Genomic DNA, 57,671 nt, shown 5'->3' with positions numbered 1-57,671 from the left:
CTGGCAGGCGTGGCAGGCCGAACGCTCGGGCAACCTGAAAAAGGCCCCGCTGAAACTGGGCAACAAGGCGTACCCGGCGGGTGAAGCATCGCCGGGCACTTACGTTCACGAGCGGTAACTGACACCACCCCTTCCCTGTAGGAGCTGCCGAAGGCTGCGATCTTTTGATTCTGTTTTTAAAATCAAGATCAAAAGATCGCAGCCTTCGGCAGCTCCTACACAGGGGATCGGGTGTACTTGAAATCCACAGGGCCTGACGCATGCCGCAACCGTTCATATTCCGTACCGTCGATCTGGATGGCCAGACCCTCCGCACGGCGGTGCGCCCCGGCAAGCCTCACTTGACGCCCTTGCTGATTTTCAACGGCATCGGCGCCAACCTGGAGCTGGTGTTTCCGTTTGTCGCGGCACTGGACCCGGATCTGGAAGTGATCGCCTTCGACGTGCCCGGTGTCGGCGGTTCCTCCACGCCGAACCGGCCGTATCGCTTTCCCGGGCTGGCCAAGCTGACCTCGCGCATGCTCGATTACCTCGACTACGGTCAGGTCAACGTCATTGGCGTGTCGTGGGGCGGCGCGCTCGCGCAGCAGTTCGCCTATGACTACCCCGAGCGCTGCAAGAAACTGGTGCTGGCGGCGACCGCGGCCGGTGCGGTGATGGTGCCGGGCAAACCGAAAGTGCTGTGGATGATGGCCAGTCCGCGGCGCTACATCCAGCCGTCCCATGTGATCCGCATCGCACCGCTGATCTACGGCGGCTCGTTTCGTCGCGACCCGACACTGGCCGCCAGCCACGCGGCGAAAGTGCGTTCAGCGGGCAAGCTCGGTTACTACTGGCAGCTGTTCGCCGGTCTCGGCTGGACCAGCATTCACTGGCTGCACAAGATCCATCAGCCGACGCTGGTGCTGGCCGGCGATGACGATCCGCTGATCCCGTTGATCAACATGCGCATGCTCGCCTGGCGCATTCCCAACGCCCAACTGCACATCATCGACGACGGTCATCTGTTCCTGATTACCCGCGCCGAAGCCGTGGCGCCGATCATCATGAAGTTTCTTCAGGAGGAGCGGCAGCGCGCGGTAATGCATCCGCATCCGACACCGCTCGGCGGTTAACCCCGGCGGCAGGCTTTATGCAGGCCTTTGGCAAAGAGTGCGCGGCAGGACGCCGCGCAGGCAGCAACCCGCAACAGCGTCTATGGTGTTCTGGTTCGGTGAGTGTGTTTTTGGCCTGAAGACGAAGGAGTGTTGAGTCATGCGCGACAAACCAGCGACGGGCGTGGTGCCCAGCCCCGCCGTGTTTATCAACGCACAAAGTGCGATCACCGGCCTGCGTGGGCGGGATTTGATCTCGACCTTGCGCAGTGTCGCCGCCCATGGCCTGCGCAACCCCATTCACAGTGCGAAGCACGCGTTGAAACTCGGCGGTCAATTGGGCCGCGTGCTGCTCGGTGAAACCCTGCACCCGACCAACCCGAACGACAACCGTTTCGCCGATCCGGCGTGGAGCCTCAACCCGTTCTACCGGCGTAGCCTGCAGGCGTATCTGGCCTGGCAGAAGCAGGTCAAAAGCTGGATCGATGAAAGCAACATGAGCCCGGACGATCGCGCTCGTGCGCACTTCGCCTTCACCCTGCTCAACGACGCCGTGGCGCCGTCCAACACCCTGCTCAACCCGCTGGCGGTCAAGGAGCTGTTCAACTCCGGCGGGCACAGTCTGGTGCGCGGCCTCAGCCATTTGTTCGATGACCTGCTGCACAACGATGGCCTGCCGCGCCAGGTGACCAAACAGGCTTTCGAGGTCGGCAAGACCGTCGCCACCACTAACGGCTCGGTGGTGTTCCGCAACGATCTGCTGGAGTTGATCCAGTACAAGCCGATGAGCGAAAAGCAGTACGCCAAGCCGCTGCTGGTGGTGCCACCGCAAATCAACAAGTACTACATTTTCGACCTGAGCCCGCACAACAGCTTCGTTCAGTACGCGCTGAAAAACGGTTTGCAGACCTTCATGATCAGTTGGCGCAACCCCGATGTGCGCCATCGCGAATGGGGCCTTTCGACGTATGTCGAAGCGGTGGAAGAGGCGATGAACATCTGCCGGGCGATCACTGGCGCCCGCGAGGTCAATCTGATGGGCGCTTGCGCTGGCGGGCTGACCATCGCCGCGCTGCAAGGGCATTTGCAGGCCAAGCGGCAACTGCGCCGCGTCTCCAGCGCAACGTATCTGGTCAGCCTGCTCGACAGTGAAATCGAAACCTCGGCCACGCTGTTCGCCGACGAACAAACCCTCGAAGCGGCCAAGCGCCGCTCGTATCAAAAGGGTGTGCTCGATGGTCGCGACATGGCCAAAGTCTTCGCCTGGATGCGCCCCAACGATTTGATTTGGAGCTACTTCGTCAACAATTACCTGTTGGGCAAAGAGCCGCCAGCCTTCGACATCCTCTACTGGAACAACGACAACACCCGTCTGCCGGCGGCGTTTCACGGCGACCTGCTGGACTTCTTCAAGCACAACCCGTTGACCCATCCGGGTGGGCTGGAAGTGTGCGGCACGCCGATCGATCTGCAGAAGGTCACTGTCGACAGTTTCAGTGTGGCCGGTATGAATGACCACATCACGCCGTGGGACGCGGTGTATCGCTCGACCCTGCTGCTCGGTGGCGAGCGCCGTTTCGTGCTGTCCAACAGCGGCCATGTGCAGAGCATTCTCAACCCGCCGAGCAACCCGAAAGCCGCCTACGTCGAGAACGGCAAGATGAGCAGCGACCCCCGCGCCTGGTACTACGACGGCAAACACGTCGACGGCAGTTGGTGGCCGCAGTGGCTGGAATGGATTCAGCAACGCTCGGGGGCGCAGCACGAAACCTCGTTCACCCTCGGCAACCCGAACTATCCACCGATGGAGGCAGCGCCCGGTACTTACGTGCGTGTGCGCTGACGCTTAACCGAACTTTTCTAAGAAGACTGGATGAAAACCCGCGACCGGATTCTCGAATGTGCTTTGCAACTGTTCAACGAAAAGGGCGAGCCGAACGTCTCCACCATGGAGGTGGCCAACGAAATGGGCATCAGCCCGGGCAACCTCTACTACCACTTCCACGGCAAAGAGCCGCTGATTCTCGGCTTGTTCGAACGCTTCCAGAATGAACTGGCGCCACTGCTCGATCCGCCGGCGGATGTGGAACTGGCGCCGGAAGATTACTGGCTGTTTTTGCATTTGATCGTCGAGCGGTTGGCGCAGTACCGCTTCCTGTTTCAGGACCTGTCGAACCTGGCGGGGCGGTTGCCGAAACTGGCCAAGGGGATTCGACAGCTGCTCAATGCCCTGAAGCGCACGCTGGCGTCGTTGTTGGCGCGATTGAAGGCTTCGGGGCAGTTGGTCAGTGATACACAGGCGCTGGGGCAGTTGGTGGAGCAGATCACCATGACGCTGCTGTTTTCGCTGGATTATCAGCGGATTCTGGATCGTGAGGGTGAGGTTCGATTGGTGGTTTATCAGATCATGATGCTGGTGGCGCCGCATCTACTGCCGCCGGTGAAGGTCGCCACGGAGCGGATGGCCCTGCAATACCTTGAAGATCACGACTGAAATCAAAAGCCCCTCACCCTAACCCTCTCCCAGAGGGAGAGGGGACTGATTGGGGGATGCTGTAGAAGTACGCCGACCTGACAGTGCGTTACCGAATCCATAATCGATAAGGTCTTTCAGGTCGGCGTATAGCGTGAGACACCTCGTTCGGTCCCCTCTCCCTATGGGCGGTCCGACGTTTCGGGAGGGCTAGGGTGAGGGGCTGTTGGAATTCAGATACAAAAACGCCCGACCTTCACAGGCTGGGCGTTTTGTTTTGCCCTGAAAAATCAGGACTGACTGGTTGGCGTCGACGGCGTCGATGCAACAGTCGGGGTAGCCACCGGAGTCGGTGCCGCGGCGGAGTTCGACGCACTCACCGGCGCTGCCGGGGTTGCCGGCTTGGCTGCAGCAGGTGCTGCTGGCTTCGGCGCTGCGGCTTTCGGCGCGGCCGGTTTTTTCACTGCCGGTTTTTTCGCCGCAGCTGGTTTGGCTGCTGGCTTGGCTGCTGGCTTGGCAGCCGGTTTGGCGGCAGCGGTCTTCGCGGCAGGCTTGGCGGCTGGTTTCGCTGCAGTTTTGGCCGCAGGTTTAGCGGCCGGTTTCGCAGCGGTTTTGGCCGCAACCGGTTTGGCGGCGGCTTTGGTTGCTGGCTTGGCGGCAGCGGTTTTGGCTGCAGGCTTGGCCGCTGCTTTGGCTGCGGGTTTAGCCGCTGCTTTGGCCAGTGGCTTGGCTGCAGTTTTCGCTGCAGGTTTGGCCGCGGCGGTTTTAGCTGCCGGTTTGGCTGCCGCAGTTTTCGCCGCCACAGGCTGGGCTTTCAGACCGGTGAGTTTTTCGATCTGTTTGGTCAGCGTGTCGACCTTGCTGTTGAGTGCCTTGACCTCATTGCGGCTCGGTACGCCCAGGCGCGAAATCGCGCTGTTCAGGCGCTTGTCGAAAGCCCCTTCCAGCTCGTCCCACTTGCCCAGTGCGCGATCTTTCACGCCGCTGATGCGCGACTTGGCCGAAGAAGCGGAATCCTTGGCAGCATCGACTTTTTTGCCGACTGCGGACTTGGTGAGCTTCTCGGCTTTCTCGCCGTCTTTGACCAATGTATCGAAGAGCTTGCTGCCGTCAGTGTCGATCTTCGAGTACACGCCTAAACCAGCCAGCCAGATTTTGCGGGAGTAGTCTTCGACTTTCCCGATCCACGAGCTGCCTTCTTTATCGGTGTTCTTTTTACCAGCCATCCCGTTCTCCTTAAGATTTACGCGCGACGCGTTCGAGCAATGCCGTCAGCTCATCGAGCTTAGCAGAGAGTGTCTCAACGTCATGTTTAGACGGAATGCCGATACGATTCAAGGCACTTGCTACACGGGAGTCGAACGCCTTCTCGACCTTGTCGAGTTGAACTTCGACGCGACCTTTGAAAGAACTCACTTCGCCCTTCGCTTCATCGATCTCGGCGTTGGCCGCTTCGAGTTTTTCAGTCACGACTTTTTTGCCTTTCTTTTCAACAGTTTGACCAGCCTTGATCAACTCTTGAAAGTAGTCGCTGCCCTCTTGGCCGACCTTGGCGTAGGCCCCCAGGCCTGCCAGCCAGATCTTGCGGGCATAGGATTTGACGTCGCTCAGAGCAGAAGTCGAAGCGTCGATTTTTTTCTTCAAAATAACTTTGGCCATGGTGCACCTCACGCGCAGAAGGTTTGAGGAACTGCCCGCGAAAGTGTCGGGCTCTGGCACAAAGTAGGTAGAAAAATTAGAAACGGCACCCTAACAACTGACATGAACCTCTGGCCGAACACAAAACAAATGTAGGAGTGAGCCTGCTCGCGATAGCGGTGTATCAGTCAAAAATGATGTCGACTGACAGACCGCTATCGCGAGCAGGCTCACTCCTACAGGGGATCGTATTTCAGGCGGAAATCAGACTAACGCTTTATCGAGGGCCTTCTCGATCTCGGCTTTGATCATGCCGCTCATGGCCGACATCATGATGCCCAGTTCCACATCCACCTTGATCGAATCGTCCGCCACATGCACCGCGCCTTTCACGCCCGAGCGCTTGAGGTTCAGGGTGTCGCCCGACCATTGCGGCTCGAGGCCGTATTGATCGGAGAGTTTCTGCGCCAGCTTGTCGGCCTTCTCGCGGGCGGCTTCCTTGCCCAGGTTGTGGGCACGCTCAACAGTGATTTTGGCCATTACAGGACTCCTGATTGAAAAAGATGTGTCGGTAAATCTTGACCGCTGCTGCGGCAAATCGTCCCGAAGGTTGCCCATCTTACCTTTAGCCATTCCAAGACAAAGCATGGCTTGGGGATTAGAATGTCGCGCATTCTCTTTTGGTGACAGCGATATGACTGATCAGCGCAAAGGCAGCGATGCCGAACCCACCACTCACTTCGGCTTCAAAAACGTTCCGGAAAGCCAGAAAGCGGAAAAAGTCGCTGAGGTTTTCCACTCGGTAGCCGCCAAGTACGACTTGATGAACGACCTTCTGTCGGGCGGCATGCACCGTCTATGGAAGCGTTTCGCGATCGAATTGTCGGGCGTGCGCAGCGGTAACCGCGTGCTGGACATCGCCGGCGGTACCGGTGACCTGACCAAAAAATTCTCGCATCTGGTCGGCCCTACCGGTCAGGTGGTATTGGCCGACATCAACGAATCGATGCTCAAGGTCGGCCGTGATCGTCTGCTCGATCTGGGTGTCGCCGGCAACGTCGAATTCGTTCAGGCGGACGCAGAAAAACTGCCGTTCCCGGACAATCACTTCGACTGCGTGACCATCGCCTTCGGCCTGCGCAACGTGACGCACAAGGAAGACGCCCTGCGTTCGATGCTGCGCGTGCTCAAGCCTGGTGGACGTCTGTTGGTGCTGGAATTCTCCAAGCCGACCAACGCGCTGATGTCGAAAGCCTACGACGCCTATTCGTTCGCCTTCATGCCACTGATGGGCAAGCTGATCACCAACGACTCGGAAAGCTATCGCTACCTGGCCGAATCGATCCGCATGCACCCGAATCAGGAAACGTTGAAGTCGATGATGGTCGACGCCGGTTTCGACCGCGTGACCTATCACAACATGACCGCAGGCATCGTCGCCCTGCACCGTGGCATCAAACCCTGATGTTGCTCACCGGGCTGCTCGCCAGCGTTGAACTCGGCCTCAACCGAGTGCTGCGTCTCGACAGCACGGCACTGCCGCGCCTGGCGCATTTGACCGGCAAAGTAATCGCCGTCGACTGCCGCAGCCCGGCGCTGCAACTGTTCATTCTGCCGAGCGACGAAGGCTTGATGCTGGCGTCCCATTGGGAAACCGGTGTCGACTGCACCCTGCGTGCGCCAGCCTCCAGCCTGATCAAGCTGGCCGTGAGCAAAGACAAGACCGCGGTGTTGCACGCCCCGGAAGTCGAGCTTGATGGCGACAGCGGCGTGCTGTTGGAGCTGGCCGGCGTACTGCAGGATCTTGAGCTGGACTGGGAGTACGAACTCTCGCGCTGGCTGGGACCTGTCGCCACGCAATTGATTAGCGGCCATCTGCGCAGCCGCGCGCGCTGGTATCAACAAGGATTTGCCAGCCTTAACCAGAACCTCGCCGAATACCTCGCCGAAGAATCGCGCACCCTCGTCGGGCAACGCGAAGCCGAAGCACGGTTCAGCGAACTGGACCGGATCAAACTTGATCTGGAACGTCTCGAGGCGCGTTTCGAGCGCCTTTCCCGATCCCTCGACCCAAGCGATAACGCATGAAGCTGCTTGCCGTCCGCCGTCTGTTGCGCATCCAGCGCGTCGTGATCCGCTACCGCCTCGATGACCTGCTGTTCGATCTGCCGTTGCCGTGGTTTCTCCTGGCGCTGCGCTATGTACTGCCGTGGCGCTGGTTCCCGCGCAAGCCGCTGGACCTGAGCCGGGGCGCGCGCCTGCGCCTGGCGTTGCAGGATCTCGGGCCGATTTTCATCAAGTTCGGGCAGATTCTTTCGACCCGCCGCGACCTGCTGCCGGAAGACATCGCCGATGAGCTGATGCTGTTGCAGGACCGCGTGCCGCCGTTCGACTCGCAGCTGTCGATCAAGCTGATTGAAGAGCAGCTCGGCAAGAAGATCAGCGACGTCTTCAGCCGTTTCGACGTCGAGCCGCTGGCTTCGGCCTCGGTGGCGCAGGTGCATGCCGCGCAGCTGAAAACCGGCGAAGAAGTGGTGGTCAAGGTGATCCGCCCGGGCCTCAAGCCGATCATCGCGCAGGATCTGGCGTGGCTGTTCATCCTCGCCCGCGCCGCTGAAAAACTCTCGGCCGACGCGCGTTTGCTGCATCCGGTCGACGTGGTCCAGGACTACGAAAAAACCATTTACGACGAATTGGATCTGCTGCGCGAGGCGGCCAACGCCAGCCAGTTGAAGCGCAACTTCGAGGGTTCGCCGCTGCTGTATGTGCCGCAAGTCTATTGGGACTGGTGCCGGCCGAAAGTGCTGGTGATGGAGCGCATCTACGGCATTCAGGTGACGGATCTGGCGACCCTCGCCGATCAGCGCACCGACATGAAAATGCTCGCCGAGCGCGGCGTGGAGATCTTCTTCACCCAGGTATTCCGCGACAGCTTCTTCCACGCCGACATGCACCCGGGCAACATCTTCGTCAGCACCGTCAACCCGTGGAGCCCGCAGTACATCGCGATCGACTGCGGTATCGTCGGCAGCCTGACCCCGGAAGACCAGGATTACCTGGCGCGCAACCTGTTCGCCTTCTTCAAGCGTGACTACCGGCGTGTGGCGCAATTGCACATTGATTCGGGCTGGGTACCGGCAGAAACCAAACTCAACGAATTCGAAGCGGCGATCCGTACGGTGTGCGAACCGATATTCGAAAAACCGTTAAAAGATATTTCATTTGGCCAGGTGCTGATGCGCCTGTTCCAGACCGCGCGGCGCTTCAACATGGAAGTGCAGCCGCAGTTGGTGCTGCTGCAAAAGACCCTGCTGAACATCGAAGGCCTCGGCCGTCAGCTGTACCCGGATCTGGATCTGTGGAACACCGCGCAGCCGTTCCTCGAACGCTGGATGCGCGAACGCGTCAGCCCGAAAGCCTTGCTCGGCAACGTGCAGAGCCAGTTCGAGCAACTGCCGCACCTGGCGAATATGGCCCGCGATCTGCTCGAACGCATGTCCCAGCCGCACGCCTACGACCCGCCGCCACCGTGGCACAAACGCAAGGACGACTGGTTCCTGCGCCTGCTCGGTTGCGCGCATCTGGCCGGCGGGGTGATCCTCGCCATCGGTGGCCCATTGCACGAATTGGGGCATTGGCCGGCCGGAATCATGGTGGCAGTCGGCTTGTATCTGGTCGTTCGCCGATAGCACGAATCAGCTGCAAGTTATAAGCTGCGAACTGCAAGCCTGACGATACTGGAACACCGCAATCTGCTTTTACTTGCAGCGTGAAGCTCAAAGCTTGTAGCTGCGTTTCGGGAATTGAAGATGAAAAACTGGCTGGACGAGATCAAGTGGGACGCTGATGGCCTGGTGCCGGCGATTGCCCAGGATCACAAGACCGGACGCGTGCTGATGATGGCCTGGATGAACCGCGAGGCGCTGGAACTGACCGCTGCGGAAAACCGTGCCATCTACTGGTCACGTTCCCGTGGCAAGCTGTGGCGCAAGGGCGAAGAGTCCGGCCATGTGCAGACCTTGCATGAAATGCGTCTGGACTGTGACGCCGACGTGATCATCCTGATGGTTGAACAGATCGGCGACATCGCTTGCCATACCGGCCGTCAAAGCTGCTTTTACCGTGTCTTCGAAAACGGCGACTGGAAGACAGTCGACCCGGTCCTGAAAGACCCGCACGCCATCTATTCCGCAGGACACAAACATGAGTGACACCCTGACCCGCCTGGCGCAAGTGCTCGAAGAGCGCAAAGGCGCAGCCGCCGACAGCTCGTATGTGGCTAGTCTGTATCACAAGGGTTTGAACAAGATTCTGGAGAAAGTCGGCGAAGAGTCGGTCGAAACCATTATTGCCGCCAAGGACGCCGCCATCAGCGGCGACTGCAGCGACGTGATCTACGAGACCGCCGACCTGTGGTTCCATAGCATGGTCATGCTCGCCCAACTGGGGCAGCATCCACAGGCTGTGCTGGATGAACTGGATCGCCGCTTCGGCCTGTCCGGACACGTCGAGAAAGCCTCGCGTCCGTCCGCCTGAACAATTTCTAGAGAGGAACAGCAACATGGGCATTTTTGACTGGAAACACTGGATCGTCATTCTGGTTGTCGTGGTGCTGGTGTTCGGCACCAAGAAACTGAAAAACCTCGGCACCGACGTTGGCGAGTCGATCAAGGGCTTCCGCAAAGCCATGAACGACGATGAAAAACCGGCCGCTGATCCAACCGTGACGCCTGCGCAGCCAGTGCCACCGGTGCAGCCGCAAACCACCGCTCAGGCCAACCCGCCGCACACCATCGACGTGCAGGCGCAGAAAGTCGAAGAGCCGATCCGCAAAGACGTGTGAGCACTGACTAATGTTTGGTATCAGCTTCTCTGAACTGCTGCTCGTCGGCCTCGTGGCCCTGCTGGTGCTGGGCCCCGAGCGCTTGCCGGGTGCTGCGCGCACCGCTGGCCTGTGGGTCGGACGGCTGAAGCGCAGCTTCAACGCGATCAAACAGGAAGTTGAACGTGAAATAGGTGCCGACGAGATTCGTCGGCAACTGCACAACGAGCACATTCTGTCGCTGGAGCAGGAGGCGCGGAAGATTTTCAATCCGGTTCAGCAGGAGCCGACCCCGGTTGAAGTCGAACATGTCGGGCAGCAAACGATTCATGCACCAACCGCACCGACATCTGCACCTGCACCTGCCGCAGTTGTCGCGCCGACTGAATCTGTGCCTGAAACTGCAGAGCCTTCGGTTGAACACGTAGCCCCAACCGCCGCGCCGATTACACCCGCGCCTCACGACCCTACTCTGCCGCCGCGAGCCCCATGAGCGATCTCCCCGAAAACGACCAGCACATGCCGCTGGTTTCGCACCTCACCGAGTTGCGCACCCGTCTGCTGCGTTGTGTGGCGGCGATCTTCATCATCTTCGCCGGACTGTTTGCGTTCACCCAGCAGATCTACACCTTCGTCTCGACACCGCTGCGCCAGTACCTGCCGGTCGGCGCGACGATGATCGCCACCGACGTGTCGTCGCCGTTCCTGACGCCGCTGAAGCTGACGATGATGGTGTCGCTGTTTCTCGCGATCCCGGTGATCCTGCATCAGATCTGGGGCTTTATCGCGCCGGGCCTGTACAAGCATGAGAAGCGCATCGCGGTGCCGTTGCTGGTCTCCAGCATTCTGCTGTTCTACACCGGCATGGCGTTCGCCTATTACTTCGTGTTCCCGCTGATCTTCAAGTTCTTCGCTGCGGCCACCCCGGCCGGCGTGGAAATGATGACCGACATCGCCAGTTACCTCGATTTCGTCATGACGCTGTTCTTCGCCTTCGGCGTGGCCTTCGAGATCCCGGTGGCCGTGGTACTGCTGGTGTGGATCGGCGTGGTCGACGTCAAATACCTGAAGAAAATCCGCCCGTACGTGATCATCGGCTGCTTCGTGGTCGGCATGATCCTGACGCCGCCGGACATCTTCTCGCAGACCCTGCTGGCCGTGCCGATGTGGATGCTGTTTGAAATCGGCATTCTGTTCGGTGGTTTGATCAGCAAACGCGAACGCCCGGACGAGAACCCGGCCGACGACCACAACGACCAGCCGCCAGCGACCCAGGCATGAACCTGCTGTTGCTCGAAGAGGCCGACTTCATTGCGGCCGACCGCGTAGTCCTGCGTGATCGACGCCTGACCCATATGCAGGAAGTCCATCGCTCGGAAGTCGGTGACAGCCTGCGCGTCGGCCGCATCAACGGGCTGATGGGCACGGCTGAACTACTGCGCCTCGAAGCGGGTGAAGCCGAACTGAGTGTATCTTTCGATCAGCCGCCACCGGCCAAACTGCCGCTGACGCTGGTGCTCGCACTACCGCGTCCGAAGATGCTCCGCCGGGTGTTCCAGACCGTGGCGACCATGGGCGTGTCGAAGGTGATTCTGGTCAACAGCTATCGGGTCGAGAAGAGTTTCTGGCAGACGCCGTTTCTTGAGCCTGAAGCGATTCGCGAAAATTTGATCCTCGGCCTCGAACAGGCGCGCGACACCGTGCTGCCGGAAATCATCATTGAGAAGCGCTTCAAGCCTTTCGTTGAAGACCGGCTGCCGGCAATTACCGAAGGCACCCTCGGGCTGGTCGGCCACCCCGGTAACTACCCGCCGTGCCCACGCGCCCTCAGCGAACCCGTCACCCTGGCCATCGGTCCCGAAGGTGGCTGGATCCCCTACGAAATAGATTTGCTGGCCAAATCGGGCCTGCAACCGGTGCAACTCGGCGAACGCATCCTGCGCGTCGAAACCGCCGTCACCGCCCTCCTCGCCCGGCTCTTCTGATTCTTCGCAGCAGATAAATGGCGTTACAGATTGCCATCATCCGGCCGATACCCTCTCCATAAGTCCAATTAGTGGTCGGGGAGTCGTCGCATGTACCGTTGGTTAGCCGAGAATCTTGGAAACGTCAGCGTCAAACGCAAGCTGGGAATCGGTTTCGGCCTGGTGCTGTTGCTGACACTGTTGATCACCTTCACCGGCTGGACCGGCATGAGCGGCATCATCAGCCGCGGTGACAAACTCGGGTTTATCTCCAGCCTTAACGAGCTGACCAAGGATCTGCGCCTGGCGCGTCTGGACTACGAAGCACGCCGTGGCGAACAAGGCCCGGGCGCGGTCACCGATCTGCTGAACAAACTCGACAGCGGCCTGCAAACCGCACGCAGCCTGATTGAACAGCCGTCCGACGCGGCGATGGTCGATCAACAGCTGGCCGCCGTCGCCGAGTACAAACGCGCCTTTGCCGACATGACCCAGGCCACCGTGCAGCGCGAGGATGCCCGCAGCAAACTCGGCGCCAGTGCCGACAATGCCGTGGCGAAAGTCGCCGAAGTGGAAAAATCCATGCTGGCGGGTGACAGCGTCGCGCAATTCAACAGCGTGATCGAGCTGAGCAAACTGCTGCAGCAGGCCCGCTACCAAGTGCGCGGCTACACCTACAGCGGCAAGGCCGAAGCCGAGCAACCGGCGCTCGACGCCATCGACAACGCCCTGAAAAACCTCGACAGCCTGCCGGCAAAACTGCCGGAGCAGCACATTGCCAACCTGAAACAAGCCACGGACTCGATCAAAGCCTATCGCGCGGCAGTTGCGCAGTTCCGCGACTCGCAGGTCAACAACGCCAAGGCCGCCGCGCGCATGTCGACGCAGGGCGACATCCTCATCGACGTCAGCAAGAAGCTCACCGAATCGCAAACCGTGGTGCGTGACACCGATGCCGCGCATGCCAAGAACATGTTGATCATCGCCACTCTGCTGGCCGTGGCGTTCGGTCTGCTCGCCGCTTGGGCGATCACTCGCCAGATCATCATCCCGCTGAACCAGACCCTGAAAGTCGCCGAGCGCGTAGCCGCCGGCGACCTGACCCACAATCTGGTTTCGCAGCGTCGCGACGAACTCGGTCAGTTGCAACGCTCAATGCAAAGCATGACCCAAGGCCTGCGCGAGTTGATCGGCGGGATCAGCGATGGCGTCACGCAGATCGCCAGCGCCGCTGAAGAACTGTCGGCGGTGACCGAACAGACCAGCGCCGGGGTCAACAATCAGAAGATCGAGACCGATCAGGTCGCCACGGCCATGAACGAAATGGCCGCCACCGTGCAAGAAGTCGCGCGTAACGCTGAAGAGGCTTCCGAAGCCGCTGTCGCCGCTGACCAACAGGCCCGCGAGGGCGACAAAGTCGTCGGCGAAGCCATCGCGCAGATCGAGCGCCTGGCCGTTGAAGTCGGGCATTCCACCGAAGCCATGGGCGAGCTGAAGCGCGAAAGCGACAAGATCGGCAGCGTCCTCGACGTGATCAAGTCGGTGGCCCAGCAAACCAACCTGCTGGCCCTCAACGCGGCCATCGAGGCTGCGCGTGCCGGTGAAGCCGGGCGTGGTTTCGCGGTAGTTGCCGATGAAGTACGCAGCCTCGCGCAACGTACGCAGAAGTCCACCGAAGAAATCGAGGAACTGATCGTCGGCCTGCAGAACGGCACCCAGCAAGTCGCAACGATCATGGACAACAGCCGCACCCTGACCGACAGCAGCGTTGAGCTGACCCGCCGTGCCGGTGGTTCGCTGGAAAGCATCACCCGCACCGTGTCGGCGATCCAGGCGATGAACCAGCAGATTGCGGCAGCGGCCGAGCAGCAGAGCGCGGTGGCTGAAGAGATCAACCGTAGCGTGCTGAATGTGCGGGATGTGTCGGATCAGACGTCGGCGGCGAGTGAAGAGACCGCGGCTTCCAGCGTTGAGCTGGCGCGCTTGGGTACGCATTTGCAGATGCTGGTGGGGCGCTTCAAGGTCTAGTCCAACGATCGTTCCCACGCTCTGCGTGGGAATGCATCCTGCGGCGCTCCGCGTCGCGCATGCAAAGGGACGCGGAGCGTCCCGGGCGGCATTCCCACGCGGAGCGTGGGAACGATCAGTTACTACAAGACCTGACGCAGGAAAGCCTGCGCGCGCGGATCCTTCGGCGCATCAAAGAACTCCGCCGGGGACGCATCTTCCAGCAATTTGCCGTGATCGAAAAACAACCCCCGATCCGCCACTTCCCGGGCAAAACCCATCTCGTGGGTCACGCAAACCATGGTCATGCCTTCCACGGCCAGGTTCTTCATCACATCCAGCACTTCGCCGACCATTTCCGGGTCGAGCGCAGAAGTCGGCTCGTCAAACAGCATCACCTTCGGTTCCATCGCCAGCGCCCGGGCAATTGCCACCCGTTGCTGTTGTCCGCCGGAAAGGCGCGATGGAAACTCGTTGGCCTTCTGTGCAATCCCGACCTTTTGCAGCAATTCCATCGCCTTGGCTTCGCGCTCTTTCTTGCCGCGCTTGCGCACGACTTTCTGCGCCAGACAGAGGTTTTCCAGCACGGTCATGTGCGGGAACAGGTTGAAATGCTGAAAGACCATGCCGACTTCGCGGCGGTAGGCGTTGACGTCGGTTTTCGGGTCGGCCAGTTGCAGGCCGTCGATGCTCACCGAGCCGGAATCGAATTCTTCCAGGCCATTGAGGCAACGCAGGAAGGTCGACTTGCCGGAACCCGACGGGCCGATCACCACCAGCACTTCGCCCTTGGCCACCGTGGTGCTGACGTTATCCACCGCGCGCACCACTTGCCCACGGGTGTCGAAGACTTTTACCAGATCGCGGACTTCAATCACTTTGCGCGAGCCTCCGCTCAAGCCGACTGGCGATTTTCGACAGCGGCAGGTTGATCAACAGGTACAGGCCGGCGACGCAGAACAGAATCTCGAACGGCGAAAACGACGTGGTGATCACTTCACGGCCGCTTTTCAGCAGCTCGGTGATGGCGATCACCGACACCAGCGAGGTGTCCTTGACCAGACTGATGAACTGCCCGGCCAGTGGCGGCAGCACGCGCTTCAGCGCTTGCGGCAACACCACATGGCGCATCGACTGACCCGCGCTCAGACCGAGCGAACGCGCCGCTTCGTTCTGGCCACGGGCGATCGATTGCACGCCGGATCGGATGATCTCCGCCACGTAAGCGCCAGTGAACAGCGACAGCGCGGCGATCCCGGCGAACTCGCGGGACAGGTTCATCACCGTGCCGATGAAGAAGTAGAAAATGAAGATCTGTACAAGCAACGGCGTGCCGCGCACCAGTTCGACATAGATGGTCGAGAGGTCGCGCAGGGTCGGGTTGTTCGACAGACGGCACAGGCCGGTCACGAGACCGATCAGCAACCCGAGAATCCCCGACACCACCGACAGCCAAAGCGTCGTCCACAGCCCCCACAGCAGCGGCCCTGCCGCCCAATGTCGAGTGACGCCCACGACGTCGCCTTCAGCCACATCGTCGCCCTGAGCGAATTGCAGGCTGTTCTCGTCGACCGTCAGGTGCTGCTCGTCACCGGCGTCATTGCGCAGGGTGACTTGCGCGCTGCTGCCCTTGCGCACCAGTTCAGTGACGGTGGAAATGTCCGTGGCGCGCTGGGTTTCTTCAGCCTGATAGGCGAAGTACTGCGGCACACGGTTCCAGCGCCATTCGTAGGACATCAGCGACGTCGCGTAATACAACGCGCCCGCCAGGCCGACCAGCACCAGCACGGTGAGGACGTGCCAGGGCCATTGGGCTTTTTTCTGTTTCATTGCAGGTTCTCGGATGATCGTTCCCACGCTCTGCGTGGGAATGCCGCCCGGGACGCTCTGCGTCCCTGCCTGTTCGTGACGCGGAGCGTCACAGGATGCGTTCCCACGCGGAGCGTGGGAACGATCAGCGGATGCGCGTTATTCCATGTCCTTGAGCCACTCGGTGCTCTTGAACCACTTGTCATGGATGCGATCGTAGGTGCCGTCTTCGTGGATCTGGTGCAGGAAGTTATTGATGAAATTGATGCTGTCGTAGTCACCCTTCTTCAGACCAAACGCCAAAGGCTCGTAGGTGAACGGCTTGTCGAGGAACACCAGTTTGCCGGCGCCGACCTTGGTCACCGCAACGACGTTGTACGGGGCGTCGTAGATGAAGGCATCAGCCTTGCCGTTGACCACGTCGAGCACGGCTTCCTGCTCGTTGTCGTAGCCGTGGTACTTGGCTTTGGAGATGAGCTTCTTGGCGACCATTTCGCCGGTAGTGCCGAGCTTGGAGGTGATGCGATAGTCGGCGGTGTTCAGGTCTTTATACGACTTGATGGTGCCTTCCAGCTCTTTGCGGATCAGCAGGGTCTGGCCGACCACGATGAACGGTTCGCTGAAGTTCAGGCGCAGGTTGCGTTCCTGAGTCAGGGTCATGCCGCTGCCGATCATGTCGAACTTGTCGGTCATCAGTGCCGGGATGATGCCGTCGTAACCGGTGGAAACCAGCTCCAGCTTGACGCCCATGGCCTTGGACATGGCTTTGAGGATGTCGACTTCGAAACCGATGATTTCGCCGCGCTTGTTGGTCATTTCGAACGGCATGTAGGTCGGGTCCATACCGACTTTCAACGTGCCGCGTTTGACCGCGTCATCGATTGCGCCAGCCTGCGCCGCATTGACTGCAACCAGTGCCGTGACGCCGACCAGCAGCATCGACAGATACTTCTTCATCTTCAAGTCCCCAAAACCATTGCGTGTGCGGCGCGAAAACCAACAGTGACGGGCAAAAAAGCCCGGGTGCGCCAATTCGGGGACGGATGCTAACGCACTCGTTTTTTTGCACAAGGTTTAATGGACGATTTGTTTAACAATCAAGGGCTACCCCCTCACCCCAACCCTCTCCCGGAGGGAGAGGGGGCCGGTCGAGGTGTCTCAAGCTATACGCCGACCTGAAAGTTCGAGTCGATTATGGATTCGGCAAAGCAGGATCAGGTCGGTGTAACTCGAACATCCAACTCGGTCAGTCCCCTCTCCCTTTGGGAGAGGGTTAGGGTGAGGGGCTTTTCAGCGCCATAAAAAAACCCCGCTGGCTAGCGGGGTTTTCTCATCAGGCCGGCTGAGCCTGCAAACTCACCGGCTGCAACGGCAGCAGCGGCGCATGCGGATCGGCCTTCACCGACGCCCGCCACGCATCCAGCCACTCGGCATGACCTTCGGCCCAGACCTGCTCATGCAGACGCGCCAGCGCCACAGGGTCGCTCAGCAATTGCAAGCGATCATGGTTGTTCAGCCCGGCCGGGCCGACCTTGATCGCGTGACGCACACGTTCCTGACGTAGCCATTCAATCGGCTCGGCCTGGCCGTGACGCGAAGTCGCCAGCGAGCACGCCAAAGCGTTCTGCTGTGGATCGACCACCGCGCGGACGAAGCCGTCGTTGAGGGCGTGGTAACGATTTTCGTGGGTGTACTGATCAGTCGCCAGCAGCGCCTGTGGCGGATTGTATTCCTCAGGGATGAGGAACAGGCTCTCGTCACGGGACTTCAGGCCCAGACCGACACGGCTGGAAATCACCGACACCGGGATCGACAGCATCAGCGAACCGACGATCGGCACCAGCCACCAGAGGAAGCTCGGGTTCAGCCAGATCACCAACAGTGCCCAGCAGAAGCCCAGCAGAGTCTGCGGGCCGTGGCGTTTGACCGCTTCGCTCCAAGGCGTAGAGTCGTCGTCACGTTGCGGCGAGTTCCAGGTCGCGGCCCAGCCGAGGAACGCGGCCAGGACGAAACGCGTGTGGAAAATCATCCGCACCGGCGCCAGCAGCATGGAGAACAGCATCTCCAGCAGCATCGACAGGGTCACCTTGAACTTGCCGCCGAACTCTTTCGCGCCCTTGGCCCAAATCAGGATGATGCTCAACAGTTTCGGCAGGAACAGCAGCACGATAGTCGTCGAGAACAGCGCAATCGCCTTGTCCGGGTGCCATTGTGGCCACAGCGGATAGAGCTGACGCGGTTCAAGGAAGTACTGCGGCTCCATCAGCGTGTTCACCGCCAGCAGCGCGGTCGACAACACCAGGAAGAAGAACCACAAGGGCGCCGACAGGTACGACATCACGCCGGTGAGGAACACCGCGCGGTGCACCGGGTGCATGCCTTTGACCAGGAACAGACGGAAGTTCATCAGGTTGCCGTGGCACCAGCGACGGTCACGCTTGAGTTCGTCGAGCAGGTTCGGCGGCAGTTCTTCGTAGCTGCCCGGCAAGTCGTAGGCAATCCACACGCCCCAACCGGCACGGCGCATCAGCGCCGCTTCAACGAAGTCGTGAGACAGAATCGCACCCGAGAAAGCACCTTTACCCGGCAACGGCGCCAGGGCGCAGTGGTCGATAAACGGCTTCATGCGGATGATCGCGTTGTGACCCCAGTAGTGGGATTCACCCAACTGCCAGAAGTGCAGACCGGCGGTAAACAACGGGCCGTATACGCGGGTCGCAAACTGCTGCATACGCGCATACAGCGTGTCCATGCCCGACGCACGCGGCGCGGTCTGGATGATCCCGGCGTCCGGCGTGGCTTCCATCAAGCGCACCAGACTGGTCAGGCACTCGCCGCTCATCACTGAGTCGGCGTCGAGCACGACCATGTACTTGTAGTCACCGCCCCAACGACGGCAGAAGTCGTCGAGGTTGCCGCTCTTGCGTTTCACACGACGGCGGCGACGGCGATAGAAAATCTTGCCGAAACCTTTGGCTTCGCGGCAGACGTCCAGCCAGGCCTGCTGTTCGGCAACGCAAATGTCCGTGTCATTACTGTCGCTGAGGACGAAGAAGTCGAAGCGATCGAGATCACCGGTAGCAGCGACCGACTCGAACGTTGCGCGCAGACCGGCGAATACGCGCGGTACGTCTTCGTTGCAGATCGGCATCACCAGCGCGGTACGTGCGTCTTTGGCAATCGGCTCGTTGCCGGCGCTTTTGCCGGAGATACGGTATTTATCGTGACCGGTGAGCAATTCGAGGAAGCCCATCAGTGCGGTCCAGAAACCGGCGGATACCCAGCAGAACAGAATCCCGAACAGAATCAGGATGCTGGTTTGCAGCGCATATGGCAGCACTTGCGTAGCCGTTTGCAGCAGCGGCTGATGCAGGACTTCATCGAGATCGACGAACGACCAGCCCTGGTACGGCATGATGCCTTTCATGTACCAGCCGGCAACGATGGTCTGGCCGAGCATCAGCAGCAACAGAATGTAGCGACGGATCGAACCGACGGTGCGCCAGCGCGCGGCCGGCAGGACATTCTCGTCCTTCGGCGGCTGCGGCGGGTTAGTGCGACCGGTCATACGGCGCCAGCCACGCACCAGAATATTGGTGCGCCACGGCTCCGGAACCACCTTGGTGCGGCGGATCGGCGGGGTGGCCTTGAGGCTGACCCGACCACTGGCGTCGAGCACCAGCATTTCCGCTTCTTCCAGCTGTTCGGCAGTGCTCAGGACCAGGCGCTTGCCCACCGAAGCCTGGGCGGCTTCGGCAGGGGCGTCGAATGTCGAGGACGACAGGCGTTCATGCAATTCGCTGAACGACTGGCAGCCCGCGAGTTCCGCGCGCTGCTCGTCGGTCATCGGCAGATGCGCCAGATACTCGGACAGAGTCTCTGGCTGTACTTGAGAGTTACTCATCGGCAGGCAACTGATAGCTCCAGGTCTCGGTCAGGACTTCTTCAGTCGGTGCCGATTCCGGTGTGGCTGGGGCCGCGTCCGCAGCCACTGGCTGCTTGGCGTCTTTGTTGGCCTTGTCCTTGGCATCTGCGGCTGGCTTGGCGTCGGCCTGTTTGGCTTCGGCGGCCTTGGCTTCCTTGTCGAGCTTCTCTTGCTGCTTGGCGGCAACCTTGTCGGCCTTGGCAACGGACGAGTTGGACGCCGGTACCGATTTCGCCAGATCAGCGGTCACGACTGGCTGCACCAGAGCGGCACGCATCTCGGTCGACTTGCTCGCGTCCTTGATCTTCATGCGCAGGGTCAAGCGCCAGCCCTTGGTTTCCGGGTTGTAACGCACGCTGTTCTCGACCAGTTCGGCGTTGTCGCCAACACTGACCTGGCTGCGTACGTCGGCATCCGGGGTCAGCGCGGCCAGCGATGGACCTTCGAAGTCGACCAGGTAGGCAACGCTGCCGTCCGGCTGGCGAATCAGGTTCGATTGCTTGACGTCACCGGTCGAACGCAGAGTCTGCGATACCCAGGCGCTGTCGGGCGCGTGAATCGCCGCTTCGTCCATGGTCCAGTGCATGCGGTACGCGAAGTCCAGCGGCTGACCCGGCTCCGGCATTTTTTCCGGGCTCCAGAACGCAACGATGTTGTCGTTGGTTTCGTCAGCGGTCGGAATCTCTACCAGATCAACGGTGCCTTTGCCCCACTCGCCCTTCGGCTCGATCCAGGCGCTTGGGCGCTTGTCGTAGCGGTCGTCGAGGTCTTCGTAGTGGCTGAAGTCACGGCCACGTTGCAGCAGACCGAAACCACGCGGGTTCTCGACGCTGAAGTTGCTCACGGCCAGGTGTTTCGGGTTGTTCAGCGGACGCCAGATCCACTCGCCGTTGCCGGCATGGATCGACAGACCGCTGGAGTCGTGCAGTTCACGACGGTAGTTGAGGACTTTCGACGGCTGGTTGGCGCCGAACAGGAACATGCTGGTCAGCGGGGCGATGCCCAGTTTGCCGACCTTGTCACGCAGGAACATCTGCGCTTTGACGTCAACGATGGTGTCGCTGCCCGGACGCAGGATCAGACGGTAGGCACCGGTAGCACGCGGCGAATCCAGCAGGGCGAAGATCACCAGGTGCTTGTCGCCCGGCTTCGGCTGTTGAATCCAGAACTCGCGGAAACGCGGGAATTCTTCGCCCGACGGCAGCGCCGTATCAATCGCCAGACCACGCGCCGAGAGGCCGTAGGTGTGGCCCTTGCCGACAACGCGGAAATAACTCGCGCCGAGCATGGTCATGATTTCGTCTTGCTTGTCAGCCTTGTTGATCGGGTACAGCACACGGAAACCGGCATAACCCAGTTGTTCAGTGGCTTTCGGATCGAATTTCAGGTCGCCGAAATCGAAGCGCGTCGGATCGTATTTGATCTCTTCGACAGTGTTCGCTGTGATTTCGTTGATTTTCACCGGCGTATCGAAGTGCATACCCTGGTGATAGAAGGACAGTTTGAACGGGGTCTTCTGATCAGCCCACTCAGCCTTTTCGGTGAGGAAGCGGATTTTCTGATAATCCGCGAACTTCATGTCGCGGAATTCGTTCGGCAGGTTGCTGCGCGGGGCCTCGAACTTCTGCCCGGCCAGCTCTTTGGCCTTGGCCGATACATCGTCAAGATTGAACGCCCAAAGCTGACCGGCGCTGAGCAGGCACAGGAGCGCCGAACCCGCTACCAGGGCACTTCGCATGCGTTTGGCAGACATTTTTGCTGCATTACAGGGACTAACAATCACGAGCAACCCTCGCCGAAAACAGATCAAAAAACCAACGGCCAGATGAAGTGCCTGTGAGGCTTTCGGCAGTGAAGAACCGACCTTCCAGAGCACCCTTGCCAAGTTGGCGAGCATTGTTCCGACTCCGCTGGGGCAAAATGATTCCCCAATCGGATCCAGACAAGTCTCTACCTAAGTCAAAAATGAATCAGCGAACGCTGATCCCAGTGCGCGCGATTATCTAGTAGCCCGCATGACAACGCATCAGGGGTAACAAAGTATTTATCGCGAAAACACCCTAAAAACAGTCGAAATTTCCCAAAAAGGTGTTTCAAGCGCTTTCAGGTCTGTAACAAAAAGGTAACCGGGCCATCGTTGACCAAATGCACCTGCATATCGGCGCCGAATCTACCTGATGCCACAGTGCCATGCACCTGTTTCGCACTGCTTAATAGATAGTCGAACAATTCCTCGCCCAAGGCCGGAGGCGCTGCCGTCGAAAAGCTCGGGCGCAACCCGCTTTTGGTGTCGGCAGCCAAGGTGAACTGAGAGACCAGCAGCAACCCACCGCCAACGTCGGCGAGGGACAAGTTCATCTTGCCCTCCGCATCGCTGAATACCCGATAGTTAAGCAGCTTATGCAGAAGTTTGTCGGCGCTGATACGCGTGTCATCGGGTTCGACCGCCACCAGCACCAACAAACCGTGATCTACCGCGCCTACCACCTCACCCGCGACCTCAACCCGCGCACCGCGAACGCGCTGTAACAGCCCCTTCATGCTTCTTCAGGCGGCAGGTCGAGCAGACGTCGAGCCATGTTGCTCGCCGCGCGCACCAATGCATCGGTGATGCCTGGCTCAGAAGCCGCGTGTCCGGCGTCGCGGATCACCTGCAATTCACTGTTCGGCCAGGCCTGATGCAATTCCCAGGCGTTGTCGAGCGGGCAGATCACGTCATAACGGCCGTGAATGATCACGCCCGGCAGATGGGCGATTTTGCCCATGTCGCGAATCAGCTGGTTCGGCTCAAGGAAGGCGTTGTTGGTGAAGTAGTGGCATTCGATCCGCGCAATCGACAGCGCGCGCTGCGGTTCGGAGAAACGATCGACCACCAGCGGGTTCGGCCGCAGGGTTGCGGTGCGCCCTTCCCAGGTCGACCAGGCTTTGGCCGCGTGCATCTGGGCGATCTGGTCGTTGCCGGTCAGGCGCTTGTGGAAGGCGCTGAGCAGATCGTCGCGCTCGTCCAGCGGAATCGGCGCGATGTAGTCCTGCCAGTAATCGGGGAACAGTCGGCTGGCACCGGCCTGATAGAACCACTCGATTTCCTGCGGGCGGCAGAGAAAGATCCCACGCAGGATCAGCCCGTGTACACGCTCAGGGTGTGTCTGCGCATAAGCCAGCGCCAGGGTCGAACCCCACGAGCCGCCAAACAGCACCCATTTATCGATGCCCAAGTGTTTGCGGATGCGCTCAAGGTCGGCGACCAGATCCCAGGTGGTGTTGTTTTCCAGGCTCGCATGCGGGGTGGAGCGACCGCAGCCGCGCTGGTCGAAAGTGACAATACGGTAAAGATTCGGATCGAAATAGCGACGGCTCTGCGCGTCGCAACCAGCGCCGGGGCCGCCATGAATGAACACAACCGGCAAACCCTCCGGTGAGCCGCTTTCGTCGACATACAGCGTATGGGTGTCATCGACAGCCAGATCGTGCCGGGCGTGAGGTTTGATCTGCGGAAACAAAGTCTGCATTGCGCGCTCCGTAAGGGGTCGAGGTCATCCCTGGGGGGACTTCTATTATTCTGCCGTTGGGCATCATAAACCCGATTTACGTCAATGAGCATGCCTGTGGACTTGATCGTTCCCACGCTCTGCGTGGGAATGCCTCTTGGGACGCTCCGCGTCCAGTGACGCGGAGCGTCACGGGCTGCGTTCCCACGCAGAGCGTGGGAACGATCAAAAGATCGCAGCCTTCGGCAGCTCCTACAGGGGTGGATCAGCCGGTGTAGTGAGACTTTGCCCAGGCCAGATAGCCTTGTAGCAGTTCCTTGAGTACGACTTGCGTCGGCTCGGCCAGATCGGCGCGATAGCGGAACGGTTCGAACTCTTCCATGTAGGTGCTCTGGCACAACTCCAGCTGCACGGCGTGGATGTTCTGCGCCGGGTTGCCGTAATGACGGGTGATGTGGCCGCCCTTGAAGCGACCGTTGAGCACGTGGCTGTAATCGCCATGGCGTGCGCAGATCGCTTCCAGCTGCGTAGCGAGTTGCGGATCGCAACTGGCGCCGTTGAAGGTGCCGAGGTTGAAGTCCGGCAGTTTGCCGTCGAACAGGTGCGGGATGATCGAGCGGATCGAGTGCGCATCGAACAGCAGTGCATAACCGAACTCGGCCTTCAGTCGCGCCAGCTCTTCTTGAAGCGTGCGGTGATACGGCGTCCAGATCTGCTCCAGATAAGTCGCGCGCTCTTCTCTCGACGGCTCGTGCCCTTCGCGGAATAACGGAATGCCATCGAACAGCGTCGCCGGGTACAGACCGGTAGTGGCGCCGGCGTAAAGCGGTTTGTCGTCGGACGGACGATTCAGGTCGATGACGAAGCGCGAATACTCGGCTGCCAGGGTGCTGGCGCCCAGCTCTTCGGCGAAGTCGTACAGCTGCGGAATGTGCCAGTCGGTGTCCGGCAGGCTTTTCGCATCGGCGATCAACCCGGCTTCCACCGCTGGGGTCAGGCGTACACCAGCGTGAGGCATGCTGATCAGCAACGGCACACGACCTTTTTTGAAGTTCAGAACCTTATCCACAACCGCTCTCCTACAGACTTGATTCGACGCCGTGACGCACGACGCGCTTGTCCAGATCACCGCCGAGCCAATAGGCCAGGTCCGCCGGACGATCGATGTGCCAGGCGACGAAATCCGCAACCTTGCCGACTTCCAGCGAACCGTGTGTCTCGGCCATGCCCAGCGCTTGTGCAGCATGAATGGTCGCGCCGGCCAAAGCTTCTTCCGGGGTCATACGGAAACAGGTACAGGCCATGTTCAGCATCAGGCGCAACGACAGCGCCGGCGAGGTGCCGGGGTTGAGGTCACTGGCGATAGCGATCTTCACCTTGTGCTTGCGCAGAGCGTCCATCGGCGACAGCTGGGTTTCGCGCAGGAAGTAGAACGCGCCCGGCAGCAGCACCGCGACGGTGTCGGCTTCGGCCATGGCGATGGCGTCGGCCTCGTCCATGAATTCCAGGTGATCGGCGGACAGCGCCTTGTAGCGCGCGGCGAGGCTGGAGCCATGCAGCGACGACAGTTGTTCGGCGTGCAGTTTCACTGGCAGACCGAGGTTTTGCGCGGCGATGAAGACACGCTCGACCTGTTCAGGGGAGAACGCCAGGTATTCGCAAAAGGCATCGACGGCATCGATCAGATCTTCCGCTGCCAATACCGGCAGCATCACGTCGCAGACCAGATCGATGTAGTCGTCGGCGCGATCCTTGTATTCGGGCGGCAACGCGTGGGCAGCCAGACAGGTACTGCGCACGCTGATCGGCAGCTCTTTCTGCAAACGGCGGATGACGCGAAGGATCTTGCGTTCGTTGGCCAGGTCGAGACCGTAGCCAGATTTCATCTCGACCGTGGTCACGCCGTCGCGCATCAGGCTTTTCAGACGTTTGGCGGCGCTGGCGAACAGTTCGTCTTCAGTCGCTTCGCGCGTCGCACGCACGGTGCTGGCGATGCCGCCGCCGGATGCCGCGATTTCCGCATAGCTGACGCCCTGCAGACGTTTTTCGAATTCGCCGCTGCGGTTGCCGCCGAACACGGTGTGGGTGTGACAGTCGATCAGGCCCGGGGTAACCCACGCGCCTTGCAGGTCATTGACCGCCGGGTATTCGCCGGATGGCAATTGCTGGCGCGGGCCGATCCACGCGATGTGCGCACCGGACGTGACGATGGCCGCATCCTCGATGATCGAGTAGACGCCTTGCGCCATGGTTGCGACGTGGCAGTGTTGCCAGAGGGTTTTCATCCCAAATCCTCGTCTTGTGATCGTTCCCACGCTCTGCGTGGGAATGCAGCCCGTGACGCTCCGCGTCACTGGACGCGGAGCGTCCCTTGAGGCATTCCCACGCGGAGCGTGGGAACGATCAGTGAGTGGGTTAAAGGCTAGGCAAAAGCTTCGCCGGAATCAGCTCGGTCAGGCACCGCGAAGCCAACAACTCAGTCGCCGCATTGATGTCCGGAGCAAAGAAACGATCCTTCTCATAAAACGGCACTTCCTTACGCAGAATCGCCCGCGCCTGTTCCAGCTTTGTCGAGGTCTTCAGACCGTTACGCAGGTCCAGCCCTTGCACCGCCGCCAGCCATTCCACCGCGAGAATCCCGCGGGTGTTTTCAGCCATTTCCCACAAACGCTTGCCAGCCGCGGGCGCCATCGAAACGTGGTCTTCCTGGTTGGCCGAAGTCGGCAAACTGTCCACCGAATGCGGATGCGACAACGCCTTGTTCTCGCTAGCCAGCGCCGCAGCGGTCACCTGAGCGATCATGAAACCGGAGTTCACCCCGCCATTGGCGACGAGGAACGGCGGCAGTTGCGACATGTGCTTGTCCATCATCAGCGAAATACGGCGCTCGCTCAGTGAGCCGATTTCCGCAATGGCCAACGCCATGTTGTCAGCGGCCATGGCCACCGGTTCTGCGTGGAAGTTACCGCCAGAAATCACGTCACCTTCAGCGGCGAAGACCAGCGGGTTATCGGAAACGGCATTGGCTTCGACGGCCAACACTTCAGCGGCCTGACGGAACTGGGTCAGGCAGGCGCCCATGACTTGTGGTTGGCAGCGCAGCGAATACGGATCCTGCACCTTCTCGCAGTTCTGGTGCGAGTCAGAGACTTCGCTGCGCTCACCCAGCAGATCGCGGTAAGCCGCCGCCGCGTCGATCTGACCTTTCTGGCCACGAGCGGCGTGGATGCGTGCATCGAACGGCGAACGCGAACCCAAAACCGCTTCAACCGTCAGGCCACCCAGCGCCAGCGCGCCAGCGAACAAGTCTTCACCTTCAAACAGACCGCGCAGGGCAAACGCGGTAGAAACCTGAGTCCCGTTGAGCAGCGCCAGACCTTCTTTTGCGGCCAGCGTCAGCGGCGTCAGGCCGGCCACTTTCAGAGCTTCGGTGGCTTCCATCCACTCGCCCTTGTAGCGCGCCTTGCCCTCGCCCAACAGCACCAGCGACATGTGCGCCAACGGCGCCAGGTCGCCCGACGCGCCCACCGAACCTTTCAGCGGAATGTGCGGGTAAACCTCGGCATTGATCAGCGCGATCAGCGCATCAATCACTACGCGGCGAATACCGGAGAAACCACGGCTGAGGCTGTTGACCTTGAGCACCATGATCAGCCGCACCAACTCATCGCTGATCGGCTGGCCAACGCCGGCGGCGTGGGACAACACCAGCGAGCGCTGCAGGTTTTCCAGGTCTTCGCTGGCGATGCGCGTCGAGGCCAGCAGGCCGAAACCGGTGTTGATGCCGTAGGCAGTGCGATTCTCGGCGAGGATCTGCTCAACGCAGGCGACGCTGGCTTCGATCTGCGCCGAGGCGCTGTTGTCGAGGCTCAGCTTGACCGGGTTCTGGTAGACATCACGCAGTTGGGCCAGGCTCAGTTGGCCGGGAATCAGGTTCAGCGCAGTCATTAAAATGCTCCTTTTGAGACATTGTTATTAACTACCAGTCGCTCCGGAGCATTCCGTTATCCGTCGTTTCTCGTCTTGTGGACGATCCACGCCTTGGCACGCTGGTATGGGTAATTGTCAGTGCAAATTCGGTAAAACGTTGTGCGGCAGATTCGGCTCTTTCAACACGCTCGCAGCAGCCGCGATATCCGGTGCCAGCCAGCGATCCTGATCATAGGCCGGGACCTTTTCGCGCAGCAGTCGCCACGCGCGGTCAGTGCCCACGCCAAAGCGTTGTTCCTTGAGGAACTCAAACGCCTGCGCCGCCAGCAGATACTCGATGGCGAGGATCTGCGTGCAGTTTTCCAACGCGCGATGCAGCTTCAGCGCCGCATTGGTGCCCATGCTCAAATGGTCTTCCTGCAAGCCGGAGGTGATGTAGTTGTCGAGCACCGCCGGTTGCGCCAATTGGCGGTTTTCCGCACACAGCGATGCGGCGACGTACTGAACGATCATCATCCCCGAGTTCACCCCCGGATTGGCCACCAGAAACGCCGGCAATCCGCTGACGTGCGGGTTCACCAAACGGTCCAGGCGACGCTCGGCAATCGAGCCGATTTCAGCCATGGCAATCGCCAGCAGGTCCGCCGCCATCGCCACCGATTGGCCGTGCGGGTTGGCTTGCGACATCACCCGGAAATTGTCCGGCGTGCCGAGCAGCAGCGGGTTATCGGTGCAGCCATTGAGTTCGGCTTCGACTTGCTTGATTGCGTGGTCGAGTTGATCCCGCGCCGCACCGTGTACCTGCGGAATCGAACGGATGCTCAGCGCATCCTGAGTGCGAATGCCTTTGCTCGAGGCGATCACCTCGCTGCCTTCGAGTAACGCACGCAGATTGATGCCGACCTGCTGCATGCCCGGATGCGGTTTCAGCGCGATGATCTCGGCATCGAACGCGTCGATCTGACCGCGCTGGGCTTCGAAACTCATCGCGCCGATGACATCGGCCCACTGCACCAGCCGCGTCGCATCGGCAATCGCCAGACAGCTGAGGCCGGTCATGCACGGCGTGCCGTTGACCAGGCACAAACCGTCTTTCGCGCCGAGTTGCACCGGTTGCAGGGCCTCTTCGGCCAATGCCTGTTGTGCGGAAATAATCTGCCCGCGATAGCTGACATTACCGACGCCGAGCAGCGTGATGCCGATGTGCGCCATGTGCGTCAGGTAGCCGACTGAACCTTGCGACGGCACTTGCGGGGTGATGCCACGATTGAGCAGCGCCAGCAGGCCTTCAACCACGCGGCGGTGGATGCCGGATTTGCCGTGGCTGTAGTTGTGGATCGCCGCGCAGATGATCGCGCGAGTCTGCTCGTCGGCGATTACCGGGCCGACGCCACAGGCGTGGCTTAGCAAGGTGTTGCGCGAGAGCTGGCTGAGTTGTTCGTCTTTTAGCGAGACATTGGACAAACCGCCCAGGCCGGTGTTGACGCCATAGGCACGCTCGCCGCTTTCGACGATGCGCTGGACAATGCCTTGGGCGTTTTCGATGCGCGCCCAGGTGTCGCTGGACAGCTCGAGTTGTGCACCGTGACGAGCGACGGCGACCACGTCCTGCCAACGCAGGGGGCTGCCTGTGATAACGATTTTTTCAGCCTGGAACATCAAAAAAACCTCTTGAACAAGATCGTTCCCACGCTCTGCGTGGGAATGCCGCCTGGGACGCTCCGCGTCCCGACTTCTGCTCTGTGCAGGGTGACGCGGAGCGTCACGGGATGCATTCCCACGCAGAGCGTGGGAACGAGCGTCAGACCACCGCCGCCCGCCGCTGCACAAACCGGTCAACGTACTCATCCGCCGGCGAATGCAGAATCTCACGCGGCGTGCCGACCTGAATCAATCGCCCATCCTTGAGAATCGCAATGCGGTTGCCGATACGCACCGCTTCGTCGAGGTCGTGGGTGATGAAGACGATGGTCTTGTGCAGGGTCTTTTGCAGCTCCAGCAACTGATCCTGCATCTCGGCGCGGATCAGCGGGTCCAGCGCACTGAACGCTTCGTCCATGAGGATGATGTCGGTGTCCGCCGCCAAGGCCCGAGCCAGGCCAACACGCTGGCGCATGCCGCCGGAGAGCTGGTGCGGGTATTTGTTTTCGTAGCCTTTGAGGCCCACGGTGTTGATCCAGTGCAGCGCGCGTTCCGAGCACATTTGCTTGCTCTCGCCGCGCACTTTCAGGCCATAGGCGACGTTATCGAGCACAGTCTTGTGCGGCAGCAGGCCGAAGCTCTGGAACACCATGCTGATCTTGTGTCGACGAAATTCGCGCAGGGCGTCCATGTCGTATTGCAGGATGTCGACGCCGTCGACGAGGATCGCACCGCTGGTCGGGTCGATCAGCCGATTGAAGTGGCGCACCAGCGTCGATTTGCCCGAGCCCGACAGGCCCATGATCACGAAGATCTCGCCGGTGCCGATGCTCAGCGACAGGTCATTAACGCCGACCACACAACCGGTCTCGCTCAGCACCTGATCCTTGGTCTTGCCCTGACCGACCATGGCCAGCGCATCCTTGGCGCGGTTGCCGAAAATCTTGAAGACGTTTTTGACTTCGATCTTGCTCACGGTTGCGTTGCTCATTTGCTCACCTCATGCCGTGGCCGACCGTACGCCTGAGTAATGCGGTCGATGACCACTGCGAGAATCACGATCGCCAGACCGGCTTCGAGGCCACGTCCGACGTTGAGGGTCTGAATCCCCACCAGCACATCTTCACCCAGGCCACGGGCGCCGATCATCGAGGCGATCACCACCATCGACAGGGCCATCATGGTGGTCTGGTTGATCCCGGCCATGATGCTCGGCAGGGCCAGCGGCAATTGCACGCCAAACAGTTGCTGCCAGCGGTTGGCGCCGAACGCGTTGATGGCTTCCATCACTTCGCCGTCAACCTGACGGATGCCCAGATCGGTCAGGCGAATCAGCGGTGGCGCGGCATAGATCACCGTGGCGAAAATCGCCGGCACCTTGCCCAGACCGAACAGCATCAGCACCGGAATCAGGTACACGAAACTGGGCATGGTCTGCATGATGTCGAGCAGCGGCATCAGCACCGAACGCAGGCGGTTGCTGCGCGCCGAGAGAATCCCCAGCGGGATGCCGATCAGCACCGAAATGATCGTCGCGACCATCATCAGCGCCAGCGTCTGCATGAGTTTGTCCCACAGGCCAACGGCGCCGACGAGGAACAACAGACCTACGATAACCGCCGTGGTCACCACTTTGCGCGTGGCGTGCCAGGCGACCACACCGACGATCGCCAGCATCAACCACCACGGCGCTGCACGCAGCAAGCCTTCAAGGTTGACGATGGCCCATAGCAGGGTGTCGGAGATATGGCGGAACACATCACCATAATTGGTGACCAGCGAATCGACCCAACCGTTGACCCAGTCGGCGATGGAAAAGGTAAAGCTTTCGGGAAACATAAGCGGCTCTCAATCAGAAATCTCAATCAAGCGTTTACGGCATATCTCCCGGCCAGCCTCACGGTTGACCGGGAGGTATCGACCTACAGCGCCGCGTCGATTTTCTTGGCAGCGTCTTCACTGACCCACGCATGCCAGACCTCAGGATGTTCCTTGAGGAAGATTTTCGCCAGTTTTGGCGACTCGATACGTTCCTTGGCCATGCGGCCCAGGTTCTGGTTCAACAGATCGATCGGCAGGTTGACCTTTTCCAGCACCGCGACCAGTTCGGGGGCTTCGTCGTGGAAGGTTTTCGACAGGCCGACCTTGATACTCACGGTCTTGTCGACGCCCGGTTTTTCTTCGAGCTTGACCAGATCCACCTGGCCCATCAGCGGGGTTGGCGACCAGTAGTAGAACAGGATCGGCTCGCCACGCTTGTAGCTCGACAGCACCGCCGCATCCAGCGCCGGGCCGGTGCCCGGGCGGAAGTTGGTGTAGCTGCTTTCGAGGCCGTAGCTTTTCAGCATTTCGCTGTTATCCAGCTCGCAGGTCCAGCCGGCCGGGCAGTTGTAGAAGCGGCCCTTGGACGGCTCTTCAGCGTCCTTGAACACAGCGGCGTATTTGCCCAGGTCGGCGATGTTTTTCAGGTCCGGCGCTTTCGGCTCAAGCTTGCGCTTGGCGTCGCCTTCGATCACGTAGCGCGGCACGTACCAGCCTTCCACCGCGCCGACTACCGGAGCGCCAACACCAACAACTTTGCCGGCCTTCTCGGCCTTGTTCCAGACCTCGCTGCGGCCGACCCACTCTTCGGCGAACACTTGAATATCGTTGCTGCTCAGGGCGTTTTCCATGGTGATGGAGTTGCCCGGCAGGCTGTCGGTCTTGCAGTCGTAACCTTTCTCCAGCACCACTTGCAGGACGTCGGTCAGCAGCATGCCGCTTTCCCAGTTCAGCCCGGCGAATTTCACCGGTTTGCCCGATTCGCACCAGCCGGCGGCTTGGGTCGCGCCAGCACTGGCCAACAGGCCAATGGACAGCAATGTGGTCAGCAGGGTCTTGTTCGATTTCATTGTTGTGACGCTCCTAATCATGAATTGGCTTACGGCAGTCAAGAGGCATCCAGCCCTGTCCACGTCCAATCAGGCCTGCGCCGCAGCGCGTCCGGTCCCGCTTGTTTTAGGTTGTACAACGCTGTTCTGCTCGACCGGCAGAATCAGTTGATCGGGTACCGCGCTGTGCCATTTTTTCGCGCACACGTAGTAGACGACAGCCGGCAGTACGAGGCCGATGATCCAGGAAATGTCCACATCACCGAGGGCGGCCACCAGCGGACCGGTATAGAACTTGGTGGAGATGAACGGCAGCTGCACCAGCACACCGAACACATAGACGCTGATGCCGAGCAGGTTCCAGCGCCCGTAGCGGCCGTTCGGATTGGCCAGTGCAGGCACGTCATAGCGCTCGCGGGTGATGCAGTAGTAGTCGACCAGATTGATCGCGCTCCACGGGGTGAAAAACGCGAGCAAGAACAGAATGAAAGACTTGAACGCACCGAGAAACGAGTGCTGACCGAGCAGCGCGATCAGGGTCGCTGCACCGACGATCACCAGCACGAACACCAGACGCTGCAGGCGCGTAACGGTCAGATGGCCTTTGAAACCGCTGATGATGGTCGCGATACACATGAAGCTGCCGTAGGAGTTCAGCGTCGAGATGGTCACCTTGCCGAACGCGATGCTGAAGTACAGCAGCGCAGCGGTGGCACCGGTGCCGCCCAGACCGACGATGTAAGCGACTTCGTGACCGGCGAACTGGCCGTTGGCCGAAGCGGCGGCGAACACGCCGAGGATCATTGCCACTTGCGCGCCGACCACTGAACCGGCACCGGCGGCGAAGAAGGTTTTCACCGCCGAAGTCTTGCTCGGCAGGTAACGGGAATAGTCAGCCACGTAGGGGCCAAACGCGATCTGCCAGGAGGCCGCGAGCGACACTGCGAGGAGGAAACTGCTCCAGCTGAAATGACGGATTTGCAGGAGTGCGCCGACGTCGGTCTGGCTCATCAGACGCCAGAACAGGAAGACGAAAGCGATCACGCCAATGACGCTGGCGACACGGCCAATCCAGTGGATCACTCGATAACCGAGCACCGTGACCACCACGATCACGCTGGCGAAAATCAGGATGCCGACGCTGTCGCTGACATTGAATAGCTGGCCTAACGCCTGACCGGAAAGCACCGTGCCTGTCGCGGTAAAACCCAGGTACATCAGGCACACCAAGACGATAGGGATCGCCGCACCATAGACGCCAAACTGCACGCGGCTGGAAATCATCTGCGGCAGACCGAGTTTCGGCCCTTGCGCCGCGTGCAGCGCCATCACGCCACCGCCGAGCAATTGACCGATCAACAGACCGATCAGCGACCAGAACACATCACCGCCCAACACCACGGCCAAGGCCCCGGTGACAATCGCAGTGATTTGCAGGTTGGCACCCATCCACAGGGTGAACTGGCTAAACAGACGACCGTGTCTTTCCGCTTCCGGGATGTAGTCGATCGAACGCCTTTCGATCAACGGTTTGTTGCCTGCACGATCGGTGTTGACAGCCATGATTCAACCTCTGTGGATTGTTTTAATAGTTCACTGAGCTTCGGTAGGGCTGCTTTTCTGTGGGAGCGAGCTTGCTCGCGAATTGGCCAGCACATTCAACATCTTTGCTGACTGACAGATTGCTTTCGCGAGCAAGCTCGCTCCCACATAAAGCCAAAACGTGTTACTTGCCGCCAGTAATCATCGGCAGGTTCAGGCCCTGTTCCTTGGCGCAGTCGATGGCGATCTGGTAACCGGCATCGGCGTGACGCATGACGCCGGTGGCCGGGTCGTTGTGCAGAACACGGGCAATGCGCTCGGCCGCTTCGTCCGTACCGTCGCAGACAATCACCATGCCCGAGTGCTGCGAGAAGCCCATGCCGACGCCCCCGCCGTGGTGCAGGGAAACCCAGGTCGCGCCGCTCGCGGTATTCAGCAGAGCGTTGAGCAGTGGCCAGTCGGATACTGCGTCGGAGCCGTCCTGCATCGATTCGGTTTCACGGTTGGGGCTGGCGACCGAGCCAGAGTCGAGGTGGTCGCGACCGATCACGATCGGCGCCGACAGCTCACCGCTGCGGACCATCTCGTTGAAGGCCAGACCGAGCTTGGCGCGCAGGCCCAGACCGACCCAGCAGATACGCGCCGGCAGACCCTGGAAGCTGATGCGCTCACGGGCCATGTCCAGCCAGTTGTGCAGGTGCGCGTCGTCGGGGATCAGCTCTTTGACCTTGGCGTCGGTTTTGTAGATGTCTTGCGGATCACCCGACAGCGCCGCCCAACGGAACGGGCCGATGCCACGGCAGAACAGCGGACGAATGTAGGCCGGTACGAAGCCTGGGAAATCGAACGCGTTTTCGACGCCTTCTTCCTGGGCCATCTGACGGATGTTGTTGCCGTAGTCGAAGGTCGGGATGCCTTGCTTCTGGAACTCCAGCATGGCTTTGACGTGCACGGCCATCGACTGCTTGGCGGCTTTGATCACGGCGGCCGGCTCGGTCTTGGCGCGGGCGCGGTATTCGTCCCAGGTCCAGCCGGCGGGCAGGTAACCGTTGAGCGGGTCATGGGCGCTGGTCTGGTCGGTGACCATGTCCGGGCGTACGCCGCGCTTGACCAGTTCCGGCAGAATTTCGGCGGCGTTACCCAGCAGCGCGATGGAGATCGCTTTGCCTTCTTTGGTGTATTTGTCGATGCGTGCCAAGGCGTCGTCGAGGTCTTTGGCTTGCTCGTCGACGTAACGGCTTTTCAGGCGGAAATCGATGCTGACCTGCTGGCATTCGATGTTCAGCGAGCAGGCGCCGGCCAAGGTTGCCGCCAGCGGTTGTGCGCCGCCCATGCCACCGAGGCCGGCGGTCAGGACCCACTTGCCGGTGAGGTTGTCGTTGTAGTGCTGACGACCGGCTTCAACGAAGGTTTCGTAGGTGCCTTGAACGATGCCCTGGCTGCCGATGTAGATCCAGCTGCCCGCGGTCATCTGGCCGTACATGGCCAGGCCCTTGGCGTCGAGCTCATTGAAGTGTTCCCAGCTCGCCCAGTGCGGGACGAGGTTGGAGTTGGCGATGAGTACACGCGGGGCGTTGCTGTGAGTCTTGAATACACCGACCGGCTTGCCGGATTGCACCAGCAGGGTCTCGTCGTCATTCAGGTTGGTGAGGCTCTCGACGATTTTGTCGTAGCACTCCCAGTTACGCGCGGCGCGACCGATACCACCGTAGACCACCAGCTCTTTCGGGTTCTCGGCGACTTCCGGGTCGAGGTTGTTCATCAGCATGCGCAGCGGCGCTTCGGTCAGCCAGCTCTTGGCGGTCAGCTTGTTGCCGCGGGCGGCACGTATTTCGACGTCGCGAAACTTAGTCATTTTGTTATCAGTCACGAAAGAGACTCCTCAGCGATCAATTCAAACCAACCCTGGCAGTGGGCAAGCAGCCTGTGCGCTTCGCTGCGCGACAAGCGAATCAGTGGACGCTGCGGAGAGTCTCGAGCGACTCATACGCATACGTCTTTACTTGTACATACAAGCATATGCAATCAAGCGGCCAACTTGTTGGAGGAGTGTTCAAGAAAAATCGTGGGCAGGGCTGGAAAGCACCTGAATCAAGGGTTCGAGTGTGGATGAAATTTTTCGCGGAGAGATTTTGTGCGGTCGGGGTTCGGTTAAATGAGCGCGGCTTTGCGCCACGTTGGGGCGTTCGGTAACAAATTGGTGCGAGGATGGAAACAGGACCTGATCGTTCCCACGCTCTGCGTGGTAACGCCGCCATGGACGCTCCGCGTCCGCTTCGATGGAGGTGACGCAGAGCGTCACGGGATGCATTCCCACGCAGAGCGTGGGAACGATCAGTGGGAGGGTTAACTAGCGCGCAGTCAGTTCGATCACGCAGCAAGCGGCATTGGTGGAGACTTCGACCAACCCGTTGTTACCGTCCAGTTGCAGACAATCATGTCGCCCCAGCTGCGAAACACTGTCACCGATCCGGACTTCCAGCAACTCACTGACACTGAACACCAGCACCGTCCCCGCCGAACTAAAGAACCGCTGCTCACCGTCCAGCCACTGCAACCGCGCGCTGTAACGCTGCGGCGCATAGATCAGATTGAAGTCGCGAATCGCGCCGCCGAGCAGCGTGCAGGAGACCTGGCTTTCACCGCTGAACGCAAACGGGTCGAGCGGTAACAGCGGCCGCGTATCGTCATCATCGACGCACAGGGTCATGCCGTCACCTTGCAACACGGTGATCACTCGCTGATAGCCAGCGAATGTCGAGAAGCCGCCCGACTCGGCGATATCGGCAATCGACAGGCGCCAGCCGAAACCGTCCAGACCGGCACCCGCATCACGGGTGATTTCTTCAGTGCTGCCGCCACCGTTTTTCCACGGCATGCGCGGGTAGCCTTCAGCGCGTAAAACCTTCAAACCATTCATTTATGCTCTCTATTTATGGAACCGTCCTTCCAGACGATGACGAGAACCGGGATGGATCAGACGAGCAGCGGTCACCGGCTGACGCCCCGACCACGTGCGGCGACGAATCAACAAGCACGGCTCGCCTTTTTCAATCTGCAACAACTTGCATTCAGAAGACTCGGCAAGGATCGCTTCGACCACATGCTCGCCTTCTGTCAGCGGCGCCACCTGGTTGAGATAGGCGTACGGCGTTTGCAGGGTGAAATCCTGCTTGAGGTATTCCGGGGCGACCAGCGCGTTGACGAAACGGTCTTCGATTTGCACCGGAATGTCGTTTTCGTAATGCACGATCAGCGAGTGGAAGACCTTCTGCCCTTCACGCATGTCCAGCGCCAGTGCGCGCTCGGAACCGGCGGCCTCTTCTTCGAGGGTGATCACCTGGCAGGTGTGGCGATGGCCACGGGAAGCGATTTCGTCGGCGATGTTGTGCACTTCGAACAGCGCGGACTGGCTCTTCGGTTCGGCGACAAACGTGCCGACGCCTTGCATGCGCACCAACAGGCCGTCAGCAGTCATCTCGCGCAGGGCGCGGTTGATGGTCATGCGGCTGAAACCGAGTTGATTGACCAACTCGCTCTCGGACGGCACGCGGTAGTGCGGCGGCCAGTTTCCGCTGTCGATCTGCTGGGTGATCATCTGTTTGACGCGGGCGTACAAGGGCGCCGGACTGTCGCCCATGTTCGCGGCCAACGGGGAGACTGGAGGCGGAGTCGGCACGGTTGATCCCTGTTCATTGGATGAAAGTGGCTAGCTTGCCGGAGTTTACCGGGCAGGCAAACGTCTGTATATGTATATACAAATAACACACGATGGGGTGCTGAACCATGTCCGCCTTCTTTGCCGAACGCGCGCTGCTGCCTAACGGATGGGCCAACAATGTACGTCTTGAGGTCAGCGCCGAGGGCTTGCTGACCCAAATCCAGACCGATTCCACTGCAGATGGTGCCGAACGACTGAGCGGGCCATTGCTGCCGGGAATGCCCAATCTGCACTCCCACGCCTTCCAGCGCGCGATGGCCGGACTGGCCGAAGTGGCCGGCAACCCGAACGACAGTTTCTGGACGTGGCGCGATCTGATGTATCGGCTCGTCGGAAAAATCAGCCCGGATCAGCTCGGCGTGATTGCCCGTCAGCTGTACATCGAAATGCTCAAGGCCGGTTACACCTCCGTCGCCGAATTTCATTACGTGCATCACGACAGCAATGGTCAGCCTTACGCCGATCCGGCTGAACTGGCGCTGCGCATCAGTCAGGCTGCTAGCGAAAGCGGTATCGGTCTGACCCTGCTGCCAGTGCTCTACAGCCACTCCGGGTTCGGCGGCCAGACGCCGAATGATGGCCAGCGCCGTTTCATCAACAGCACCGAAAACTACCTGAATCTGCAATCACGTTTGCAGCCGTTACTCGCGCAGCAAAAAGCGCAGTCGCTGGGGCTGTGCTTCCACTCGTTGCGTGCGGTGACGCCGCAGCAGATCAGCGAAGTATTGGCCGCCAGCGACAAACAATGCCCGGTGCACATCCATATCGCTGAACAGCAGAAAGAAGTCGAAGACTGCTTGAGCTGGAGCGGGCGTCGGCCGCTGCAATGGCTGTACGAAAATGCCGAAGTCGATCAGCGCTGGTGCCTGGTCCATGCGACCCACGCCAACCCGGAAGAAGTCACGCTGATGGCCAAGAGTCGCGCCATTGCCGGACTGTGTCTGACCACCGAAGCAAATCTGGGCGACGGGATTTTTCCGGCAGTGGATTTCCTCGCACAGGGCGGGCGTATGGGCATCGGTTCCGACAGCCATGTCTCGCTCAGCGTGGTGGAGGAATTGCGTTGGCTGGAATATGGTCAGCGTCTGCGCGATCAGCGGCGTAACCGTTTGTACGGTGCGGATCAGCCAATGGTCGGGCGCACGTTGTATGACGCGGCGCTGGATGGCGGTGCGCAGGCGTTGGGGCAGCCGATCGGGGCGCTGGAAGTGGGCAAGCGTGCGGACTGGATCGTGCTCGATGGCAATGATCCCTATCTAGCGACGGCCACAGGTGACGGGATTTTGAATCGCTGGTTGTTTGCCGGCGGCGATCGGCAGGTGCGCGATGTGCTGGTCAATGGCCAGTGGGTTGTACGTGATGGCCGGCATGCTGGCGAAGAAGACAGTGCGCGTGCCTTCACCCAGGTCCTGCGTGACCTCCTGGGCTGACAGCTGATCGTTCCCACGCTCTGCGTGGGAATGCAGCCCGGGACGCTCTGCGTCCCACAAGCGGACGCGGAGCGTCCATTGAGACATTCCCACGCGGAGCGTGGGAGCGATCATTGGTTTTGTGGTGTTCTTTAGTTTGAAGTCTTGGCCATCTGCCGATCCGACGCCCGCCAGATCAGTCGCGTAGTGTCATACCCCTGCTGACGCGCCTTGCTCAGCAGTTCTTCACGCACCACGCCGTTGACGGTCGGCGTGCGCGACAGCAGCCACATGTACTTGCGACTCGGGTCGCCGACGATGGCCGTCTTGTAGTCATCGCTGACGTACAGCACCCAGTATTCGCCTTTCGCTACACCCGGAATCAGGCGTGAGAACCAGGTATCGAATTCGACCCAGAGCTTGTCAGTCTTGCCCGGCACCTGTGGAGACGCCGTGCCCTTCACTTCTTCCCACTGCCATTGCGGGGTCAGGCAGCGATTGAGCACCGCGACATTGCCGTCAGGCTTGAGGGTGTAATGGGCTTCGGATTGCGCGCAATTGCGCTGGAAATACATCGGCAAACGCGCCAGCTCGTACCATGTGCCCTGATAGCGCTTGAGATTGACGCTGTTGACGGTTTTCGGCGCCAACGAGTCTACGCCGGAAGTGGCGCAGCCGGCCAGTACCAGGCCGGCAAAAAGGATCAGCAATAACCGCTTCATTTTTCTTCTCCGTGGGCGCGAAGCCCCGGTTTACTTCAGGCCTTGGCCGGAAAACATCAGCACTTTGTCACCGGCGTACTGCACGCTGATAAAGCTGTTCTTGTCGCCCCAGGTGCAACTGGACATGCCGAGCGCGCCCGAGCAATCCGTCGGTTTGCCGAGCAGGGTTTCGACTTCGGCCTTGGCCATCCCGGCCGAGAGCTTCGAATAGTTTTCCTGATTGACCTTGCTGCATGCGGCCAACAGCACGCAAAACGACAGAAGGGCGAGAGATCGCAGCGACATGGTGTAACTCCTGGAACGAGGGGGGATGGCATGGTGCCAACCAGAAGCTTAGAAGAGAAAACCCTCATCTGGTTCCGTGGGGGAATGGCTATTTATTAGCCCGCCCGTCTGGCATTTGCCGATAAATCAGACACTTTGTAGGGCTATTGAGCATTTCGTCGCCTTTCACCAAAGACGCCTAATCTTTGGCGCGCCGCGGTCGAAATAAGAGCAGCGCAAAGCCCCCGAGTGTGGCAAATTGCCGCCCTTTCTTGACCAGCCCCTTCGCGGTAGTTCATTCGATGACCAGAAACATGAAATTCAGCCACAAGATCTTGCTGGCTGCCGCCCTCGTGGTGGCCGTTGCGTTCGCCTGTTTCATTTTCTTCAACGACTATCGACAGCGCGAAGCCTTGAGCACGAGCACCGAAGCGTCGATGCAGGAACTGGGCAGCCTGACCACCAGCAACATCCAGACCTGGCTGGAAAGCCGCATTCAATTGCTGCAATCGCTGTCGCAGCAAGTGGCCGTCGACGGCAACGCCCCGGCCAGCCTGAAACGCATCATTGATCTGCCCGCCTACACCGGCAATTTCCAGCTCAGCTACTTCGGTGGTGCTGACGGCGTGATGTTCTCGGTGCCGGCCGGCAACCGCGCGCCGGATTACGATCCACGCGCACGCGGCTGGTACAAAGCCGCCAACAGCGCGCAGCAGACCATCGTTACCGAACCATACATCGCCGCATCCTCGGGCAAACTGGTGATCACCGTCGCCACGCCGGTGCAGCGTCAGGGCCAGATGCTCGGCGTCGCCGGTGCCGATATCGACCTGACCAGCGTCAGCGCGATCATCAACTCGCTGAACTTCGGCGGCCACGGCCACGCGTTCATCGTCAGCGCCGATGGCAAGATCCTGATTCACCCGAACAGCAAACTGGTGCTCAAGACCCTCGCCGAGGCCTACCCGAACGGTGCGCCGAAAGTCAGCCCGGGCCTGAAAGAAGTCGAGTTCGACGGCAAGACTCAACTGATCTCCTTCACCCACGTCAACGGCGTGCCGTCGGCTGACTGGTACGTGGCGCTGGTGCTCGATAAAGACACCGCGTTCTCGATGCTCAGCGAGTTCCGCACCTCGGCGCTGATCGCCATGGTCATTGCCGTGGTGATCATCATCGCCCTGCTCGGCATGCTCATCCGTGTGTTGATGCAGCCGCTGCTGACCATGGGCCGCGCCATGCACGACATCGCTGAAGGTGAAGGCGACCTGACCAAACGTCTGGTGATTCACGGCAACGACGAATTCGGCGCACTGGGCACTTCGTTCAACCGTTTTGTTGAGCGCATCCACACCTCGATCCGCGAAGTGTCCTCGGCCACCGGCCAGGTCAACGAAGTCGCCCTGCGCGTGGTCGCGGCGTCGAACTCGTCGATGTACAACTCCGATCAGCAAGCCACCCGCACCAACAGCGTTGCCGCGGCGATCAACCAGCTCGGTGCCGCCGCGCAGGAAATCGCCCAGAACGCCGCCCTCGCGTCGCAGCATTCCAGCGACGCGCGCAGCCTCGCGGTCGACGGTCAGCAGGTTGTGGATAAAACCATCCACGCGATGCAGCAGTTGTCGGCGAAGATCAGTGATTCGTGCGGCAACATCGAAACCTTGAACAGCAACACGGTGAACATCGGTCAGATTCTTGAAGTGATCACCAGCATTTCCCAGCAGACCAACCTGCTGGCACTCAACGCCGCAATCGAAGCGGCGCGTGCCGGTGAAGCCGGTCGTGGTTTCGCCGTGGTTGCCGATGAAGTGCGCAACCTCGCCCACCGCACTCAGGATTCGGCGCAGCAAGTGCAGAAGATGATCGAAGAGCTTCAAGTCGGCGCACGTCAGGCGGTCAGCATCATGACCGAGAGCCAGCGCGAGAGCGAAAACAGCGTCGGCATCGCCAATCAGGCTGGCGAACGTCTGGGCAGCGTGACTCAGCGAATTGGTGAGATCGACGGGATGAACCAGTCGGTGGCCACCGCGACCGAAGAGCAGACCGCCGTGGTTGAGTCGATCAATGTCGATATCAACGAGATCAACACGCTGAATCAGGAAGGCGTGGAGAACTTACAGGCAACGTTGCGCGCGTGCTCGGATCTGGAGCAGCAGGCGGCGCGGTTGAAGCAATTGGTCGGTAGTTTCCGCATTTAAGCGGTGTTGCTTCTGGCCCCTTCGCGAGCAAGCTCGGCTCCTACAATGGTTCTGTATCGTTCACAGATCCACTGTAGGAGCCGAGCTTGCTCGCGAAGGCGACATCAGCGACGTAGGAATGTGGAAATTGGAACACGTTGGTCAGCTCGCACTGACGCTGGACTGAATTAAGACTAAACTCAGTCCTGTTCAATTTGGCGGGGTTCAATCATGAAGCTTTCATCGCAAATCAAACCGATCAGTTACCTGAAAAGCCACACGGCCGAAATCGTCAAATCAATCACAGAAAGCCGCGAGCCGCTGGTAATTACGCAAAACGGTGAAGCCAAGCTAGTGGTCATGGATGTGAAAAGCTTTGAAGAGCAAGAAGGCACGATGGCCTTGTTGAAACTGTTGGCGATGGGTAATCGGGAGATTGAGGAAGGCAAGTTCAGTGATGCTGAAGATGTGTTTGCCGAACTGGATAAGGCCGATCATCAATGAGTTTAAAGGTCGTTATTCTCCAGTCTGCACAAGCAGATCTCAAAGAACTTCGCACCTACCTCGTCAGACAGTTCTCAAGCCAAATTTGGCAAAGCACTTATGCCGATCTCAAGACTGCAATCTTTGGTCTCGCAGATCTGCCTTATTCAGGATCAATCCCCGAAGAAATCGAGAAGCTCAATCTCTGCCAATACCGCCAGATTGTTTTGGGAATGAACCGGATTATTTATGAGGTGCGAGAAAAAACGGTTTTCATCCATATCATTGTCGATACGCGAAAAAGCCTGCCGGCCCTGTTGATGAAACGGCTTCTACGAGGCAACCCTTGATTTAGAACCGTGACCCAGGCTGACCGAGAAACACCATCTCCTCAGCCGTAGACTCCCGCCCCAACACCGCATTGCGATGCGGAAACCGGCCAAACCGCGCAATCACTTTCTGATGTCGCTCGGCATAATCCAGATTGTCGGCAAACACCGCCCGCTCTGACTCTGGCTGCTCAGCCACCAACTCAATAAACCTGGAAACCGCCTCGTTCTGCACCGCAAGATTCTCGCAGTGCTCAAACACCAGATAAATAAACACACGCTGGATCGGTTTCAACTGCCGATCGAAATCCGCCGCAATACCTTGGGCGACGAGTTTTTGCGCGCGCAGATCACCAGAGAATGCTTTGGGAGTATCGCGAAAGATCATTCGCGGCAGTTGATCGAGCAGTAGCACTACCGCCAACCAACCTTCGGGACGTTGCGTCCACGCGGTCAATTCGCCAGCCAGGGCCTGATCGACAAAGACCCCGAAACGCGTCTGCGCTTCGAGGTCTTGGCTGTCTCGCTTGCCGAACCACAACTTGCCCTTGTCAGCCGATATCTCGTCGGGGGATTCGGCGTGTCCGAACCACCAATCGAGCAACGGCTGCCAGGGCGCGGTCATGGTTTATTCCTTGTGGTAGGCCGTAGCGCGTGCGACTTCTTCTTTCGAACCGAGGAACACCGCTACGCGCTGGTGCAGGCCTTCCGGCTGAATGTCGAGAATGCGCTGGTGACCGTCGGTGGACGCGCCGCCCGCCTGTTCCACCAGGAACGACATCGGGTTGGCTTCGTACATCAGACGCAGTTTGCCTGGCTTGGAAGGCTCACGGCTGTCGCGCGGGTACATGAACAGACCGCCACGGGTCAGGATGCGGTGTACGTCGGCAACCATCGCCGCGACCCAACGCATGTTGTAGTTCTTTTTCAGAGGACCTTCTTCACCGGCCAGCAGCTCGCCCACGTAGCGTTGTACCGGGGCTTCCCAGTGACGCTGGTTGGACATGTTGATGGCGAATTCCTGGGTCGATTCAGGAATGGTGATGTCTTCGTGAGTCAGCACGAAGCTGCCCATTTCGCGGTCGAGGGTGAAACCTTTCACGCCGTCGCCCAAGGTCAGTACCAGCATGGTCTGCGGGCCGTAGATCGCGTAACCGGCGGCCACTTGCTGAGTGCCTGGCTGCAGGAACGCTTTTTCGTTCAGCGGCTCGTTCTGGCTCAGGTATTCGTTCGGGCAACGCAGTACCGAGAAGATGGTGCCGACCGGAGCGTTGATGTCGATGTTCGACGAGCCGTCCAGTGGGTCGAATACCAGCAGGTACGCGCCTTTCGGGTATTTGCCCGGGATCTGGTAGGCATTGTCCATTTCTTCGGACGCCATGCCGGCCAGGTGACCGCCCCATTCGTTGGCTTCGAGCAGGATCTCGTTGGAGATCACGTCGAGTTTCTTCTGCACTTCGCCTTGGACGTTTTCAGTGCCCATGCTGCCCAGCACACCACCCAGGGCGCCTTTGGACACGGCGTGGCTGATTTCTTTGCAAGCACGCGCGACCACTTCGATCAGGAAACGCAGATCGGCAGGAGTGTTATTGCTGCGGGTCTGCTCAATCAAATAGCGACTCAGGGTAACGCGGGACATGGACGGCTCCGGTGGAATGGGGGGCTAAAAACCCGCGCAGTTTACAGGGAGTCTGAAAACGTAGCGAGCGAAGACGCCCGGTAACGTGCGTTGGGGTGTAATTGCCTGCATGAGACGTGAATGTGGGTGGAGAGTTCAGGTAGCGGGTTTAGCGTAGACCGGTTCGGGACGGGTGGTGCAGGGTGCGCGCGACAGTTTGTGGATTTTTGTTGTTTGGGAAAACGCTATCGCGAGCAGGCTCACTCCTACAGTTGACGGTATTCCAACTGAGGAATGCGATCCCCTGTAGGAGTGAGCCTGCTCGCGATCGGGTGCGCAGCACCCGCCTTTTCAGGAATTGGCAGGAGGCTTGCGCAACAAGCTGAACGCCATCGCCCCAAGGAAAACCACACTCAGCATCAACACCGCCCACAAGCCGATCTTCTTCCAGTTGGTCTCAGCCACTGCCGCCGTGGTAGCCGTCGAAGTCTGCGTAACCACCGCTTCACCCTGCACCGACGCCTTCCCCAGCGCCGCCAGCTTCTCGGGTTTGAAATCCGGAATCAGCGTCGCCAACGGCAGATTCGCCGTCCTCACACTTGGATTACCCAGCGCCAGACTGTACGGCCCCTCACCGCGCGCAAGGAAAATCACCTGCGTCGCCCGCACCGCATATTTCAGACTCGGCGCCTGCTCGCCCAGACCACCGCCACGCTCATCCACCGTCAGCTTCAACTGCTGCACAGTCTGCCCGTAGAGCTGCAATTCGTTCTGCACTACATCCTGACCATTCTGGGTCAGGCGATAGAGCAAACCGCTGCTCAGCTCCTGCCACGGCAAACTGCTTTCACGACGGCCGGCCAGCGTCACCGGCGCCAGACTGTTCGGTTGTTTGATTTCGACCTGCACCCGTTCGACATTCAGCCCCATCGGTAACTGCCAGGTGTATTCCCCGGCCTTGGCGCTGCTGCCGGCCACGCCCTGCGACCAGACCAACGGCAGCGGCACATTACGCGGATCACTGCTTTTCAATTGCACTGCTGTCAGGATCGGCGCCGAATTCGGCGACTCCCACAGCAACCGCACATAACGCGCCGATAGCCCCGGCAGCGTCACCTCATGCTGCTCGATGCGCTCATCGGAAAAAGTCAGTCGGGCGACCTGACCTTCGCCCCACGGCTGCCAGTGCTGCAAGTCATCGCTGGCCTCGATACTGAAACGCTGGAAGCCGTCGCGCTCGCTGGTCCAGTCGAGGATCAGTTGCTGCAACGGCGCTTTGATCGCGCTGGCATCGAGCAGCCAGCCGCGCAGCACTTCTTCACCCGCCTCCAACTGACTGGACGGCTGCACCTCGACCAATGTGCCGTTAGTGGTCGATTGCACCCGCACGTTCGGCGCGCGTTCGCTGGCGTCAGCGGCGTTGTACAGCGGGAACCATTTCACCTCATGCAACTGGCCATCGTCGCGGGTCTGCGCCGACTCGCGCGCCAAAGCGTAGGCCTGCGCTTCGCCGGCGGCGTTGAACACGCGCAAGTCACTGAGATCGGTCTGGCGCGCCTGCAATTGCACGTTCAACGGCAACTCGAGGCGATACCACGGACCGTTGCCGCTCACCGACAGTGGCACCTGCGTGGCGAAGTCCGCCGGTTTTTCCTGGGCGCCGGCAGTTATCACCACGCCCAACGCCAGCCAAGCCAGATTCTGCATGCGACTCAAGATGAAACTCCTTCGGTGTCCGGGGCCGGTTTGTCCACCACCGGGTCAGCGTCGACGCGTTTGGGCGGCAGCGGCGCGAAGTAGCCGACCACCAGCAGCAACACGCCGACGCCGATAAACGAAACGATCCGGGCGAGGCCGCCGCGGTTGCTCAATTCGACAAAAATCAGTTTGGCCACCACCAGCGCAATCAGCGCCGCGCCGATCAGCCACACTTCGCGACGATGGCGCAGATGCCCGCCGATCATCAACCCCAGCGCCATCAGCGTCCAGACGATGGACAATCCGGCCTGCACCAGCATCGAGGCGAGCAGCGTATCCAGCTCGAACGGGATCCCGGCCCAATGGTGCGCGGCGCGGGTGACCATCGCTGTGCAGAAGGCAAACAGCGAAACACCGGCAATCAATTGCGTGCCGTAATCGGCGTAGTCCTGACGGATCGACAACTGCGAAATCGCACTGCGCGACCACACATAGACGCCGAACAATGCGAACAACAAACCCAGCTCTAATGGATTGAGCAGCGGCACGTAAGGAAGTGGCTCGGCATTACCATCGCTGACGCCATTGGCCAGCCAGAACCACGCCAGCATCAACATCGCCAGCGGCGCGGCGGCGTACAAGCGATACTCGCGCGCAAACGCCGCCACTGGCCACGGCCAGGTGCGCGGTGCCGCCGCCAGTAGTAGATAAACGCTCGGCAGAATCGCCCAACCCAGCCAACGCCAGGCATTGTATTGCTCGGATAACAACAGCAAGCCGTAACGTAATTCCAGCGCCAGCACGCCGATCAGCAGCCAGCAGCCGAGTACATGTGCCGCACTCAAGGCGCGCGCCGGCAAGGTCGGCGCCAAGCGTCGCAGACTGAAAAAATGCACGGCGAATACCGCCATCCACGCCAGCCAACCGAAATCGGCTGCCGGGTGATAACGCGCATGCCACGCCCCGAGCAGCACCAGTCCGGCAGCCGGTATCAACAAGGTGCACAGCAAACCCAGCGCCGGCCATTTCAGGCGCAGCGACAACAGCGTCCACAACGCAGCACTGAGTGCCGCGACCAACAGCAGCAACGTGCCTTGCAGATTCGGAGCAGCAAAACGCAGCACCTCGCTGACCCACGCCAATGCCCACCAACCGGCGCCCCACACCAGCAACACTTCGGACAAGCGCTGCAAGCTCAATGTATCGAATGCCGAGGCGTGATTGCCCAGTTGCAGGCGCCACGCGCCGATCATCGCCGCCAGCCCCAGTACCAGCGGTGTCCAGAATCCGCCGTGGGCCAACGGCTTCAACCCTTCGCCGGACAGCGGCCCAAGCAACTCGGGGCCAGCCAGCAAAAACGCCGCGCCGCCGATCACCTGCAACAACAAACCGAAGACAAAACTCACGCGCTGCTTGAGGTACAGGCTCAACCAGATAATCAGCAAACCACTCGCGGCCCACACCGCACTCGCCGTTTGCCACGGCAGCACGAACAACACCGCCAGATTGATCAACACCAGACCGGCCAACAGCACCACCGACAAACCGCGCAGCAGACGCACATCACCGCGCACCATTTCATCGCGGGCCGCCAACAGCATGCCGGCGATCAACGCCAGACCGATTAGCGAAGCACTGAGCAAACCGCTCCAGCCGGCGCTGAACACTGCGGCGGAGTCTTCTCCGGCACCTTGCAGACGTAGCAGGAACAACGCGCCACCGAGCAGCTGCACGGCAAATGCGCTGAACAGGAACGTACGCGATTGAATCCGCAGACCGACAAACAGAGTCGCCAACCCGGCCAGCGCCCAACTGATTGCCGTGGCCTGCACGAAGAAGAACAGCGGCGCCAGCAGATAGAGGAAGGTCAGGCCCAGAGACGCCAACACCGGCAAACCCTGGCGTTCCCAAGGCGCGGCTTGTTCCGGCGCGGCCTTGCGCAATTGATCGAAACTGAACAGCAGGGCAATGCCCAGCATCAGCGCGCCCAGCGGAGCACCGTCAAGCAGACTGCTCTCGCCAAGCCGCAACTGACTGAGGAACGCCAGCGCGGAGCCGAGTTGTAGCAGCAAGGCAAAGGCCCGGGCAAACGGCCGATGCTGACGCAAACCGAGCCAGAAAATCCCCGCACCTTCCACCGCCCACGCTGCCGACGTCCAACGCGCATCCAGCCCCAACGGAATGGCCAGACTGGCAAAAATCACCCCGAGCGCCAGACAGGTTTCACCCAGCAGCACCGCGCGCCCGCCCATCAACACCTTGGCCAGCGCCATGTAGATCATGCCCAGCGCCAGTGCGCTGAACGCAGCGGCAAACTCCAGATGCTGCACCAGCGCAAACTGCAAACCGAAGCCAATAATCGGCGGACCGAACAGCATCGTTCCGTCGACGTAATCGCCTTTGCGCGCAGACCAGTGCAGTAACGCATCACGGTCACCCTCTGCCGGCGCATCTGGCATATCGAGCAACTTGCGCCGGGCGAACAGCAGACCGATGGCGAGGTACATCAGGAAGAACAGAATCAGAAACGGCTCGGTGCTCCACAGCAGCTCCGGCGCATACGAACGCAGGCCCCAGGCGAAACCGATGCCGAAGGTGCCGACGAAGCCGATCAGGTTGAGCAAACGCCAGGCCTTGAACCAGGCGATGGCGAGAATGCCGGCGTTGAGCAGCGCGAAATAACTGAACAGCGCGACGTGGTTGCCAGCGCCGGTCGAGGTCAGGATCGGCGCGGCGAAACCGCCCAGCGCGGCCGCTGCGGCAAGCCCCAAGGCGTCTTGGGTAATGGCGAGAATCGCCGAGAAAATCGTGACCGCCACCAGCAGGCCGAGCGCAGCGGAAGGATCAAGCAAAGGATGCAGACGCATCGCCGCAAACACCGTCAGGTACAGCACCGCGATCCCGGTGCCTTGCAGCATCAACGCGTAATTGCTGTTGCGCCGCCGCAGCCACCAACCCAACGCGAGCAAGCCCAACGCGGCCGCCGCGACACCGGCGTAACGCAACTCGATCGGCACGACCATGCCTTCGGTGGCGTAGCGCAGCAGGAACGCCAGACCGAAGAACAGCAACACCACACCGACCCGCAGTACGGTGTTGCCGCCGAACAGCCAGTTGCGCGCGGCGCTGATGCCGCGTTCGATGAGATTCGGGCCACGGGGTTCAGCGGCTTTTTGCGGTTCGGACGTAACGGCGTCGAGGCGCCAGACATCAGCGGGCAGCGGTTGGCTGGGTTCGCTGGCGACGGCGGACATCGGTTCGAGTTCGGGTGGCAGTTCCCAGACCAGTTCGGGGGCCGGGGCTTCTTCGGCGGCTTTGATAGATTCGACGACAGGCTCGGTAACCGGCGCCGAACTCGGTGGTGGCGCGGCATGAATGGGCGCGCCTTCCAGTAAAAACAGACGTTGCTCGACGCCCTGCAAAGCGACCTTCGCCTGCTCAAATTGACGTTGCTGCTCCATCGCCTGCGAGCCAAGTCGCGTGATGCGGATCGTCTGCCCGATCACCAGCCCCAGCAACGCGCCCAACAGCGCATCACTGAACGATTCGTCGAGCAGCCAGCCGAGCACCAGCCCGATCAACATGAACATCCATTGCATGGTCGATATCCCTAAGCGCAAAGGCCAATCCGGGAAGATTAGCGCAGCCTGACCCAAAAAGATCGCAGCCTTCGGCAGCTCCTACAGGGTTATGCGAACACCTGTGTAGGAGCTGCCGAAGGCTGCGATCTTTTCCGGCACGCGATTATATCGAGCCGAAAGGAAAGTTACTCCAACGCTTTCCAGATCTCCGTGGCGTACTCGCGAATCGTCCGGTCCGAGGAGAACCAGCCCATCCGAGCGGTATTGAGCACTGCCGAGCGCCACCAGTTGTTGGAATCGTGCCAATGCGCTTCAACGCGTTTCTGCGCTTCCCAATACGAGTCGAAGTCAGCACAGACCAGGAAGCGGTCGTAATCCACCAGCGAATCGATCAGCCCGGTGTAGCGCGAAGTGTCATCCGGCGAGAACACCCCGCCGCGAATCGCTTGCAGCACATCGTTCAAACGATGCGACGCGGCAATGTCCGGCAACGCGCTGAACTCGTGGTTCTGTTTACGCGCCTCGACCTGCTGGGCGCTGAGGCCGAAGATGAACATGTGTTCGGCACCGATGCGTTCGCACATCTCGACGTTGGCGCCGTCCAGCGTGCCGATGGTCAGCGCGCCGTTGAGACCGAACTTCATGTTACTGGTGCCCGACGCCTCGAACCCGGCAGTGGAAATCTGCTCGGACAAGTCCGCCGCCGGAATGATGCTTTCCGCCAGGCTGACGTTGTAGTTTGGCAGGAACACCACTTTCAGCAGGCCACGCACGGTCGGGTCGTTATTCACCACCCGCGCGATGTCGTTGGTCAGCTTGATGATCAGTTTGGCCTGGTGATAACTCGCCGCGGCTTTACCGGCGAAGATTTTCACCCTCGGCACCCAGTCGACTTCCGGCTCGGCGCGAATCGCCTGATACAGCGCCACGGTGTGCAACAGGTTGAGCAACTGACGTTTGTATTCGTGGATCCGCTTGACCTGCACATCGAACATCGCCGCCGGATTGACCGCGATGCCCAGCCGTTCGTGAATCAGATAGGCCAAAGCTTTTTTGCTGTGCAGGCGTTGCTCGGCGAAGGCTTTGCGGAACGCGGTTTTCTCGGCGAAAGGCTCGAGATCGAGCAGTCGCTCTTCGGGGTTATCGAGCAAGTCCGGGCCAAGCGCATCGACCAGCATCGAAGTCAGTTCAGAGTTGGCCTGATACAGCCAGCGGCGGAAGGTAATGCCGTTGGTTTTGTTGTTGATTCGCTCCGGATACAACTTGTGCAGTTCGGCGAACACGGTTTTGCGCATCAACTGCGTGTGCAGCCCGGACACGCCATTGACGCTGTGCGAACCGAGGAAAGCGAGGTTGCCCATGCGCACCCGGCGACCGTTGTCTTCTTCGATCAGCGACACCGCACGCAGCACGTCGAAATCGTGAATGCCCTTGGCCCGCAGCGAATCGATGTGCTGGGCGTTGATCAGGTAAATGATCTGCATGTGGCGCGGCAGCATGCGTTCCATCAAGCCGACCGGCCAGGTTTCCAGCGCCTCCGGCAGCAGCGTGTGGTTGGTGTACGACAGGGTGTCGACAGTGACTTGCCATGCCGCATCCCACGCGACGTCGTAGACGTCGACCAGTTGGCGCATCAGTTCGGCGACGGCAATTGAAGGGTGCGTGTCGTTGAGCTGGATCGCCGCGTGATCGCCCAGGGTCAGCACTGAGCTGTGCATGTTGCGATGGCGGCGCAGCAGATCCTGCAGTGAGGCGGCAACGAAGAAGTATTCCTGGCGCAGGCGTAGCTCCTGCCCCGCTTCGGTGCTGTCCGCCGGGTAAAGCACGCGGGAGATACTTTCCGCGCGGGCGACTTCGGCGACGGCGCCCAAGTGGTCACCGGCGTTAAAGCGTTCCAGATGCAAATCTTCCATGGCGCGGGCACGCCACAGGCGCAAGGTGTTGACGCTCGCCCCGCGCCAGCCGACCACGGGCGTGTCGTAGGCAATCGCGCGGACGGTCTCTGCCGGCGACCAGACTTGTTTGGATTTGCCGCTGACATCAGTGACGGTTTCGACACTGCCGCCGAAGCCGATGGAGTAGACGACCTCTGGCCGCTCGAACTCCCACGGGTTGCCGAAATCCAGCCAGTGTTCGGTCTGTTCTTGCTGCCAGCCATCGACGATGGCCTGGCGGAACAAGCCATGCTCATAACGAATGCCGTAACCGTGGCCGGCGATGCCGAGGGTCGACATGCTTTCCATAAAGCACGCTGCCAGACGACCGAGGCCGCCGTTGCCGAGCGCCGCGTCGGGCTCCAGCAAGCGGATGCGCTCCAGATCGACACCGAGTTCAGTCAGCGCTTCACGGGCGACGTCGAGCAGGCCAAGGTTGCTCAGGCTGTCGTAGAGCAAACGGCCGATGAGAAATTCCAGCGAGAGGTAATACACCCGCTTCTGGCCTTTGCGATAGATCTGCCGGGTGTGGTCCATCCAGTGCTCGACCATGTGATCACGCGCCGCCAAAGCGATGGCTTCGAACCAGTCATGGTCGAATGCGTGGTCGGGGTCTTTGCCCACCGCGTAGGTGAGTTTGGTCAGGACGGCGTCGCGGAATGCGGCCACCTCTGCTTCGCGAACTAGTGGTTCTTGAGTCATCAATAGGACCTCGAGCGAGCGGGGAATTGTCTGAGCCTAGACGGTCTGACCGGCGGTAGCGGCTCTGGTTCGGCAGTTTTTCCCGGGACTGCGAGATAGCCCGGCATTACCTTGGCGAGTGAGCTAATGAATGCAGGGGCCGTGCCGAATTGTCCGGCAATGTGCCTGCACGCAGAAAAATTCTGGCGAAAGGTTGTTCAAAAATCCACCAGTCCCGGTATGATCGCGCGCCCTGATGCATACACACCTGGTAACTCCCGATGATGAAGCCCAACCTGATTGCCGCCGCCGAGATCGATCGTCTCGATACGTGGGCAAAATACTCAGCCCCGATGTGCGGTTCCTGCGTGTCCAGCTGCTGCACGCTGCCGGTTGAGGTGAAGATCAAGGATCTGGTGCGTATCGGCGTGGTCGACGAGTTCGAACTGGGCGATCCGCCAAAGAACATCGCCAAGCGTCTGCAAAAGGAAGGCCTGGTTGAACGCTTCAATCAGAAGTCCGGCATCTTCACCCTGCAGCGCATGAGCAACAACGATTGCTACTACCTGGATCGTAAGAGCCGCTTGTGCACCATTTATGACAAGCGCCCGGATACCTGCCGCAATCACCCGAAGATCGGGCCGCGTCCGGGGTATTGCGCGTATAAGCCGAAGGAAGTGGTGCGCGAGCAGAATTTCCGCGCGATTGAGAAATTTTAAACGCTTACCCTCATCGGAACGCCGCCCGCCCAGCCCTCTCCCGGAGGGAGAGGGAGCCGACCGAGGTGTCTTGCGCCTGACATCGACCTGAAAAATATAGTCGATTATAGATTCGGTACAGCCCCACCAAATCGATTATGGATTCAGCAGAATTCTTTCAAGTCGATGCATCTCATGAACATCCCCCATTCAGTCCCCTCTCCCTACGGGCGGTCCGACGTTTCGGGAGGGCTAGGGTGAGGGGCTCTTGATCTTCAAGACCCAACCTGCATTTCCCCCAGACAAACAAAAACGCCCCCGGTCTCGCGACCGGGGGCGTTTTTTCAAGCTCGGGCTAAATTACGCCTTGGCTTTCTTGGCAGCGCGGGTACGCTCGCTTTCGTCCAGGATCTTCTTGCGAAGACGGATGGACTTAGGAGTGACTTCGCACAGCTCGTCTTCCTGGATGTATTCCAGAGCCTGTTCCAGAGTGAACTTCACTGGTGGAACCAGAGCGATGGTTTCGTCTTTACCCGAAGCACGCATGTTGTCGAGCTTCTTGCCTTTGGTTGGGTTTACACCCAGGTCGTTGTCGCGGCTGTTCTGACCAACGATTTGACCGTTGTAGATCTCCTGGCCGTGTTCTACGAACAGCTTGCCACGAGCCTGCAGGGTTTCCAGCGAGTAGGTCAGTGCCTTGCCGGTTTCAACCGAAACCAGAACGCCGTTCTGACGGCCGGACATGTGGCCCGACTTGACGGTGTCGTAGCGATCGAAGATCGAGGTCAGGATGCCAGCACCGTTGGTCAGGGTCAGGAACTGGTTACGGAAACCGATCAGACCGCGAGCAGGGATGTTGTATTCCAGGCGAACACGGCCCTTGCCATCCGGCACCATGTTGCTCAGGTCGCCTTTACGCAGACCCATCTCTTCCATGACCTTGCCCTGAGCTTCTTCAGGGATGTCGATGGTCACGTTTTCGAACGGTTCTTGTTTAACGCCGTTCACTTCACGAATGATCACTTCAGGACGGCCCAGGGCCAGCTCGAAGCCTTCGCGACGCATGGTTTCGATCAGTACCGAGAGGTGCAACTCACCACGGCCGGAAACCTTGAACTTGTCAGCGGTGTCGCCTTCTTCAACGCGCAGAGCAACGTTGTACAGCAGCTCTTTGTCCAGACGGTCCTTGATGTTACGGGACGTCACGAACTTGCCTTCTTTACCGCAGAATGGCGAGTCGTTTACCTGGAAGGTCATCGAAACGGTTGGCTCGTCAACGGTCAGAGGCTTCATCGCCTCGACGGTGTCCGGGTGGCACAGGGTGTCGGAGATGAACAGCGAGTCCATACCGCTGATGCAAACGATATCGCCTGCTGCAGCTTCTTCAACGTCGATGCGGTGCAGACCGTGGTGACCCATCAGTTTCAGGATACGGCCGTTACGGCGCTTGCCGTCAGCACCGATCGCCACAACCGGGGTGTTCGGCTTGACGCGGCCACGAGCGATACGGCCAACGCCGATAACACCCAGGAAGCTGTTGTAGTCCAGAGCGGAGATCTGCATCTGGAACGCGCCATCACGGTCAACAGCCGGAGGCGGAACGTGGTCGACTACCGCTTGGTACAGCGGGGTCATGTCTTCAGCCATGGCGGTGTGATCCAGACCGGCAATGCCGTTCAGGGCCGAGGCGTAAACAACCTGGAAGTCCAGTTGCTCTTCGGTAGCACCGAGGTTGTCGAACAGGTCGAAGATCTGGTCCAGAACCCAGTCCGGACGCGCGCCTGGACGGTCAACCTTGTTGATCACCACGATTGGACGCAGGCCGGCTTCGAAAGCCTTCTTGGTCACGAAACGGGTTTGCGGCATAGGGCCGTCTTGAGCGTCAACCAGCAGCAGAACGGAGTCAACCATCGACATTACGCGTTCAACTTCGCCGCCGAAGTCGGCGTGGCCCGGGGTGTCCACGATGTTGATGTGGTAGCCGTTCCAGTTGATGGCGGTGTTTTTCGCCAGAATGGTAATACCGCGCTCTTTTTCCTGGTCGTTGGAGTCCATCACGCGCTCGTCGTTGAGCTCGTTGCGCTCCAGAGTGCCGGATTGACGCAGGAGTTTGTCTACCAGGGTGGTTTTACCATGGTCAACGTGGGCAATGATGGCGATGTTGCGTAGATTTTCGATCACTTGTGTATCTCGATCAGAGGATTCGGTTTGCTGACAAGTCTTGGCAGCGATTAGCAGTAGTGTCCGGCATGGCCGTTACAGCTTGACGGCGGTGTCGGGGGGCCGGTGACGCAGGCCACAGGCAAACAGCCCCGGGCACTTAGCTCGGTCGATAAACGCGCACATTGGCATGCCCCTCACTGAGCAAATGGTGAGCATGCAGGCGACTCATCACGCCTTTGTCGCAATACAGCAGGTACTGGCGAGTCGGATCCAGCTCCTTGAAACGAGCGTTCACTGCGTAGAACGGCATCGTCTGTACTTCTACGCCAGCGAGTTCCAGCGGCTCATCCTCGGCGGCATCCGGGTGACGGATGTCGATCACGATCTGGCCGGCCAGTGCTTCGCTGACTTCTTCAATCTGTACGTCCTGGCCCAATTCGTCGATCACCCGATCGATCGGCACCAGTTTGGCGTTTTCGAGCGCACGCTCGAGGACTGCCATGTCGAATTCTTTCTCTTCGTGCTCAACGCGACCGCGTTTGGCGGCGGTCTTCGGATTGACCGAAATGACCCCGCAGTATTCCGGCATGTGCCGGGCGAAATCGGCGGTGCCAATCTCGTTGGCCGTGTCGATGATGTCCTGCTTGTGCGCCACGATCAGCGGACGCAGGACCAGCTTGTCGGTCACGCAGTCGATCACCGACAGGTTCGGCAGCGTCTGGCTCGACACCTGGGAGATCGCCTCGCCAGTGACCAGCGCTTCGATCTGCAGGCGATCGGCGATGTTGGAGGCCGCGCGCAACATCATACGCTTCAATACGACGCCCATATGACTGTTATCGACTTTGCCGAGAATTTCGCCCAACACTTCTTCGAACGGAACACTGACAAATAGCACGCGTTGCGAGCTGCCGTACTTCTTCCAGATGAAATGCGCGACTTCCATCACGCCCAATTCGTGGGCACGACCGCCCAGATTGAAGAAGCAGAAGTGCGTCATCAGGCCGCGACGAATGATCTGATAGGCCGCAACGGTCGAGTCAAAGCCGCCGGACATCAATACCAGCGTCTGCTCCAGGGCGCCGAGCGGGTAGCCGCCGATGCCGTTGTGCTGGCTGTGGATGACGAACAACCGTTTGTCGCGAACTTCGATACGAACTTCGATTTCCGGCGCTTTCAGGTCGATCCCGGCAGCACCGCACTCACGGCGCAGTTTGCTGCCGACGTATTTTTCGACGTCCATCGAGCTGAAGGTGTGCTTGCCGGCACGCTTGCAACGCACCGAAAAGATCTTCCCGGCCAGCGCATCGCCGTAGTGCTCTTTGCACTTCTCGGTGATGTCGTCGAAGTCGCCCAACGGGTATTCGTCGATCTGCAGAAAATGCGCAATGCCCGGCATGCAGGTCAGGCGCTCACCCATCTCTTTCAAGGCTTTGGCGTCGGTAACGCGGGTTTCCAGCTCGAGATTGTCCCACACACCGTTCACCACCACGGCCGGGTCCAGATCGCGGAGCACGGTGCGGATGTTCTTGGCCAACTGGCGGATAAATTTCGTCCGGACAGGTCGGCTTTTGATGGTGATCTCGGGGAAGACTTTTACGATTAGTTTCATGAAAACAGCGCGCGAACGGCCAGCCGAAAAAGGGGGGCGCGGATTATAGCGGAAATTGCTCAAGGTTTAACCAGTTAATGTGCAGAAGGTTTTGCGCGCACCAAAACGGGTCATTTTTGATTCAAGACGCTACATTAGAGGGCGAGATTTTCCGCATTCAGGCGCTTTGCACCTTAATAAGCGTGAAATTGGGGCAAAAAACCCATGCTGGGGCACTGGCATGCAATTTGCTCCCTTGTGAGGCAGGTTGCCTTGGCCGAGTATTCGCGCCGGCATCACCCAAATTCTAAGGGCATCCACTACCAAGCCCGAAGCCACCCGGAGGACATATGTCGAAGACGGTTCAACTCATCAAAGATCATGACGTCAAGTGGATTGATCTGCGCTTCACGGACACCAAAGGCACTCAGCACCACGTGACCATGCCGGCTCGCGATGCGCTGGATGAAGACTTCTTCGAAGTCGGCAAGATGTTCGACGGTTCCTCCATCGCTGGCTGGAAAGGCATCGAAGCCTCCGACATGATCCTGATGCCGGTTGACGAAACTGCTGTTCTCGACCCGTTCACCGAAGACGCCACCCTGATTCTGGTGTGCGACATCATCGAACCTTCGAGCATGCAAGGCTACGACCGCGATCCACGTGCGATCGCCAAGCGCGCCGAAGAACACCTGAAAGCCACCGGTATCGGTGACACCGTGTTCGCCGGTCCAGAGCCAGAATTCTTCATCTTTGACTCGGTGAAATTCAAGTCGGACATCTCCGGCTCGATGTTCAAGATCTACTCCGAGCAAGGTTCGTGGATGTCCGACCAGGACATCGAAGGCGGCAACAAGGGTCACCGTCCAGGCGTCAAAGGCGGCTACTTCCCGGTGCCACCGTTCGACCACGACCACGAAATCCGTACCTCCATGTGCAACGCACTGGAAGAAATGGGCCTGACCGTCGAAGTTCACCACCACGAAGTGGCGACTGCCGGTCAGAACGAAATCGGCGTCAAGTTCAACACCCTGGTGAAGAAAGCCGACGAAACCCAAACCCTGAAGTACGTTGTGCACAACGTTGCTGACGCTTACGGCCGCACCGCGACCTTCATGCCGAAGCCACTGTACGGCGACAACGGTTCGGGCATGCACGTCCACATGTCGATCTGGAAAGACGGCAAAAACACCTTCGCCGGTGAAGGCTATGCCGGCCTGTCCGATACCGCTCTGTACTTCATCGGCGGCATCATCAAGCACGGTAAGGCCCTGAACGGCTTCACCAACCCGGCGACCAACTCGTACAAGCGTCTGGTACCAGGCTTCGAAGCGCCAGTCATGCTGGCCTACTCGGCTCGCAACCGTTCCGCTTCGATCCGTATTCCTTACGTGTCGAGCCC

At 59.9% G+C, this 57,671-nt stretch carries 50 protein-coding genes and 2 pseudogenes (1 of these 52 running past the window's edge); 22 read left to right on the top strand and 30 right to left on the bottom strand.

What is annotated here, in order from left to right; translation table 11 throughout:
- The 4 genes from phaC (ACWR1S_RS03075) to ACWR1S_RS03060 all read left to right on the top strand — a co-directional run.
- Window positions 1-118 carry the 3' end of a class II poly(R)-hydroxyalkanoic acid synthase gene (gene phaC, locus ACWR1S_RS03075; protein ID WP_454562373.1) on the top strand. 1,562 nt of this gene lie to the left of the window's left edge, so the window shows 118 of its 1,680 coding nt (coding positions 1,563-1,680); its start codon lies off the left edge, out of view; its stop codon occupies window positions 116-118.
- Window positions 119-260: 142 nt separating this feature from the next.
- Window positions 261-1,115 carry a poly(3-hydroxyalkanoate) depolymerase gene (gene phaZ, locus ACWR1S_RS03070; protein ID WP_034152967.1) on the top strand — a complete coding sequence of 285 codons (855 nt, stop codon included), beginning with the start codon at window positions 261-263 and terminating at the stop codon, window positions 1,113-1,115.
- Between the two features lie 139 nt (window positions 1,116-1,254).
- Window positions 1,255-2,937 carry a class II poly(R)-hydroxyalkanoic acid synthase gene (gene phaC / locus ACWR1S_RS03065; RefSeq protein ID WP_454562372.1) on the top strand — a complete coding sequence of 561 codons (1,683 nt, stop codon included), beginning with the start codon at window positions 1,255-1,257 and terminating at the stop codon, window positions 2,935-2,937.
- A 30-nt stretch (window positions 2,938-2,967) separates the two neighbouring features.
- A complete protein-coding gene (locus ACWR1S_RS03060) occupies window positions 2,968-3,588 on the top strand; it encodes a TetR/AcrR family transcriptional regulator (protein ID WP_108224328.1) in 621 nt (206 codons plus the stop codon).
- Window positions 3,589-3,857: 269 nt separating this feature from the next.
- On the opposite strand, the gene ACWR1S_RS03055 is transcribed toward ACWR1S_RS03060, so the two are convergent.
- The 3 genes from ACWR1S_RS03055 to ACWR1S_RS03045 all read right to left on the bottom strand — a co-directional run bounded on the left by ACWR1S_RS03055 (window position 3,858) and on the right by ACWR1S_RS03045 (window position 5,745).
- Entirely contained in the window at window positions 3,858-4,793 is a 936-nt protein-coding gene (locus ACWR1S_RS03055) for a phasin family protein (RefSeq protein ID WP_454562371.1), read from the bottom strand.
- Window positions 4,794-4,803: 10 nt separating this feature from the next.
- On the bottom strand, window positions 4,804-5,226 hold the full coding sequence (locus tag ACWR1S_RS03050) for a phasin family protein (RefSeq protein ID WP_127648618.1): 423 nt from the start codon (window positions 5,224-5,226) through the stop codon (window positions 4,804-4,806).
- A gap of 243 nt (window positions 5,227-5,469) precedes the next feature.
- On the bottom strand, window positions 5,470-5,745 hold the full coding sequence (locus tag ACWR1S_RS03045) for a polyhydroxyalkanoic acid system family protein (protein ID WP_093430067.1): 276 nt from the start codon (window positions 5,743-5,745) through the stop codon (window positions 5,470-5,472).
- A 154-nt stretch (window positions 5,746-5,899) separates the two neighbouring features.
- On the opposite strand from ACWR1S_RS03045, the gene ubiE reads away from it, so the two are divergent.
- The 11 genes and pseudogenes from ubiE (at window position 5,900) to ACWR1S_RS02990 (ending at window position 14,019) form a co-directional block, all read left to right on the top strand.
- On the top strand, window positions 5,900-6,670 hold the full coding sequence (gene ubiE / locus ACWR1S_RS03040) for a bifunctional demethylmenaquinone methyltransferase/2-methoxy-6-polyprenyl-1,4-benzoquinol methylase UbiE (RefSeq protein WP_008080626.1): 771 nt from the start codon (window positions 5,900-5,902) through the stop codon (window positions 6,668-6,670).
- Window positions 6,670-7,293: a ubiquinone biosynthesis accessory factor UbiJ gene (locus ACWR1S_RS03035; RefSeq protein ID WP_454562370.1), complete on the top strand. Its 624-nt coding sequence runs from the start codon at window positions 6,670-6,672 to the stop codon at window positions 7,291-7,293. The genes ubiE and ACWR1S_RS03035 overlap by 1 nt, the downstream gene beginning before the upstream one ends.
- Window positions 7,290-8,894, top strand: coding sequence for a ubiquinone biosynthesis regulatory protein kinase UbiB (gene ubiB / locus ACWR1S_RS03030; RefSeq protein WP_454562369.1), 1,605 nt, complete (start codon window positions 7,290-7,292; stop codon window positions 8,892-8,894). Before ACWR1S_RS03035 ends, ubiB begins: the two co-directional genes overlap by 4 nt.
- A 120-nt stretch (window positions 8,895-9,014) precedes the next feature.
- Window positions 9,015-9,416, top strand: a complete 402-nt coding sequence (hisI, locus tag ACWR1S_RS03025; RefSeq protein ID WP_007909357.1) for a phosphoribosyl-AMP cyclohydrolase — start codon at window positions 9,015-9,017, stop codon at window positions 9,414-9,416.
- Complete coding sequence (locus ACWR1S_RS03020) at window positions 9,409-9,741, top strand: phosphoribosyl-ATP diphosphatase (RefSeq protein ID WP_003220849.1); 333 nt, start codon at window positions 9,409-9,411, stop codon at window positions 9,739-9,741. The genes hisI and ACWR1S_RS03020 overlap by 8 nt, the downstream gene beginning before the upstream one ends.
- 25 nt (window positions 9,742-9,766) lie before the next feature.
- Complete coding sequence (locus ACWR1S_RS03015; RefSeq protein ID WP_123470720.1) at window positions 9,767-10,048, top strand: twin-arginine translocase TatA/TatE family subunit; 282 nt, start codon at window positions 9,767-9,769, stop codon at window positions 10,046-10,048.
- Window positions 10,049-10,058: 10 nt separating this feature from the next.
- Window positions 10,059-10,520, top strand: a complete 462-nt coding sequence (gene tatB / locus ACWR1S_RS03010) for a Sec-independent protein translocase protein TatB (protein WP_454562368.1) — start codon at window positions 10,059-10,061, stop codon at window positions 10,518-10,520.
- Window positions 10,517-11,308, top strand: coding sequence for a twin-arginine translocase subunit TatC (tatC, locus tag ACWR1S_RS03005; RefSeq protein ID WP_016984605.1), 792 nt, complete (start codon window positions 10,517-10,519; stop codon window positions 11,306-11,308). Before tatB ends, tatC begins: the two co-directional genes overlap by 4 nt.
- Window positions 11,305-12,012, top strand: a complete 708-nt coding sequence (locus ACWR1S_RS03000; protein ID WP_454562367.1) for a 16S rRNA (uracil(1498)-N(3))-methyltransferase — start codon at window positions 11,305-11,307, stop codon at window positions 12,010-12,012. The genes tatC and ACWR1S_RS03000 overlap by 4 nt, the downstream gene beginning before the upstream one ends.
- A gap of 90 nt (window positions 12,013-12,102) precedes the next feature.
- Window positions 12,103-13,164: pseudogene (locus ACWR1S_RS02995) on the top strand (methyl-accepting chemotaxis protein); the annotation flags it as partial.
- Window positions 13,147-14,019 (top strand): methyl-accepting chemotaxis protein, encoded by an 873-nt coding sequence (locus ACWR1S_RS02990; RefSeq protein WP_371262351.1) that lies wholly within the window; start codon window positions 13,147-13,149, stop codon window positions 14,017-14,019. The pseudogene ACWR1S_RS02995 and the gene ACWR1S_RS02990, both read left to right, overlap by 18 nt.
- Before the next feature lie 122 nt (window positions 14,020-14,141).
- On the opposite strand, the gene ACWR1S_RS02985 is transcribed toward ACWR1S_RS02990, so the two are convergent.
- The 18 genes from ACWR1S_RS02985 to hutC form a co-directional block, all read right to left on the bottom strand.
- Window positions 14,142-14,876: an amino acid ABC transporter ATP-binding protein gene (locus tag ACWR1S_RS02985; RefSeq protein ID WP_454562366.1), complete on the bottom strand. Its 735-nt coding sequence runs from the start codon at window positions 14,874-14,876 to the stop codon at window positions 14,142-14,144.
- Window positions 14,869-15,828 carry an amino acid ABC transporter permease gene (locus ACWR1S_RS02980; protein ID WP_034152979.1) on the bottom strand — a complete coding sequence of 320 codons (960 nt, stop codon included), beginning with the start codon at window positions 15,826-15,828 and terminating at the stop codon, window positions 14,869-14,871. Before ACWR1S_RS02980 ends, ACWR1S_RS02985 begins: the two co-directional genes overlap by 8 nt.
- 138 nt (window positions 15,829-15,966) lie before the next feature.
- Window positions 15,967-16,764: a transporter substrate-binding domain-containing protein gene (locus ACWR1S_RS02975; protein ID WP_007909335.1), complete on the bottom strand. Its 798-nt coding sequence runs from the start codon at window positions 16,762-16,764 to the stop codon at window positions 15,967-15,969.
- Between the two features lie 376 nt (window positions 16,765-17,140).
- Window positions 17,141-19,711, bottom strand: a complete 2,571-nt coding sequence (mdoH, locus tag ACWR1S_RS02970) for a glucans biosynthesis glucosyltransferase MdoH (protein ID WP_141127250.1) — start codon at window positions 19,709-19,711, stop codon at window positions 17,141-17,143.
- A complete protein-coding gene (locus tag ACWR1S_RS02965) occupies window positions 19,704-21,485 on the bottom strand; it encodes a glucan biosynthesis protein G (protein ID WP_422607246.1) in 1,782 nt (593 codons plus the stop codon). Before ACWR1S_RS02965 ends, mdoH begins: the two co-directional genes overlap by 8 nt.
- A gap of 350 nt (window positions 21,486-21,835) precedes the next feature.
- The gene (gene dtd, locus ACWR1S_RS02960; RefSeq protein WP_454562365.1) at window positions 21,836-22,273 is read right to left on the bottom strand and encodes a D-aminoacyl-tRNA deacylase; all 438 of its coding nucleotides are present in this window, start codon (window positions 22,271-22,273) and stop codon (window positions 21,836-21,838) included.
- Complete coding sequence (gene pip / locus ACWR1S_RS02955; protein WP_064117068.1) at window positions 22,270-23,241, bottom strand: prolyl aminopeptidase; 972 nt, start codon at window positions 23,239-23,241, stop codon at window positions 22,270-22,272. The genes dtd and pip overlap by 4 nt, the downstream gene beginning before the upstream one ends.
- A gap of 244 nt (window positions 23,242-23,485) precedes the next feature.
- Window positions 23,486-24,289, bottom strand: a complete 804-nt coding sequence (gene hutG / locus ACWR1S_RS02950; RefSeq protein WP_454562364.1) for an N-formylglutamate deformylase — start codon at window positions 24,287-24,289, stop codon at window positions 23,486-23,488.
- Between the two features lie 10 nt (window positions 24,290-24,299).
- Window positions 24,300-25,505, bottom strand: coding sequence for an imidazolonepropionase (gene hutI, locus ACWR1S_RS02945; RefSeq protein WP_454562363.1), 1,206 nt, complete (start codon window positions 25,503-25,505; stop codon window positions 24,300-24,302).
- Window positions 25,506-25,635: 130 nt separating this feature from the next.
- The gene (gene hutH / locus ACWR1S_RS02940) at window positions 25,636-27,168 is read right to left on the bottom strand and encodes a histidine ammonia-lyase (RefSeq protein WP_454562362.1); all 1,533 of its coding nucleotides are present in this window, start codon (window positions 27,166-27,168) and stop codon (window positions 25,636-25,638) included.
- A gap of 117 nt (window positions 27,169-27,285) precedes the next feature.
- Window positions 27,286-28,809 (bottom strand): HAL/PAL/TAL family ammonia-lyase, encoded by a 1,524-nt coding sequence (locus ACWR1S_RS02935; protein ID WP_454562361.1) that lies wholly within the window; start codon window positions 28,807-28,809, stop codon window positions 27,286-27,288.
- 142 nt (window positions 28,810-28,951) lie between these two features.
- The gene (locus ACWR1S_RS02930; protein ID WP_007909304.1) at window positions 28,952-29,782 is read right to left on the bottom strand and encodes a quaternary amine ABC transporter ATP-binding protein; all 831 of its coding nucleotides are present in this window, start codon (window positions 29,780-29,782) and stop codon (window positions 28,952-28,954) included.
- The gene (locus ACWR1S_RS02925) at window positions 29,779-30,630 is read right to left on the bottom strand and encodes an ABC transporter permease (RefSeq protein ID WP_007949591.1); all 852 of its coding nucleotides are present in this window, start codon (window positions 30,628-30,630) and stop codon (window positions 29,779-29,781) included. The genes ACWR1S_RS02930 and ACWR1S_RS02925 overlap by 4 nt, the downstream gene beginning before the upstream one ends.
- Before the next feature lie 83 nt (window positions 30,631-30,713).
- Window positions 30,714-31,682, bottom strand: coding sequence for an ABC transporter substrate-binding protein (locus ACWR1S_RS02920; protein ID WP_454562360.1), 969 nt, complete (start codon window positions 31,680-31,682; stop codon window positions 30,714-30,716).
- 69 nt (window positions 31,683-31,751) lie between these two features.
- Entirely contained in the window at window positions 31,752-33,224 is a 1,473-nt protein-coding gene (locus ACWR1S_RS02915; protein ID WP_454562359.1) for a purine-cytosine permease family protein, read from the bottom strand.
- 163 nt (window positions 33,225-33,387) lie between these two features.
- Window positions 33,388-35,058: a urocanate hydratase gene (hutU, locus tag ACWR1S_RS02910; RefSeq protein WP_172680065.1), complete on the bottom strand. Its 1,671-nt coding sequence runs from the start codon at window positions 35,056-35,058 to the stop codon at window positions 33,388-33,390.
- A gap of 495 nt (window positions 35,059-35,553) precedes the next feature.
- Entirely contained in the window at window positions 35,554-36,123 is a 570-nt protein-coding gene (locus tag ACWR1S_RS02905; RefSeq protein ID WP_454562358.1) for a HutD/Ves family protein, read from the bottom strand.
- Window positions 36,124-36,132: 9 nt separating this feature from the next.
- Window positions 36,133-36,843: a histidine utilization repressor gene (gene hutC, locus ACWR1S_RS02900; protein WP_162130175.1), complete on the bottom strand. Its 711-nt coding sequence runs from the start codon at window positions 36,841-36,843 to the stop codon at window positions 36,133-36,135.
- Window positions 36,844-36,989: 146 nt separating this feature from the next.
- Between hutC and ACWR1S_RS02895 the strand changes: the two genes are divergently transcribed.
- Window positions 36,990-38,354, top strand: coding sequence for a formimidoylglutamate deiminase (locus ACWR1S_RS02895; protein ID WP_454562357.1), 1,365 nt, complete (start codon window positions 36,990-36,992; stop codon window positions 38,352-38,354).
- A gap of 131 nt (window positions 38,355-38,485) precedes the next feature.
- Here the strand turns inward: ACWR1S_RS02895 and ACWR1S_RS02890 are convergent, their stop codons facing one another.
- Entirely contained in the window at window positions 38,486-39,055 is a 570-nt protein-coding gene (locus tag ACWR1S_RS02890; protein ID WP_454562356.1) for a lipocalin family protein, read from the bottom strand.
- Window positions 39,056-39,085: 30 nt separating this feature from the next.
- Complete coding sequence (locus ACWR1S_RS02885) at window positions 39,086-39,340, bottom strand: lipoprotein (protein ID WP_034152995.1); 255 nt, start codon at window positions 39,338-39,340, stop codon at window positions 39,086-39,088.
- A gap of 281 nt (window positions 39,341-39,621) precedes the next feature.
- On the opposite strand from ACWR1S_RS02885, the pseudogene ACWR1S_RS02880 reads away from it, so the two are divergent.
- The 4 genes and pseudogenes from ACWR1S_RS02880 to ACWR1S_RS02865 form a co-directional block, all read left to right on the top strand.
- Window positions 39,622-40,656: pseudogene (locus ACWR1S_RS02880) on the top strand (HAMP domain-containing protein); the annotation flags it as partial.
- Between the two features lie 93 nt (window positions 40,657-40,749).
- Complete coding sequence (locus tag ACWR1S_RS02875; RefSeq protein ID WP_371042313.1) at window positions 40,750-41,514, top strand: methyl-accepting chemotaxis protein; 765 nt, start codon at window positions 40,750-40,752, stop codon at window positions 41,512-41,514.
- A gap of 210 nt (window positions 41,515-41,724) precedes the next feature.
- Entirely contained in the window at window positions 41,725-41,997 is a 273-nt protein-coding gene (locus ACWR1S_RS02870; protein WP_158832480.1) for a type II toxin-antitoxin system Phd/YefM family antitoxin, read from the top strand.
- Entirely contained in the window at window positions 41,994-42,326 is a 333-nt protein-coding gene (locus ACWR1S_RS02865; RefSeq protein ID WP_158832482.1) for a type II toxin-antitoxin system RelE/ParE family toxin, read from the top strand. Before ACWR1S_RS02870 ends, ACWR1S_RS02865 begins: the two co-directional genes overlap by 4 nt.
- A 1-nt stretch (window position 42,327) precedes the next feature.
- Here the strand turns inward: ACWR1S_RS02865 and ACWR1S_RS02860 are convergent, their stop codons facing one another.
- From ACWR1S_RS02860 to ACWR1S_RS02840, 5 genes are all read right to left on the bottom strand, one after another.
- Window positions 42,328-42,930 carry a DUF924 family protein gene (locus ACWR1S_RS02860; RefSeq protein WP_454562355.1) on the bottom strand — a complete coding sequence of 201 codons (603 nt, stop codon included), beginning with the start codon at window positions 42,928-42,930 and terminating at the stop codon, window positions 42,328-42,330.
- Window positions 42,931-42,933: 3 nt separating this feature from the next.
- On the bottom strand, window positions 42,934-43,944 hold the full coding sequence (locus tag ACWR1S_RS02855) for a class 1 fructose-bisphosphatase (protein ID WP_007909265.1): 1,011 nt from the start codon (window positions 43,942-43,944) through the stop codon (window positions 42,934-42,936).
- Window positions 43,945-44,274: 330 nt separating this feature from the next.
- Entirely contained in the window at window positions 44,275-45,639 is a 1,365-nt protein-coding gene (locus ACWR1S_RS02850) for a DUF3999 domain-containing protein (RefSeq protein WP_454562354.1), read from the bottom strand.
- On the bottom strand, window positions 45,636-49,220 hold the full coding sequence (locus ACWR1S_RS02845; protein WP_454562353.1) for a DUF2339 domain-containing protein: 3,585 nt from the start codon (window positions 49,218-49,220) through the stop codon (window positions 45,636-45,638). Before ACWR1S_RS02845 ends, ACWR1S_RS02850 begins: the two co-directional genes overlap by 4 nt.
- A 167-nt stretch (window positions 49,221-49,387) precedes the next feature.
- Window positions 49,388-51,838, bottom strand: coding sequence for a glycogen/starch/alpha-glucan phosphorylase (locus ACWR1S_RS02840; RefSeq protein WP_454562352.1), 2,451 nt, complete (start codon window positions 51,836-51,838; stop codon window positions 49,388-49,390).
- Window positions 51,839-52,098: 260 nt separating this feature from the next.
- On the opposite strand from ACWR1S_RS02840, the gene ACWR1S_RS02835 reads away from it, so the two are divergent.
- A complete protein-coding gene (locus ACWR1S_RS02835; RefSeq protein ID WP_038359983.1) occupies window positions 52,099-52,536 on the top strand; it encodes a YkgJ family cysteine cluster protein in 438 nt (145 codons plus the stop codon).
- Window positions 52,537-52,875: 339 nt separating this feature from the next.
- Here ACWR1S_RS02835 and typA read toward each other — a convergent pair whose 3' ends face one another.
- A complete protein-coding gene (gene typA, locus ACWR1S_RS02830) occupies window positions 52,876-54,696 on the bottom strand; it encodes a translational GTPase TypA (RefSeq protein ID WP_454562351.1) in 1,821 nt (606 codons plus the stop codon).
- 139 nt (window positions 54,697-54,835) lie between these two features.
- Window positions 54,836-56,290, bottom strand: coding sequence for a tRNA uracil 4-sulfurtransferase ThiI (gene thiI / locus ACWR1S_RS02825; RefSeq protein WP_137218606.1), 1,455 nt, complete (start codon window positions 56,288-56,290; stop codon window positions 54,836-54,838).
- Between the two features lie 329 nt (window positions 56,291-56,619).
- Between thiI and glnA the strand changes: the two genes are divergently transcribed.
- On the top strand, window positions 56,620-57,671 hold a 1,052-nt coding region (gene glnA / locus ACWR1S_RS02820), incomplete at its 3' end, for a type I glutamate--ammonia ligase (protein ID WP_454562350.1).

It is taken from the genome of Pseudomonas sp. AIG (assembly GCF_977020205.1).
This window is presented reverse-complemented; position numbering and strand designations above follow the sequence as displayed.

Excerpts from the sequence above, each read along its gene's own strand:
- ACWR1S_RS02975 (WP_007909335.1), bottom strand. The coding sequence starts at position 16,764 with ATGAAGAAGTATCTGTCGATGCTGCTGGTCGGCGTCACGGCACTGGTT.
- pip (WP_064117068.1), bottom strand. The coding sequence starts at position 23,241 with ATGCAGACTTTGTTTCCGCAGATCAAACCTCACGCCCGGCACGATCTG.
- ACWR1S_RS02835 (WP_038359983.1), top strand. The coding sequence starts at position 52,099 with ATGATGAAGCCCAACCTGATTGCCGCCGCCGAGATCGATCGTCTCGAT.
- tatB (WP_454562368.1), top strand. The coding sequence starts at position 10,059 with ATGTTTGGTATCAGCTTCTCTGAACTGCTGCTCGTCGGCCTCGTGGCC.
- ACWR1S_RS02920 (WP_454562360.1), bottom strand. The coding sequence starts at position 31,682 with ATGAAATCGAACAAGACCCTGCTGACCACATTGCTGTCCATTGGCCTG.
- ACWR1S_RS02860 (WP_454562355.1), bottom strand. The coding sequence starts at position 42,930 with ATGACCGCGCCCTGGCAGCCGTTGCTCGATTGGTGGTTCGGACACGCC.
- ACWR1S_RS03020 (WP_003220849.1), top strand. The coding sequence starts at position 9,409 with ATGAGTGACACCCTGACCCGCCTGGCGCAAGTGCTCGAAGAGCGCAAA.
- ACWR1S_RS03035 (WP_454562370.1), top strand. The coding sequence starts at position 6,670 with ATGTTGCTCACCGGGCTGCTCGCCAGCGTTGAACTCGGCCTCAACCGA.
- ACWR1S_RS03000 (WP_454562367.1), top strand. The coding sequence starts at position 11,305 with ATGAACCTGCTGTTGCTCGAAGAGGCCGACTTCATTGCGGCCGACCGC.
- phaC (WP_454562372.1), top strand. The coding sequence starts at position 1,255 with ATGCGCGACAAACCAGCGACGGGCGTGGTGCCCAGCCCCGCCGTGTTT.
- ACWR1S_RS02895 (WP_454562357.1), top strand. The coding sequence starts at position 36,990 with ATGTCCGCCTTCTTTGCCGAACGCGCGCTGCTGCCTAACGGATGGGCC.
- ubiE (WP_008080626.1), top strand. The coding sequence starts at position 5,900 with ATGACTGATCAGCGCAAAGGCAGCGATGCCGAACCCACCACTCACTTC.
- ACWR1S_RS02905 (WP_454562358.1), bottom strand. The coding sequence starts at position 36,123 with ATGAATGGTTTGAAGGTTTTACGCGCTGAAGGCTACCCGCGCATGCCG.
- hutC (WP_162130175.1), bottom strand. The coding sequence starts at position 36,843 with ATGGGCGACAGTCCGGCGCCCTTGTACGCCCGCGTCAAACAGATGATC.
- ACWR1S_RS02875 (WP_371042313.1), top strand. The coding sequence starts at position 40,750 with ATGTACAACTCCGATCAGCAAGCCACCCGCACCAACAGCGTTGCCGCG.
- thiI (WP_137218606.1), bottom strand. The coding sequence starts at position 56,290 with ATGAAACTAATCGTAAAAGTCTTCCCCGAGATCACCATCAAAAGCCGA.
- ACWR1S_RS02865 (WP_158832482.1), top strand. The coding sequence starts at position 41,994 with ATGAGTTTAAAGGTCGTTATTCTCCAGTCTGCACAAGCAGATCTCAAA.
- ACWR1S_RS03055 (WP_454562371.1), bottom strand. The coding sequence starts at position 4,793 with ATGGCTGGTAAAAAGAACACCGATAAAGAAGGCAGCTCGTGGATCGGG.
- mdoH (WP_141127250.1), bottom strand. The coding sequence starts at position 19,711 with ATGAGTAACTCTCAAGTACAGCCAGAGACTCTGTCCGAGTATCTGGCG.
- ACWR1S_RS03045 (WP_093430067.1), bottom strand. The coding sequence starts at position 5,745 with ATGGCCAAAATCACTGTTGAGCGTGCCCACAACCTGGGCAAGGAAGCC.
- ACWR1S_RS02965 (WP_422607246.1), bottom strand. The coding sequence starts at position 21,485 with ATGTCTGCCAAACGCATGCGAAGTGCCCTGGTAGCGGGTTCGGCGCTC.
- hutU (WP_172680065.1), bottom strand. The coding sequence starts at position 35,058 with ATGACTAAGTTTCGCGACGTCGAAATACGTGCCGCCCGCGGCAACAAG.
- ACWR1S_RS03060 (WP_108224328.1), top strand. The coding sequence starts at position 2,968 with ATGAAAACCCGCGACCGGATTCTCGAATGTGCTTTGCAACTGTTCAAC.
- tatC (WP_016984605.1), top strand. The coding sequence starts at position 10,517 with ATGAGCGATCTCCCCGAAAACGACCAGCACATGCCGCTGGTTTCGCAC.
- hutH (WP_454562362.1), bottom strand. The coding sequence starts at position 27,168 with ATGACTGCGCTGAACCTGATTCCCGGCCAACTGAGCCTGGCCCAACTG.
- ACWR1S_RS02845 (WP_454562353.1), bottom strand. The coding sequence starts at position 49,220 with ATGCAATGGATGTTCATGTTGATCGGGCTGGTGCTCGGCTGGCTGCTC.
- ACWR1S_RS03015 (WP_123470720.1), top strand. The coding sequence starts at position 9,767 with ATGGGCATTTTTGACTGGAAACACTGGATCGTCATTCTGGTTGTCGTG.
- hisI (WP_007909357.1), top strand. The coding sequence starts at position 9,015 with ATGAAAAACTGGCTGGACGAGATCAAGTGGGACGCTGATGGCCTGGTG.
- phaZ (WP_034152967.1), top strand. The coding sequence starts at position 261 with ATGCCGCAACCGTTCATATTCCGTACCGTCGATCTGGATGGCCAGACC.
- ubiB (WP_454562369.1), top strand. The coding sequence starts at position 7,290 with ATGAAGCTGCTTGCCGTCCGCCGTCTGTTGCGCATCCAGCGCGTCGTG.
- ACWR1S_RS02990 (WP_371262351.1), top strand. The coding sequence starts at position 13,147 with ATGCAAAGCATGACCCAAGGCCTGCGCGAGTTGATCGGCGGGATCAGC.
- ACWR1S_RS02935 (WP_454562361.1), bottom strand. The coding sequence starts at position 28,809 with ATGTTCCAGGCTGAAAAAATCGTTATCACAGGCAGCCCCCTGCGTTGG.
- hutI (WP_454562363.1), bottom strand. The coding sequence starts at position 25,505 with ATGAAAACCCTCTGGCAACACTGCCACGTCGCAACCATGGCGCAAGGC.
- ACWR1S_RS02925 (WP_007949591.1), bottom strand. The coding sequence starts at position 30,630 with ATGTTTCCCGAAAGCTTTACCTTTTCCATCGCCGACTGGGTCAACGGT.
- ACWR1S_RS02930 (WP_007909304.1), bottom strand. The coding sequence starts at position 29,782 with ATGAGCAACGCAACCGTGAGCAAGATCGAAGTCAAAAACGTCTTCAAG.
- ACWR1S_RS02890 (WP_454562356.1), bottom strand. The coding sequence starts at position 39,055 with ATGAAGCGGTTATTGCTGATCCTTTTTGCCGGCCTGGTACTGGCCGGC.
- ACWR1S_RS02885 (WP_034152995.1), bottom strand. The coding sequence starts at position 39,340 with ATGTCGCTGCGATCTCTCGCCCTTCTGTCGTTTTGCGTGCTGTTGGCC.
- ACWR1S_RS02840 (WP_454562352.1), bottom strand. The coding sequence starts at position 51,838 with ATGACTCAAGAACCACTAGTTCGCGAAGCAGAGGTGGCCGCATTCCGC.
- ACWR1S_RS03050 (WP_127648618.1), bottom strand. The coding sequence starts at position 5,226 with ATGGCCAAAGTTATTTTGAAGAAAAAAATCGACGCTTCGACTTCTGCT.
- ACWR1S_RS02980 (WP_034152979.1), bottom strand. The coding sequence starts at position 15,828 with ATGAAACAGAAAAAAGCCCAATGGCCCTGGCACGTCCTCACCGTGCTG.
- ACWR1S_RS02855 (WP_007909265.1), bottom strand. The coding sequence starts at position 43,944 with ATGTCCCGCGTTACCCTGAGTCGCTATTTGATTGAGCAGACCCGCAGC.
- dtd (WP_454562365.1), bottom strand. The coding sequence starts at position 22,273 with ATGAAGGGGCTGTTACAGCGCGTTCGCGGTGCGCGGGTTGAGGTCGCG.
- ACWR1S_RS02915 (WP_454562359.1), bottom strand. The coding sequence starts at position 33,224 with ATGGCTGTCAACACCGATCGTGCAGGCAACAAACCGTTGATCGAAAGG.
- ACWR1S_RS02870 (WP_158832480.1), top strand. The coding sequence starts at position 41,725 with ATGAAGCTTTCATCGCAAATCAAACCGATCAGTTACCTGAAAAGCCAC.